General features: G+C 72.2%; 52 protein-coding genes and 1 pseudogene. 26 read left to right on the top strand and 27 right to left on the bottom strand.

Features of this window, described 5'->3' with window-relative positions; genetic code table 11:
• Window positions 1-146 precede the first annotated feature (146 nt).
• Entirely contained in the window at window positions 147-596 is a 450-nt protein-coding gene (locus AB0C36_RS20885; RefSeq protein ID WP_358356123.1) for a hypothetical protein, read from the top strand.
• A gap of 87 nt (window positions 597-683) precedes the next feature.
• On the opposite strand, the gene AB0C36_RS20890 is transcribed toward AB0C36_RS20885, so the two are convergent.
• The gene (locus AB0C36_RS20890) at window positions 684-1,754 is read right to left on the bottom strand and encodes a LacI family DNA-binding transcriptional regulator (RefSeq protein WP_358356125.1); all 1,071 of its coding nucleotides are present in this window, start codon (window positions 1,752-1,754) and stop codon (window positions 684-686) included.
• Window positions 1,755-2,000: 246 nt separating this feature from the next.
• Entirely contained in the window at window positions 2,001-2,948 is a 948-nt protein-coding gene (locus AB0C36_RS20895; protein WP_358356127.1) for an alpha/beta hydrolase fold domain-containing protein, read from the bottom strand.
• Between the two features lie 322 nt (window positions 2,949-3,270).
• Here AB0C36_RS20895 and AB0C36_RS20900 point away from each other — a divergent pair, with 322 nt between their 5' ends.
• On the top strand, window positions 3,271-4,017 hold the full coding sequence (locus AB0C36_RS20900; protein WP_358356129.1) for a FadR/GntR family transcriptional regulator: 747 nt from the start codon (window positions 3,271-3,273) through the stop codon (window positions 4,015-4,017).
• Window positions 4,018-4,313: 296 nt separating this feature from the next.
• Here the strand turns inward: AB0C36_RS20900 and AB0C36_RS20905 are convergent, their stop codons facing one another.
• The 5 genes from AB0C36_RS20905 to AB0C36_RS20925 form a co-directional block, all read right to left on the bottom strand.
• Window positions 4,314-5,921, bottom strand: a complete 1,608-nt coding sequence (locus tag AB0C36_RS20905; RefSeq protein WP_358356131.1) for an ABC transporter substrate-binding protein — start codon at window positions 5,919-5,921, stop codon at window positions 4,314-4,316.
• 997 nt (window positions 5,922-6,918) lie between these two features.
• Entirely contained in the window at window positions 6,919-9,213 is a 2,295-nt protein-coding gene (pabB, locus tag AB0C36_RS20910; RefSeq protein WP_358356133.1) for an aminodeoxychorismate synthase component I, read from the bottom strand.
• The gene (locus tag AB0C36_RS20915; RefSeq protein ID WP_358356135.1) at window positions 9,210-10,247 is read right to left on the bottom strand and encodes a methyltransferase; all 1,038 of its coding nucleotides are present in this window, start codon (window positions 10,245-10,247) and stop codon (window positions 9,210-9,212) included. The genes pabB and AB0C36_RS20915 overlap by 4 nt, the downstream gene beginning before the upstream one ends.
• A gap of 116 nt (window positions 10,248-10,363) precedes the next feature.
• Window positions 10,364-11,641 carry an FAD-dependent monooxygenase gene (locus AB0C36_RS20920; protein ID WP_358356137.1) on the bottom strand — a complete coding sequence of 426 codons (1,278 nt, stop codon included), beginning with the start codon at window positions 11,639-11,641 and terminating at the stop codon, window positions 10,364-10,366.
• On the bottom strand, window positions 11,638-12,534 hold the full coding sequence (locus AB0C36_RS20925; RefSeq protein WP_358356139.1) for a 4-hydroxybenzoate octaprenyltransferase: 897 nt from the start codon (window positions 12,532-12,534) through the stop codon (window positions 11,638-11,640). The genes AB0C36_RS20920 and AB0C36_RS20925 overlap by 4 nt, the downstream gene beginning before the upstream one ends.
• Window positions 12,535-13,434: 900 nt before the next feature.
• Between AB0C36_RS20925 and AB0C36_RS20930 the strand changes: the two genes are divergently transcribed.
• Window positions 13,435-14,559 carry a cytochrome P450 gene (locus tag AB0C36_RS20930; protein WP_358356207.1) on the top strand — a complete coding sequence of 375 codons (1,125 nt, stop codon included), beginning with the start codon at window positions 13,435-13,437 and terminating at the stop codon, window positions 14,557-14,559.
• Here the strand turns inward: AB0C36_RS20930 and AB0C36_RS20935 are convergent.
• A complete protein-coding gene (locus AB0C36_RS20935; protein ID WP_358356141.1) occupies window positions 14,543-15,202 on the bottom strand; it encodes a hypothetical protein in 660 nt (219 codons plus the stop codon). The two genes, AB0C36_RS20930 and AB0C36_RS20935, sit on opposite strands and share 17 nt — an antisense overlap.
• Before the next feature lie 352 nt (window positions 15,203-15,554).
• Between AB0C36_RS20935 and AB0C36_RS20940 the strand changes: the two genes are divergently transcribed.
• Both AB0C36_RS20940 and AB0C36_RS20945 read left to right on the top strand, forming a co-directional pair.
• On the top strand, window positions 15,555-16,793 hold the full coding sequence (locus tag AB0C36_RS20940; protein ID WP_358356142.1) for an acyl-CoA dehydrogenase family protein: 1,239 nt from the start codon (window positions 15,555-15,557) through the stop codon (window positions 16,791-16,793).
• Between the two features lie 270 nt (window positions 16,794-17,063).
• Window positions 17,064-17,651 (top strand): hypothetical protein, encoded by a 588-nt coding sequence (locus tag AB0C36_RS20945; protein WP_358356144.1) that lies wholly within the window; start codon window positions 17,064-17,066, stop codon window positions 17,649-17,651.
• Between the two features lie 238 nt (window positions 17,652-17,889).
• Here AB0C36_RS20945 and AB0C36_RS20950 read toward each other — a convergent pair whose 3' ends face one another.
• The 7 genes from AB0C36_RS20950 to AB0C36_RS20980 form a co-directional block, all read right to left on the bottom strand.
• Window positions 17,890-18,390, bottom strand: a complete 501-nt coding sequence (locus AB0C36_RS20950) for a hypothetical protein (RefSeq protein WP_358356145.1) — start codon at window positions 18,388-18,390, stop codon at window positions 17,890-17,892.
• A 436-nt stretch (window positions 18,391-18,826) separates the two neighbouring features.
• The gene (locus tag AB0C36_RS20955; RefSeq protein WP_358356147.1) at window positions 18,827-19,069 is read right to left on the bottom strand and encodes a DUF2795 domain-containing protein; all 243 of its coding nucleotides are present in this window, start codon (window positions 19,067-19,069) and stop codon (window positions 18,827-18,829) included.
• 41 nt (window positions 19,070-19,110) lie between these two features.
• Window positions 19,111-19,530, bottom strand: coding sequence for an STAS domain-containing protein (locus tag AB0C36_RS20960; RefSeq protein WP_358356149.1), 420 nt, complete (start codon window positions 19,528-19,530; stop codon window positions 19,111-19,113).
• 181 nt (window positions 19,531-19,711) lie between these two features.
• Entirely contained in the window at window positions 19,712-20,134 is a 423-nt protein-coding gene (locus tag AB0C36_RS20965) for an ATP-binding protein (RefSeq protein WP_358356151.1), read from the bottom strand.
• Between the two features lie 41 nt (window positions 20,135-20,175).
• Window positions 20,176-21,357 (bottom strand): zinc-dependent alcohol dehydrogenase, encoded by a 1,182-nt coding sequence (locus AB0C36_RS20970; RefSeq protein ID WP_358356153.1) that lies wholly within the window; start codon window positions 21,355-21,357, stop codon window positions 20,176-20,178.
• A 73-nt stretch (window positions 21,358-21,430) separates the two neighbouring features.
• Entirely contained in the window at window positions 21,431-22,474 is a 1,044-nt protein-coding gene (locus AB0C36_RS20975) for an SDR family NAD(P)-dependent oxidoreductase (protein ID WP_358356155.1), read from the bottom strand.
• 110 nt (window positions 22,475-22,584) lie between these two features.
• Entirely contained in the window at window positions 22,585-23,190 is a 606-nt protein-coding gene (locus AB0C36_RS20980; RefSeq protein ID WP_358356157.1) for a flavodoxin family protein, read from the bottom strand.
• Window positions 23,191-23,401: 211 nt separating this feature from the next.
• Between AB0C36_RS20980 and AB0C36_RS20985 the strand changes: the two genes are divergently transcribed.
• The 12 genes from AB0C36_RS20985 to AB0C36_RS21040 all read left to right on the top strand — a co-directional run bounded on the left by AB0C36_RS20985 (window position 23,402) and on the right by AB0C36_RS21040 (window position 34,447).
• Window positions 23,402-24,037 carry a UdgX family uracil-DNA binding protein gene (locus AB0C36_RS20985; RefSeq protein WP_358356158.1) on the top strand — a complete coding sequence of 212 codons (636 nt, stop codon included), beginning with the start codon at window positions 23,402-23,404 and terminating at the stop codon, window positions 24,035-24,037.
• A gap of 215 nt (window positions 24,038-24,252) precedes the next feature.
• On the top strand, window positions 24,253-24,828 hold the full coding sequence (locus AB0C36_RS20990) for a Dps family protein (protein WP_358356160.1): 576 nt from the start codon (window positions 24,253-24,255) through the stop codon (window positions 24,826-24,828).
• A 260-nt stretch (window positions 24,829-25,088) separates the two neighbouring features.
• Window positions 25,089-26,066: a sigma-70 family RNA polymerase sigma factor gene (locus AB0C36_RS20995; RefSeq protein WP_358356162.1), complete on the top strand. Its 978-nt coding sequence runs from the start codon at window positions 25,089-25,091 to the stop codon at window positions 26,064-26,066.
• Between the two features lie 97 nt (window positions 26,067-26,163).
• Window positions 26,164-26,700, top strand: a complete 537-nt coding sequence (locus tag AB0C36_RS21000) for a cysteine hydrolase family protein (RefSeq protein WP_358356209.1) — start codon at window positions 26,164-26,166, stop codon at window positions 26,698-26,700.
• A 168-nt stretch (window positions 26,701-26,868) separates the two neighbouring features.
• Window positions 26,869-28,692, top strand: coding sequence for a thiamine pyrophosphate-requiring protein (locus AB0C36_RS21005; protein ID WP_358356163.1), 1,824 nt, complete (start codon window positions 26,869-26,871; stop codon window positions 28,690-28,692).
• Between the two features lie 82 nt (window positions 28,693-28,774).
• Window positions 28,775-29,440 carry a hemerythrin domain-containing protein gene (locus tag AB0C36_RS21010; RefSeq protein WP_358356164.1) on the top strand — a complete coding sequence of 222 codons (666 nt, stop codon included), beginning with the start codon at window positions 28,775-28,777 and terminating at the stop codon, window positions 29,438-29,440.
• A 145-nt stretch (window positions 29,441-29,585) separates the two neighbouring features.
• A complete protein-coding gene (locus tag AB0C36_RS21015) occupies window positions 29,586-30,701 on the top strand; it encodes an acyl-CoA dehydrogenase family protein (RefSeq protein WP_358356165.1) in 1,116 nt (371 codons plus the stop codon).
• Between the two features lie 218 nt (window positions 30,702-30,919).
• A complete protein-coding gene (locus AB0C36_RS21020) occupies window positions 30,920-31,747 on the top strand; it encodes a PIG-L deacetylase family protein (protein WP_358356167.1) in 828 nt (275 codons plus the stop codon).
• 2 nt (window positions 31,748-31,749) lie between these two features.
• On the top strand, window positions 31,750-32,391 hold the full coding sequence (locus tag AB0C36_RS21025; protein ID WP_358356169.1) for an SAM-dependent methyltransferase: 642 nt from the start codon (window positions 31,750-31,752) through the stop codon (window positions 32,389-32,391).
• Window positions 32,388-33,194 (top strand): glycosyltransferase family 2 protein, encoded by an 807-nt coding sequence (locus AB0C36_RS21030; protein WP_358356171.1) that lies wholly within the window; start codon window positions 32,388-32,390, stop codon window positions 33,192-33,194. Before AB0C36_RS21025 ends, AB0C36_RS21030 begins: the two co-directional genes overlap by 4 nt.
• 666 nt (window positions 33,195-33,860) lie before the next feature.
• Window positions 33,861-34,100, top strand: coding sequence for a hypothetical protein (locus AB0C36_RS21035; RefSeq protein ID WP_358356172.1), 240 nt, complete (start codon window positions 33,861-33,863; stop codon window positions 34,098-34,100).
• Between the two features lie 5 nt (window positions 34,101-34,105).
• On the top strand, window positions 34,106-34,447 hold the full coding sequence (locus AB0C36_RS21040) for an ArsR/SmtB family transcription factor (RefSeq protein WP_358356174.1): 342 nt from the start codon (window positions 34,106-34,108) through the stop codon (window positions 34,445-34,447).
• Window positions 34,448-34,481: 34 nt separating this feature from the next.
• On the opposite strand, the gene AB0C36_RS21045 is transcribed toward AB0C36_RS21040, so the two are convergent.
• The 3 genes from AB0C36_RS21045 to AB0C36_RS21055 form a co-directional block, all read right to left on the bottom strand.
• Window positions 34,482-35,537 carry a phosphotransferase gene (locus AB0C36_RS21045; RefSeq protein ID WP_358356176.1) on the bottom strand — a complete coding sequence of 352 codons (1,056 nt, stop codon included), beginning with the start codon at window positions 35,535-35,537 and terminating at the stop codon, window positions 34,482-34,484.
• 88 nt (window positions 35,538-35,625) lie between these two features.
• A complete protein-coding gene (locus AB0C36_RS21050) occupies window positions 35,626-35,898 on the bottom strand; it encodes an MMPL family transporter (RefSeq protein WP_358356178.1) in 273 nt (90 codons plus the stop codon).
• A gap of 204 nt (window positions 35,899-36,102) precedes the next feature.
• Window positions 36,103-36,273 (bottom strand): hypothetical protein, encoded by a 171-nt coding sequence (locus tag AB0C36_RS21055; protein WP_358356179.1) that lies wholly within the window; start codon window positions 36,271-36,273, stop codon window positions 36,103-36,105.
• 237 nt (window positions 36,274-36,510) lie between these two features.
• On the opposite strand from AB0C36_RS21055, the gene AB0C36_RS21060 reads away from it, so the two are divergent.
• The 3 genes from AB0C36_RS21060 (at window position 36,511) to AB0C36_RS21070 (ending at window position 38,508) form a co-directional block, all read left to right on the top strand.
• Window positions 36,511-36,837, top strand: a complete 327-nt coding sequence (locus AB0C36_RS21060; RefSeq protein WP_358356180.1) for a hypothetical protein — start codon at window positions 36,511-36,513, stop codon at window positions 36,835-36,837.
• Between the two features lie 100 nt (window positions 36,838-36,937).
• Window positions 36,938-37,570, top strand: coding sequence for a hypothetical protein (locus AB0C36_RS21065; RefSeq protein WP_358356182.1), 633 nt, complete (start codon window positions 36,938-36,940; stop codon window positions 37,568-37,570).
• Between the two features lie 191 nt (window positions 37,571-37,761).
• Complete coding sequence (locus AB0C36_RS21070) at window positions 37,762-38,508, top strand: hypothetical protein (protein WP_358356183.1); 747 nt, start codon at window positions 37,762-37,764, stop codon at window positions 38,506-38,508.
• On the opposite strand, the gene AB0C36_RS21075 is transcribed toward AB0C36_RS21070, so the two are convergent.
• Complete coding sequence (locus AB0C36_RS21075) at window positions 38,499-39,290, bottom strand: FadR/GntR family transcriptional regulator (RefSeq protein ID WP_358356185.1); 792 nt, start codon at window positions 39,288-39,290, stop codon at window positions 38,499-38,501. The two genes, AB0C36_RS21070 and AB0C36_RS21075, sit on opposite strands and share 10 nt — an antisense overlap.
• 184 nt (window positions 39,291-39,474) lie before the next feature.
• Between AB0C36_RS21075 and AB0C36_RS21080 the strand changes: the two genes are divergently transcribed.
• A complete protein-coding gene (locus AB0C36_RS21080; RefSeq protein ID WP_358356186.1) occupies window positions 39,475-40,728 on the top strand; it encodes an amidohydrolase family protein in 1,254 nt (417 codons plus the stop codon).
• 116 nt (window positions 40,729-40,844) lie between these two features.
• On the opposite strand, the gene AB0C36_RS21085 is transcribed toward AB0C36_RS21080, so the two are convergent.
• Genes AB0C36_RS21085 through AB0C36_RS21110 form a run of 6 tightly spaced genes read right to left on the bottom strand, consistent with a single transcriptional unit; the run spans window position 40,845 to window position 47,097 of the window.
• Complete coding sequence (locus tag AB0C36_RS21085) at window positions 40,845-42,734, bottom strand: helix-turn-helix domain-containing protein (RefSeq protein ID WP_358356188.1); 1,890 nt, start codon at window positions 42,732-42,734, stop codon at window positions 40,845-40,847.
• Entirely contained in the window at window positions 42,718-44,046 is a 1,329-nt protein-coding gene (locus tag AB0C36_RS21090) for a cytochrome P450 family protein (protein ID WP_358356190.1), read from the bottom strand. The genes AB0C36_RS21085 and AB0C36_RS21090 overlap by 17 nt, the downstream gene beginning before the upstream one ends.
• On the bottom strand, window positions 44,043-44,633 hold the full coding sequence (locus AB0C36_RS21095; RefSeq protein ID WP_358356191.1) for a GTP-binding protein: 591 nt from the start codon (window positions 44,631-44,633) through the stop codon (window positions 44,043-44,045). Before AB0C36_RS21095 ends, AB0C36_RS21090 begins: the two co-directional genes overlap by 4 nt.
• On the bottom strand, window positions 44,614-45,099 hold the full coding sequence (locus AB0C36_RS21100; RefSeq protein WP_358356193.1) for a DUF742 domain-containing protein: 486 nt from the start codon (window positions 45,097-45,099) through the stop codon (window positions 44,614-44,616). Before AB0C36_RS21100 ends, AB0C36_RS21095 begins: the two co-directional genes overlap by 20 nt.
• Window positions 45,096-45,533 (bottom strand): roadblock/LC7 domain-containing protein, encoded by a 438-nt coding sequence (locus AB0C36_RS21105; RefSeq protein WP_358356194.1) that lies wholly within the window; start codon window positions 45,531-45,533, stop codon window positions 45,096-45,098. Before AB0C36_RS21105 ends, AB0C36_RS21100 begins: the two co-directional genes overlap by 4 nt.
• Window positions 45,534-45,540: 7 nt before the next feature.
• Window positions 45,541-47,097, bottom strand: a complete 1,557-nt coding sequence (locus AB0C36_RS21110) for an ATP-binding protein (protein WP_358356195.1) — start codon at window positions 47,095-47,097, stop codon at window positions 45,541-45,543.
• A gap of 752 nt (window positions 47,098-47,849) precedes the next feature.
• Here AB0C36_RS21110 and AB0C36_RS21115 point away from each other — a divergent pair.
• Window positions 47,850-48,170, top strand: a complete 321-nt coding sequence (locus AB0C36_RS21115) for a cupin domain-containing protein (protein WP_358356197.1) — start codon at window positions 47,850-47,852, stop codon at window positions 48,168-48,170.
• A gap of 3 nt (window positions 48,171-48,173) precedes the next feature.
• On the opposite strand, the gene AB0C36_RS21120 is transcribed toward AB0C36_RS21115, so the two are convergent.
• Window positions 48,174-48,575, bottom strand: coding sequence for an Imm7 family immunity protein (locus AB0C36_RS21120; RefSeq protein WP_358356198.1), 402 nt, complete (start codon window positions 48,573-48,575; stop codon window positions 48,174-48,176).
• Window positions 48,576-48,975: 400 nt separating this feature from the next.
• Between AB0C36_RS21120 and AB0C36_RS21125 the strand changes: the two genes are divergently transcribed.
• Window positions 48,976-50,229, top strand: a complete 1,254-nt coding sequence (locus AB0C36_RS21125; RefSeq protein WP_358356200.1) for an ROK family transcriptional regulator — start codon at window positions 48,976-48,978, stop codon at window positions 50,227-50,229.
• Window positions 50,230-50,572: 343 nt separating this feature from the next.
• Entirely contained in the window at window positions 50,573-50,779 is a 207-nt protein-coding gene (locus tag AB0C36_RS21130; RefSeq protein WP_358356202.1) for a hypothetical protein, read from the top strand.
• A gap of 18 nt (window positions 50,780-50,797) precedes the next feature.
• Here AB0C36_RS21130 and AB0C36_RS21135 read toward each other — a convergent pair whose 3' ends face one another.
• Window positions 50,798-51,316: a putative immunity protein gene (locus AB0C36_RS21135; protein ID WP_358356203.1), complete on the bottom strand. Its 519-nt coding sequence runs from the start codon at window positions 51,314-51,316 to the stop codon at window positions 50,798-50,800.
• Between the two features lie 194 nt (window positions 51,317-51,510).
• Between AB0C36_RS21135 and AB0C36_RS21140 the strand changes: the two genes are divergently transcribed.
• Window positions 51,511-52,299 (top strand): ferritin-like domain-containing protein, encoded by a 789-nt coding sequence (locus AB0C36_RS21140; RefSeq protein WP_358356205.1) that lies wholly within the window; start codon window positions 51,511-51,513, stop codon window positions 52,297-52,299.
• Window positions 52,296-52,804: pseudogene (locus AB0C36_RS21145) on the top strand (hypothetical protein); the annotation flags it as partial. The gene AB0C36_RS21140 and the pseudogene AB0C36_RS21145, both read left to right, overlap by 4 nt.

Consider the following 52,804-nt stretch of genomic DNA (forward strand, 5'->3'; position numbering starts at 1 on the left):
CACCCCCCTCCCGCAAACCCTCTTCCCCCCCCCCCCTCTCTCCCTCTCGGCCGGCCCCCCGGCGCACCCCCCCCGCCCAACCCCGCCCCCGGCCCGGCGCGCGCGCGCCCGCGGCCCGGGTCTTCACGCTGCTCGGCTGCGAGGTCGTGGATCGGGGCGGCCATTGGTTCACCGCCCGGGTGGAGCCGGGGAGCGCCGGCTACACCGACAACGTCCTGTACGCCTCCGAGGTGACGCCCGAGCAGTGGGCCTTCGAGACCGAGTTGGCCTCGCGGATCGACGCCGGCGGCGAACTTGCCGCGACGGCTGCCACCTGGACGGACTCCCTGCGGAATCGGCCGCAGTACTCGTACCACTTCGGCATCCGCCTGGGCACCCGCGCGGCCTTGGAACAGGCGGTACTCGACATCGAGGACGCGGGTGCGAACGACCCCGAACTGGCCGGGCGCATCGCCGTGTCGGGCGTCTACCGCCCCGAGGACCCGGACGCGGCCACCGACACGATGATGCAGGTCTTCGTCCGCACCGACGTCCTGGCCTGCGGACTGCTGACACTCGGGCAGCACATCGAACTCCAGTGGCACGTACCGCAGTAGGGCGGTGAACCCGACGACGGTCGCCGGCCGGCGCGCTCCGGCGGATCTCGTCGCGCGTCGGCGCCGCCCGTTCCCGCGTCCCTGGGCTCAGCCGGTCCTCGGCACGCGGGTGTTGCTGGACTCCCGGACGACGAGCTCGGGTTGCAGGACGATGCGCCGGTGGCGATGCCCGTCCGCGTCGTCCGAGGTCTCTTCGAGCAGGAGCTCGGCGGCGGTGCGTCCGATGAGGGCGGCCGGCTGGCGTACCGAGGTCAGGGGTACGGCGGCCGCGGCGGCGAACTCGATGTCGTCGTAGCCGACCATGGCGATGTCGTCGGGGACGCGTACCCCCGCGCCGTACAGCGCTTGGAGCACGCCGAGGGCCATGAGGTCGTTCGCGCAGAAGACCGCGGTCGGGCGGGAGGCCAGCCCCAGCAGGCGGGCCCCGGCGTCGCGGCCGGAGGCGACGTCGAGGTGGTCGGAGGTGATGTGGACGAGGGCGTCCGGCTGGAGGCCTGCGTCCGCGACCGCGGTCCGGGCGCCCCCGAGGCGGTCGCGGACCTGGGGGAGCCGGGTGGGGCCGCCGACGAACGCCAGGTGCCGGTGTCCGGCGTTCAGCAGGTGCGCGGTGGCCATGGTGCCGCCGCGGACGTCGTCGACGGAGACCGAGCAGCCTTCCTCGGCGGGCAGCGAGCGGTCCACCAGGACGAAGGGGATGCCCTTGGCGCGCAGCGCCTCGACGGTTCTGCCGCTGGAGTCCGCCGGTGTCACCAGCACGCCGCGGATGCGCTGCTCGGCGAAGAGGGAGAGGTACTCCGTCTCCTCGGTGGTGCTGCCGGCGCTGTTGCAGACCATTACGCCGAGGTCGGCGTCGCGCAGCGTACGCTCGGCGCCCTTGGCGACCTCGGCGAAGAAGGGGTTGGCCAGGTCCAGCACCAGCATGCCGACCAGGCGGCTGCGGCCGGCGCGGAGCTGGCGGGCGAACTCGCTGCGGACGTAGCCGAGCTGTTCTATGACCGTGCGCACACGCAGGCGGGTTTCCTCGGAGACCATCTCGGGGTTGTTGATCACGTTGGAGACGGTGCCGACGGACACGCCCGCGTGCCGCGCCACGTCCTTGATCCCCACCCTGCCCGTCGCGGGTGCGGGGGGCGTCGTCCTACGTGTCGGTGCCGGCATGCGGTCATCGTAGACGGCCGTGACCCGCGGTGACCGGGGGCCGTCGGCGGGGTGACCCGCGTCGCGCTCGGAGAAACCTTCCAGGCCGCGCCGATGCGCTGCCACCGGTGGGTTCTCGCCAGTAGCCCACGGGCGTTGACTGGAACGTGTCATGCGTACGCTTCGTCCGCACGCCGGACCCGGGTGCGCGAACGGCTTTGGGGACGCGATGACTTGCCGCGTCCCCGAAGCCGTTCGCGCAGGGGTTCAAAGGAGTTCTTCGAGCGTCGCCGGTCCACCCAGCAGCGCGGCGCCGTCGACGATGCGGCCCGCCGCGACGCGGTTGACGAACGCGGCGCTGCGTTCGGCCGCTTCGGTGGCCTCCGGGAGGAATCCGGCGGCTATCTGCCAGGCGTGGGTCATGTGCGGCCACACCTCCATCTCCACGTGCACGCCCGCGCGGGCGGCGCCTGCCGCGAGCGCCAGCGAGTCGTCGAGCAGACGTTCGGCACTCGACACCTGGATGAACAGCGGTGGCAGACCGGTCAGATCGGCGAGGACGGGCGAGACCAGCGGGTCTTCGGCCGGGTGGCCGCCCAGGTAGTGGGTGGTCATCGAGTCGTCGGCCCCGCCGAGGGCGAGGTCCGCCTCCGCACGGTCCACCCAACTGCCGGATTCGTAACGCTGCTTGCGCTGGTCGAACACCCCGGCGTACAGCATCCCGGCCAAGGCGCGCGTGTCGCCCCGTGCGGTGCGGCGCAGCAGGACGCCCATGGCCAGGTTGGCGCCCGCGGACTCGCCGGCGACCACGACGCCCGGGGCCAGCGTGGCGGCGTACTCGAAGGCGGCCTCGCAGTCGTCGAGGCCTGCCGGGTACGGGTCTTCGGGGGCGAGCCGGTACTCGGGCAAGACCACGCGCGCCCGCGTGCCGAGCGCGAGATGTGCGCCGATGGCCCGGCACATACCGGCCGTCCCGGAGAAGAAGGCACCGCCATGCAGGTAGAGGATCACGAGGTCGTCGCGAGCGTCGTCGGGGGTCATGAGGTACGAGCCGTCCCGCAGGTCGCGCGCGGCTTCGTCGCGGACACCCGGGAACGGCCGGTACATGGCGGCCTGTTCCGCCGCTGCGCGGCGGTCGGCGGCGCGGTCGGCAGGCGGGTTCGCACGGCCGCTCCGGATGATGCTCTCCATCAAGGCGAAGGCTTTGCTGGGCATGGCCGGGCTCCTCGGTTCGGTGCTGCGGGTCTGCTGAGCGTTGCGCCGCCGATGCGGACACCGGCTGCTTGAAACGTTACATATCCTGGTCCCGGTGACCGACGGCGGGCGGGGTCTTCGGTACGTTCGTGCGGTACCAGCGACAAACCGGCGGTCGTCGGCGGTCGTACGGCCCGGCATCCGTACCCGAAGGGCGTGGCCCGCCAGGCGCAGATTCCCGCCGCCTTCGGGCGCGACCGCTCCGGCCAGGGCGTTTGCCGCGCCGGTAGAGTATTCCTGTACAGGAAATATCCGCCGACTAGCCACCGCAGGGACGGACGCGTTGACCGAGACCGCCGAGCCGCGATCCTGGCGCGGCCCCAAGACCTCGCAGCGCCTCGCCCACGCGCTCGCGCAGCCGATCCTGTCCGGGGCGGTGCGGCCGGGCGACCGGCTGCCGAACGAGCAGGACATGATGGCGCTCTACGGCGCCGGCCGGCCGACGGTACGCGAGGCCCTGCGCCTCCTCGAAGCACGCGGCCTGATCATGCTCAAGACCGGCCCCGGGGGCGGCCCGATCGTACGCCGTCCCGCCAAGGCGAGTCTCAGCGAGGCACTGACCCTGCTGCTCCAGGTCGAGGGCGCCTCGTTCTCGGACGTGACCGATGCGCGCATGGCGCTGGAGCCGATGCTCGCGCGCCGCGCCGCCGAACGCATCACCGACCGCCAGATCGAGGAACTGGCCGACTCCGTCGCCAAGTTGCGCGCGAGTAGGGGCGACCGGGAGGTCTTCGCGACGGAGAACCAGCGCTTCCACACGCTGATCGCCGAGGCCGCGCAGAGCGTCGTCCTGGACGTGTTCGTCAGCACGCTCAAGACGATCGCCGACGGGGTGCGGGTGGGCGTCGAGTACTCGGCGCGCAAGCAGGCGGCCGTCGCCGACGCGCACGAGGCGATCGTCGACGCGGTACGTGCTCGCGACCCCGAGCGCGCCGAGGCCGCGATGCGCGACCACCTCGTGGAAGCCGAACGCTACTGGCGGCACCGCTACCCGGAGCTGATGACCCGCCCGGTGCGCTGGACGTACTGAGGCCCTCGCACTACGGCAGGGGGCGCGGTCGTCTCCTTCCCGCACACCCGTGTCGCGGGAATCCGGGCACCGCTGGATCCTGACCCGACCGGTGCCGCGTACCGCCGCTTGTGGTCGCGCCGCTGCCCGCGTTGCCCGGCGCGCACCTACCGCTGAGCGCGGGGACCACCTTGCCCACGGCCTGGAGCAGGGGGTGGTTCCACGGGGTGGCGGCACTGATGCACGCCAGAAGGCCGCCGCCCCCGAGTAGGGGGCGGCGGCCTTCCCGCATCGCGGCCGACAGTAGGTCTCGGCTCCTACTTCAGCCCGAGGCGGTCCATGAAGATATTTCCGGCGTTGTAATGCTCAATGCCGGTCACCCTGTCGTTGTAGATCGCACCGGTCAGCGACTCGGCGTAGGCCCACAGCGGCACATCGGCGACCAGCGCCTTCTGCAGTTCCGAGTAGGCCTGCTTGCGGACCGCCTGGTCGGTGCTCGCGCGCCCCGCGGCAAGCGCCGCGTCCGCCTGCGGGTTGGACCATCCGCTGAGGTTGAACGGGCTCTGCGAGTACCAGTAGCTGTACAGCATCGGCTCCGGGTCGACCGACCAGATCTGGGTCAGCGTGGCCTGGTAGTCGCGCTGGATCGCGTACTTGGCGATGTACGCGCCGATCTCCAGCGGTTCGATCCGCATGGAGACGTTGGAGAACTCCTTGAGCCGGCTCTGCATGTACTCCGCGACGGCCGCCGACGAGGGGTTCTGCGGGATGAGGTAGCCGAAGTCCACCTTCTTGCCCTCGGCGGCCAGTTCGTCGAACAGGCGTTGCGCCTCGGCCTTGTTCTGCGCCGCCTGGGTGACCGCCGGGTCGACGAACGGGCTGGTGGCGTTGAAGAAGCTCTTGGCCGGCACGTACCCGTTGTTCAACGTCTTCGGGATGTCGGCGGCGTCCAGGGCGAGCGTGACCGCCTTGCGCGCGCGTACGTCGTCGAACGGCGCCTTCTTGAGGTTGAACTGCACCATCTGGCCGCCGTCGGTCGCGAATTCGACGAGGTTCAGGTCCTTCTTCGCGTCCTCGAGGACCTTGCCGTCCGAACTGAGGAACAGGTCCGCCTGCCCGGACTTCACGGAGTTGAACTGCTGCCGGATGTCCGGGACGCTCTTGATCGTGAGCTGGTCGAGCTTGGGCAACCCCTTGTCCTTCTGCCAGTAGTTCGGGTTGCGCTCGAAGACCTGCTCGGCGCCGCGCACCCAGTTCTTGAGCACGAACGGGCCCGCTCCGACCGGGTCGGACTTGTAACTCTCCGGCCCCTTGGCGATCGCCGACGGCGCCATGATGTACGTGAGTTCGGTCGCCACGGCACGGTCCAGATTGGGGTTGGGTGTGCCGACCGCGGTGAGCTTGACGGTCAGCGGGTCGACGACCTCGGCCTTCAAGCCGCTTGCCACGGCGATGTGCACCGAGCGCGTCGCCATGTCCGCGTGCTTGTCGTAGTTCGCCTTGACCGCGGCCGCGTCGAACGGCGTCCCGTCGCTGAAGACCACCCCGGGGCGCAGCTTCATCGTCCACGTCGAGCCACCGTCGGCGGTCGTCAAGGACTCGCCCAAGTGCCCGGTGACCTGGTGCGACTTGGCATCGATGAAGAACAACGGGTCGTACAGCGCCGCCATCCGCGGCTCGTCCGCCAGCGCCACGTTCGACACCCCGAACGGGTCGAGACCGGCGGAATCCTGCACCGCCAGCATCGTGAGCTTGCCGCCCGCCTTCGCAGGCCCCTGCGAGCCGGCCTCCGACGGCCCCGCGTCGTCGTCCCCGCCTCCCCCACACCCGCTCACCAGCAGCCCGAGGGCCGCCAGGCCGAAGAGCACCCGGGCGGGGCGCCGCGCGGCCCGTCGGCTCCGGCTTCTCGATATCGCCTTGGACACGGTTCCTGCCTCCTCGTTGCACGTGCATCGCGGCCTGGCCGCGGCCGTTCCGGTCGTACTGAAGTGCGGATCCCGGCCGGCGCCGGGACCTTGAACCTGAGCAGGACGCAGACGATTGCACGCGTGCCCGATCCCCCGCCGACACGCACCGTCTTGCGAGATGAAGTGTGCACACACTAGACGTAGCGTCCAGAGAAGACACCCCCGAAGCGAATCTGTTACCTATTTTGTGTAGGTACTACACCAAGGACCCCACCGCAGCCGCCCGCACCCGCCGTCGGCTCGCTCGACTCCCCGGCCAGGACCCCACCGAGAGACCGCGCGACAAGGTGCAGCACAGGCAACAGCGGCCCGGGAGCAGCGTGGTGCCGCCAGGCGACGTACCCCCGGGCATCGGCTGGTCGGCGGGGTTGGGGGATGGCTGGGGCGTTGGGGGTTGGGCCTATGTCTACGGCGTACAGCTCGCCCAGGGTGTCGGCGTAGGCGGTGGTTCCGGCTGTCACGGGGGCCGACTGGCCGACGCGCAGGCCGCTGACCGTCCAGCGGATGCCGCCGGTTGTCGGGTCGCGGGCCACCAGCCGGTTCTGGTCGCGCCTGAGGAGGCTGCCGTCCGGCCCGCCGTAGATCCACTCGTCGTCCTCGGCCCGGAATACCCATCGGGGCGCGCGCTGCGGCACGCCCACCCTGCCCGTCCCGCATCCGCTCCCCAGCAGCGCCCCGCCCGCCAGGGCGGCGGCGAGACACAACACCCTTCGCGCGTGGGCGCGGACGCAGCCTGATGTGTGGTGTCGATCATGGTCCCCCCAGAACCCGCGCATCTGATCGGACGACCGGTGCGTCCGGCCACAGGGCCACGCAGCTTCGAGGGCACGGCGTCAACCGCACCCCCATGCGGCCCCGCGTCGGTCACTGTTCCGGCGCTGTCGTCCCGGGCACCAGGGACGCTCGCCCCGACTCGGCGGGGTGGCGTACGTTCCTGCGGGGTTGAGGCGGTGACTCAGCCTGAGGTACCGGCCGACAGGGTGTGGTGGTCTGCCAGGGGACGCAGGGTGGTGGCGGCTTTGAGGCGCATCTCGGCGTACTCGTCGGCGGGTTCGGAGGCGAGCACGATGGCGCCGCCGGCGCCGATGCTGAGCACGTCGCCCCGGAGGACGGCGGTGCGGATCACGATCGCGAGGTCGGCCGTCCCGGACGCGGAGAAGTAGCCCAGCGCCCCGGAGTAGACACCCCGTGGACCGGTTTCGAGCGAGTCGATGATCTCCATCGTGCGCAGCTTCGGCGCGCCCGTCATCGAACCGCCGGGGAAGCAGGCCCGCGCGCAGGCGACCGCGTCGACGTCCGGGCGCAGCGCGCCCCGGATGGTGGAGACCAGTTGGTGGACGGCCGCATAGCTCTCTGTCGCCAGGAAGCCGTCCACCTCGACCGAGCCGACCGTGCAGACGCGGCCCAGGTCGTTGCGCACCAGGTCGACGATCATCAGGTTCTCGGCGCGTGTCTTGGGGTCGGTCTGCAGCGCGCTGCGCAGCGCCTCGTCGGTCGCCGGGTCGGGGCCACGGGGGGCGGTCCCCTTGATCGGGCGGCTCTCCGCGACGCGGTGCCGGTCGACGCGTAGGAAGCGCTCCGGCGAGGCGCTCATGACCTGGGTGTCCGCGAACTTCAGCAGGGCCGCGTACGGTGCCGGGCTGAGCGCCCGCAGACGCCGGTAGTACGCAGCGGGGTCGGCGGGGGCGGGCGCGGTGAGGGTGTCGGTCAGGCAGATCTCGTAGCTCTCGCCCTCGGCGAGGCGTTGCCGGCACGTCGCGATGTCCGCAAGGTACTGGCGTTCGGATCTGCGGGGCGTGGCACCGGACATGCCGGATGCGGACGGGTCGGGGGGAGCGGTGGCGTAGGCGGTCGGATCGCCCGGGGCGTCCGGATCCGTGGGTTCAGTGGGGACGGCGGCATCGGGAAGGCCGGTCAGTGACCGGGCTGTTGCGTCCAGCCAGGCCTGCGCGGCGGCCTGGTCGGCTTCGTCGCCCGCATCGCACAGGGCGACCGCGTACGTGCGGCGCTCCTGGTGGTCGACGGCCACGAAGCGGTCGCAGAACATCCATTGGGCATCGGGTCCGGCGGCGATGTGCCGGTTCGCCGACGCGCCGCAGTCGGACTTGAGCTCATAGCCGAAGTAGCCGACGTAGCCGCCCTGGAAGTCGAACGGCAGGTCATCGGACGGTTCGACGGTGCGTTCGCGCAGGCGCTCGGGCAGTACGTCGAAGATGCCGCCGGGCCGCACGGTGGCGCTGAACCCGGGTCGGTGTACGGTGACTTGGTCGTGCCCGACGGTGTAGTCGAGGAGTTCGCCGCGCGGGCCGGAGATGTCGCCGAGGAACGAGAACCGCCCGGCCCGGCTGTCGGTGCGCGCGCTGTCCAGCCAGAACACCGGGTGCGGATCGCGGTCCCCGTACAGCCGGTCGAATACAGCCTGGGTGTCCACCTCCCGGGGCAGGCTGGTGCTGCGGATCCTGAGCGGCGGTACGACAGCTGGTGACGTCACAACCGTCGGCTCCGGCGCCGCGACCGGCCTCGGGATCTGACCCGTGGGCGTGGGGGAGGAGATGGGCGCGGGCGTAAGCCTCGGCGCGGTCGGGAGCGGGGCGGCGGACACGGGGCGAACGCGTGGAGGTACGGCTGCCGCACGAGTCGTCCTGGCTCGGCCTTGATTGGCAACGCCCGCCAGAACACGGAAGTTCGCCACGAGCTGCGCGCCGTGCTCGGATGCCACCGATTCGGGGTGGAACTGCACGCCCCACCACGGCAGAACGCGATGGCGCACGGCCATGACGACGCCGTCCTCCGCGCTCGCGAGCACGTCGAGTTCCGGCGGAAGCGGCTCGGCCAGGCACAGCGAGTGGTAGCGGACCGCGGTGAACCCTTGCGGGATTCCGGCGAAGAGGCCGTCGCCGCTGTGGGTGACCGTGCTGAGGTGTCCGTGCCGGGGGTGCGGCGCCGGTACGACCCGTGCCCCGGCCGCCGCGCCGAGCCCTTGGTGCCCCAGACACACCCCGAGCACCGGAATGCCGCCGTGCTCGAAGACGGTCGCCGAGTGCCCGAAGTCCGTTGCGCGGCCCGGTTGTCCGGGCCCGGGCGACACCACCGCGGCGTCGTACGCGTCGAGATCGAGCCCGCTCCAACGGCTGTCGTCGTTGGTGACCACGTCGGGTTCGCCCCCGAACACGGATGCGAGCAATTGGAAGACGTTGTAGGTGTAGGAATCGTGGTTGTCGACCAGCAGGACCCGGGCGGCGTCGGTCATTTGATGCCGACCACCATGGACTCGGGACCGGCCAGGTGCTCGCTCCGCGTCTCTCGGAAGCCCACTTCCTCCAGGAGCGCACGGCACTCGGCGGCGGTGCAGGCCGCGCCGCCCGGCGTCTCGATGAGGACGTTCAGGCTTAGCAGCAGTGCCGTGGCGTTCGTCCGCCGGTCGTCGTCGAGGAACGACTCGAAGGCAACCAGCGCCCCGCCGTCGGGCAGTGCCGCGTACGCCTTGGCGACCAGGTCGCGCTTGGCCGCCGCGTCCCAGTCGTGCAGCATGTGCCCCAGCACGAGCACGTCGGCGTGCGGGAGTTGATCGGTACGCAGGTCGCCGGCACGGAAGGAGACGTGTTCGGCGAGACCCGCTTCCGCGACATCCTCCGCGAACACCTGTGCGGATGCCGGTAGATCGAATCCGACGCCGGTCAAGTGCGGCTGGTCGAGGAGGAGTCGGCGCAACAGGCCGCCGTCACCCGCCCCGATGTCGGCGACGGTCCGGTACTGCTTCCAGAACGTCGTCCGCCCGGCCAACGCGTCGATCGACGGCATGGAGAGCTGGGTCATCGCCCGCTGGAAGAGGCGGGCGCGTTCCGGGTCCTGGTAGATCGCCGAATACGTGTCGCCGCTGTCGCGCCCCTCGTTCTGCGGTCTGCCGGTTCGGAGGGCGGTGGTCAGTCCTCCCCAGAATCCGTAGAGCCTGGTGTTGGCCATCGCGAGGCCGTCACCGATGTACGTGGGCTTGCCGCGGTCCAGGAAGTGGTCCGTGAGTGCGGTGTTCGCGTAGCGGCCGCCGTCGCGTTCCAGGAGCCCGAGCGCGACGAGGGCGTCGAAGAAGTCGCGTGCGGAACGCCGGTGGATGCCCAGCGTCTCGGCCAGGGCGTGTGCGTCGAGGCCGCCCTCGCGGGCGAGTTCGTCGAACACGCCCAGTTCGACCGCGCTGAGGAAGGTCTTGGAGGCGGTGAAGCCGAGTCCGAGTTGCACGAGGTAGTCGGGGGACATCGCCGGGGCGGCGTCCGACGGGCCGGTGGGCATGGCGAAGGAGTCCTTGCGTCGGTGGCGGTGGCGGTGGCGGTGGCGGTGGCGGTGGCGGAGCGAATCGGATCGGATCGCGTGGCGGAGCGGCTGACGCGGCGGACCGGAAGCGGGCCTCACGCGAGAGCGGCCGCCTGCGCCTGGGCCTCGGCGTCGTGGCCGTACGTCTCCGCGAGACGCGCGATCAGGTCCTCGGGGGCGAGACTGGCCGCCAGTTCGGCGCCTTGCGGGGAGTGCATGAGCGACGCGTAGTCCCTGGACTGCGCCTGGACGCGGGCGGTGCGCGGCCCCCGCAGGGAGTGGAAGCGCCGCAGTGCTTCCGGGACGCCGATGCGGCCCGCATGGCCGAGCAGCGTGGCGAGCGCGACCGCGTCCTCGATGGCCTGGCAGGCACCCTGGGCCTGGTGCGGCAGCATCGGATGGGCCGCGTCGCCGATCAGGGTCGTACGGCCCGTGCTCCATGTGGCGAGCGGGTCCAGGTCGTACAGCGGCCACCGGTGGAACCCGGGGCAGGCGAGGACGGTTGCGGCCACCTCCGGGTCCCAGCCCGCGAAGGCGTCCGCCAGGTCCACGGACGGGACACGCCCTGGTCCGCCGGACGCGCCCGACCGACCAGGCCTGCCGGCCTCGCCGACGCCGTCAACCCGGTCATCCGCGTCAACCCCGCCGCCGCTGTCGACCGCGTGGTCCCCGGCGACGGCCGACGGCGTAGTGGTCCCGGGCAGTACCGCGACGACGTTGAGGAGCCGTCCCGCGTCCATCGGGTAGCACAGGAAATGCCGGTCGCGTCCGATCCACAGCCTGACGGCCGTCTCCGAGCCCCGGTCCGCCGGCCCGCGGACCGCCACGCCCCGGTACGCGTCCATTCCCGAATGCCTCGGCGTACACCCGGGGTTCGTGTGTTCGCGCAGCACCGAGCGCAGGCCGTCGGCGCCGACGAGCACATCCGCGTCGACCGACGATCCGTCGGCGAACGACGCGCGGACCCGGTCCTCGAACTCCTCGACGCCCGTGCACCGGCTGCCGGTCCGCAGCACCCCGGCGGGCAGCAGGGCGGCCAGCATGCGGCGCAGGTCCGCCCGCCGCAACGTGTGGTGGTCCGCACCGAACCGCTCGGCGTACCCGGGGCGCACAGGGACCCGCAGCAGTACGTCGCCGTCCCGCCAGCGCAGGAACTCCATCGACGCGGGTCGGCACGCGGTGTCGCGCAGCGCGGGGCCCACTCCGAGGCGGTCGAGAAGGCGTACCGCGTTGGGGCTCAGTTGCAGACCGGCCTCGCCTTCCGAGGGCTCGGCCGCCTGTTCGTGGACGCTGACGGCCAGGCCGGCCCGGTGGGCGGCGACGGCGAGGGTCAGGCCCGCGATGCCGCCGCCGACGACCGCGATCCGCGTCACAGCGCGCGCCCGGCGAGCACGGCGGCCAGCACCAGTGCGGCGAACGGGGCGTTCGAGAGGAACGCCCGATGGCACACCGCCGGGTCGGCGGTGTCCAGGCCGCGGAGCTGACGAGCCAGGTGAAGTCCGGCGACCGCGAGCAGCGGCCAGAACAACACCCCGAGGCCGGCCAGCGCGCCCGCCACGGCGATGCCGACGACCGTGGCCGCATAGAGGGCGGCCACCAAGGGCACGGTGCGGTCGCCGAGACGGACCGCGGCAGAGCGTACTCCGGCGATCTTGTCGGCCTCGCGGTCCTGATGGGCGTACACGATGTCGCAGCCGATCGACCAACACACCAGGCCCAGGTACAGCGCGATTCCGGGGGCGCCAAATTCACCGGTCGCCGCGACGCACGCGACCGGTACGTAAATCGTGAGCGTGAAACCCAGCCATACGTGCGGCCAGTTGGTGATCCGTTTCATGAACGGATAGGCGATCATCGGCACCCAACTGGCGGCCGTCAACCAGAAGACGGCCGTCCCCGCCACGAGCGGGAGCGCCAAGGCCACGACCATTTGTGCGGCGAACAGCAGCCACGCCCCGCGCACGGTGATCCGCCCGGCGGCCAGGGGCCGGTCGGCGGTACGCGGCACCTGTGCGTCGAAGCGGCGGTCGACGATGTCGTTGACGGTGCACCCGGCCGCACGCATGAGCGCCCCATGGCCGAGCACGAGCACCAACAACCACGCTTGAGCCGGGAGTTCGGCGGTCAGCGCAAGGGCGATCCAGCCCGGGAGCACGACGAGCCACGTGCCGATCGGCCGGTCCAGCCGCATGAGTTCGAGGTACGGGCGGATCCGCGCCGGGGCGCGGCCGACCCAGCGTGCCGCGGCCCGGGGCCGGGTCGGCACGGGGACCGCGGCGGTTCGCTCGCCCGCAGTTCGCTCTGTTGCCGGAGTCGTCGACGTAGGTGGAGTCACGGCGCGCCCTCGCGGTCCCCGTCGTCGCGGTTTCCGTTGTCAAGCGCCCCGACGAATTCCGGGACGCCGGACCGGAATTCTCCGGATCCGAGCGGTCGGATATCGGAACGTACGAATAATTGGTGGGCCAAGAGAGTGCCCGCGCCCATCGCTTCCATCGCGCAAAAACCCCGGCCGTCCGTGCTCCAATGTTTCCGGTGAAACGTAGCGTATCGTTCCTTGCAAAGCGAAAGTCCCACCGGAATTCCGGGCCCTGGACATGAGGCAACGGGGCCTTTGTCAGGCGCCGTTCGCGCGACACGCACGGCTAGCGGAATACCCCGAATGGCCCACAGGCTCGTGGAGTGCGGGGAACCGTCCGAGCCGTGACGCGCTGCAGGTGTGCGCCCGGCGCTACCCGTGTGCGCCGCTTGGGTGCGAGTTCGCCGGGCATGGACACCCACGGGTACCCGCGCAGCTCGCCTCGATCTCGTGGTGGTGGCAGTTGGACGGCGGCTTGCCTGGCGCGGGACGGGACACATGAGGCGCATCCGGTCCGGCGCGCGCGTCCCTCCTGAAGCGTCGGGCCGCCCCGAAACTCCCGCACCTCCCGAAATCCTCGGCATCCCTGCCGCCCCTGGGCGCCTTCCGGTGTTCGGGCACCTCCCCCGCCTGGCCCGCCGCCCGCTGCAATTCCTCTGCGGCCTCGGGGATTTCGGGCCTCTCGTCCGTCTCGACCTCATGGGCTGGCATGCCGTAGTGGCCACGAGCCCGGAAGCCGCGCACGATGTCCTGGTCTCGTAGGGCCGACACTTCGACAAGGGACGGCTGTTCGACCGGCTCCCCCCGGTCCTGGGCAACGGCCTGATCACCTCGAACGGCGCGTTCCACGCCCGGCAGCGCCGACTGGTCCAGCCGGCCTTCCACCACCGTCGTCTGGTCGGGTACACCGAGACCTTGGCCCGCGCCGCGGAAGCCCACGTCGCCTCCTGGCGCGACGGGGACCACGTCGAACTCCACCGCGCGCTTATGGACCTCACTTTCGCCACCGCCGCCGAGGTCATGTTCTCCGCACGATCCACCCGACCCGCTGAAGACACGCCCGTCGCCCGCATGATGGCCGATATCAACGCGGGCATCCTCCCGCAGGCGTTGCTGCCCGCACCTCTGACGCGGGTGCCTTTGCCGGCCAACCGTCGCTACCGTCGCGCTATCGGCGAACTGCACAACGTCATCGACGAAACCGTCAGCCGCTACCGCGTCCACGGCCCCGAGCACGACGATCTCCTGTACGCCCTCACCGCCGCCCGCGACGAAGACGGCCAGGCCATGCCGGACGCCCAGATCCGCGACGAGGTCGTCAACCTGATGCCGGCCGGAGCCGAGACAACGGCCACCGTTCTGGCCTGGGCCTTCCACCACATCGCCCGGGATCCGGACGTCGAACGCCGCCTCGCCGACGAGGTCGCCGAAGTGCGGGGCGACCGCCCGCCGCGACACGCGGACCTCGACCGACTGACGTACACGCAAAGGGTGTTGCGGGAGACCGCCCGCCTGCACCCGCTGGCGCTGATCATGCGCCGCAGCAACGCCCCCGCGGTCGTCGCCGGCATCCCGGTCCCACCCGGGGTCGAGTTCGTCGTCAGCCATTACGCCATCCACCGCGACGCCCGCCTCTACGACGATCCGCTGGCCTTCCGCCCGGAGCGGTGGCTCGCCCCACAGTCCGCCGCGCTGCCCAAGGGCGCGTACGCCCCCTTCGGCTCAGGGGCCCGAAAGTGCATCGGTGACCACTTCGCCTGGCTCTCCATGACCGTCGTCGTCGCCACCGTGCTGCGCCGCCACCGTCTGGTTCCGGAGCCGGGCCACGCACCCCGTGAGGTGCCGGCCGCCCATCCCCATCTGGACCGTCTTCCCATGACGGTCCGCCCGCGGCGCGCACGGCCCGGCGGGCGGGGCGTCAGAGGGCTGCCATGACCAGGGGGCGCAGTCGTTCGGTCAAGGTCTCCTCGGAGACGGCCTGATAGAAGGACGGAGCGCCCTGCCCGACCTGGTACGTGAAGGCCGCCGGGCAGCCCACCGCGGCGCCTTTGGGATCGACGGAGTCGCTGTCGATCTCGACCGCGGCAACCTGCCGGCCGGTCTTCAACTCGTAGACGGTGAAGGTGTACGTCGCCGCGTACAGGTCCACGTTGGGGATGGTGTCCGTGCACTCTCTGAGCAGGGTGTCACCGCGCTTGCGCACACCGGTCTCACACACCAGCAGTTGCGCCCGCGGCACTTCCCAGTCCCAGCGTGTCCTCGCCTTGTCGTACGCCACCCACTCCCGCGGCAGCGAAGAAGTGGCCTCGCCGACGGTCAGGTGGGGTGGTGGTCCGGCGTACGGCGCCGCCGCCGGGTCGGGGAAGGTGAATTCGAGCGCGTCCCCGCAGTCCAGGTAGGGGAGCGTGCCGGTCGACGGGGTCCCCGTGCCTGCCGACCCGGACAGCGGGGGAGGTGTCGAGGCTTCCGGCCCCGCCGCCGAAGCCGCGGACGACGAGGTCCCGTTCGATGCCGTACAACCCGTCACCCCGAGCAGCAGCCACGCGGTGACCACAACGACGGCTGTTCGCACCGACATACGCACCCTGTTCCTGATCTCTGACCTGTCATTTGCCACCTTTGCGCAGTTCGAGCCCGGCGTGGGCGCGTACCAATGGGTAAGTTCTTTGCGCGCTTTGTGGGTCCGGACCGTGCTCCGGGGTGCATGTGGCAGCAACAAGCTTGGAAATCAAGCGTGTTGGGGGGCGGTCCGGTGGTTCGAGTGCTGATAGAACCGGTAGAGGCCGCACAGCGACCAGGCAATGCGCGCACCGATTCCGCAGGGAGCCGCCCGTGTTGTGGACCGACCGCCGTGGCGGCGATTCCGGCGTGGCGGAGCACGCTCGGCACCGACCCCGTTGACCCCAGCCACCGTGCAGGAGGAACAACCCATGGCCGTCGGATTCTCGCTCTCCCCTGAGCAGGTCGAACTCAAGATCCAGGCAAGGGAATTCGCGCGAGAGAATCTCGCCCCGCTGGTCGATCGGGTACGCGGCACCGCGGACCCGCACGAGGCCGCGCTGCTGGTCCGGCCCGCGCACGAGGCGGCCGTCCGGGCGGGGCTGGTCAAGGCGATGATCCCCGAGGGCTTCGGCGGGTCGCTGCGCAACGGCGTCGACGTCGCCATCGTGGTCGAGGAACTCGCCACGGTCATGCCGGACTTCGTGGCGGGCATGGGCGGCGTCCTGCTGGCGCTCACGCCGGTGTACTTCGGCGGCGACCCGGAGCAGACGCAGCGGTTCCTGGCGCCGTTCCTGGCCGACGAGGGCGCGCCGCAGGCGGTGATGGCGCTCAGCGAGCCGTCCGGCACCGCCAACTTCGCCGCCCCTCCGCCGGCCGAGGGGATCCGGACGACCGCGGACCTCGACGGCGACTCCTGGGTCATCAGCGGGGAGAAGCAGTGGTCGGCGAACCTGGCTGGTTGGGACGGCAGCGGCCCGGAACTGATGGTGGTGGCCTGTCGTACACCCGGTGGTGTGTCGCTGATCGGCGTCGAACACGAGCACTTCACCGCCGACAATCTCAAACTCCTGGAAACCATGGACCTTCCCGGGCTGCGTGGCCACCTCACGCAGCGGGTACGCCTCGACGGCGTCCGCGTCCCCCGCGGCAACCTCATCGGCGCGGAAGGCATGGGCCCCGACCTGGCCCACCTGGCGTTCGCCACGACCTCGGCCGCGGTCGGCGTCATGGCCACCGCGTCCATGCGGGCGGCCTTCGACATCGCGTTCCGCTTCGCCAAGGAGCAGACCCGCGGCGGCGGCGTGCCGATCATCGACCACCGCCCGGTGGCGGACCTGCTGAGCGATGCCAAGGGCAGGATCGAGGCGACCCGGCTGCTGTCCTGGCGGGCCCTCGACGCGGTCGCCTCCGGCGACCCGGCGGGCCTCGAACTTGCCTTGCACGCCAAGGTCTTCGGATCCGAGACCGCGGTCGAGGTGATCCACGGGCTGATCCAGGTCGTCGGGGTCCAGGCGTACAACCGCGAGTTCCCCCTCATCCATCACCTCCTGAACGCGACCGCCTATCCCATCTTCGAAGGCGGCAACGTCGGCGTCCGCCGCCGCCAACTCCAAGGTGTGCTCGCCGCGGACGGCTGGAATCCGCTCACGGCGTCGGGGCTCGCCTGACAGTTGCGTCGTCGGGTTGTACGGGTTGTCGCGCCGACGCGCCCACACTCCGACACACCGCTTCCGGCCGTCGCGCGCCGCCGGGCTCGGGGATCGCTTGATGCCACTAGGGCGTGATGTCGAACGGGCCCCGAACGGGCCCGGAGCAGGCGCGGAACACCCCCGGAGCGCCCCCGTCACGGGACGCGGCACGGTCCGGGATCGGCTCGGCAGACTGGAGGCATTGGTAGTCTCGCCGAGCCTGGACGACGTGTGCATGCGGGGAGTGTTGTGAGCGATCAGCCGAAGTGGGCCTGGTGGGTCGTGGGGATCGTGATCCCCGTGGCGGGGATCGTGGTCTCGATCCAGTTGGCCACAAACTCCGGTTCCGACGACGACAAGGCGCAGTCGACGAACACCGCGCTACCGGCGCCCGCCGCCTCGGGTGGCGGAAACCCGCCCCCGGCGTCCAACTCCGCGGTCCCGCCCGCGGGGAGTGGGCCCGCGAAAGTGCTCGCCGGGCCGACGCGCATCACGCTGAGCGAGGACGCCGACTACATCGACCTGGACAGCCCCTCGCCGACCGCCCAGCCCTCGGGCAAGGGCGTGGACGCGTTCGTCGGATTCAACCTCCCGGACCTGACGCTCGGTCCGCCCCGCTCCGGCGACGTCATGGCGGTCGCCCCGTCCGAAGGCCCGGACCCGACCCGGGACGACTGTAACCAGGCCATCGCCAAGCGCGGCACCTCCTCGAGCGGCGAACTGGCCCAGGGCATGCGGCTGTGCATCCAAACCGACGAGGGTCACACCGCCTACCTGCGCATCACCAACGCTCCCACGCGCAAGTCGGTCACATTTGAGGCCACCGTCTGGGAGTGACCTGGGAGTGACCGCGGCCCGGCGAGGCCCGCCCACACGCGGAGTTGGTACGCGTGGGCAGCGCGGTTCGTCAGGTAGCCGAGTTCGTCGTTGACCAGCCGCAGCCGCAGCCGCAGCCGCAGCCGCAGCTGCGGGTCGTTGTCGGCGGCGGCCGCGGCGAGCACCAAGGATTCCGCCCCGCGGCGGCTTTCGGCCGCGTGGAGCTGGACATCCGGCCCGGCGCCGCGCCGTCGGGGAATCAGTTTGCCGCGTACACCGCCAGTTGCGCTGCCAAGTACGCGGTGAGGGCGCCCTCGTCGACCAGTTCGGCGAGTTCGGCGGTCAGGGGCATGTCCTCGGCCGGTTCGGTCTCGGCGTCGTACCACTCCGCGGAGTGCGGGCGGATCACGACGGCGAGCCACCCGGCGAGATCGCGTGGTTCGGGCACCTTCGCGTCCATCAGCGGGTGCCCGTCCTCCGGCGCGAACTGGCCGACCTCGTGCGGGAACACGTACCGCCATCCGGCGAGTTCGTCCCAGCACAGCCGCAGCCAGGCGGGCGGGTGGTCGCATCCCGGGGCTGGTTCGGGGCCGTCGTGGACCTCGATCACAATGCCCAGCACCGGTACCTCGGCGTCGGTGCCGCCGTCGGGGGGCACCGCGCAGCTGGGGGAGTGGTGGGCGACCACCGATACGTGCTCGACCAGCGGGGCGAGTGCCTCGCCGACCGCGGCCGCGTAGCCGGCGTGTGCGAGCGCCATCCGGCTCGCCTGATTCGTCGCGTGACGCTTTGTCTCCATTGTCTCCACACCCAGGTTCAACGAGCCGACGCGCCGCAGGTCCCCTCGGCGTCGGTCACGCCTTGGTTGCGGCTCGCACCCGCCAGTTGGCCGCGCAGCGTCCACGGCCGCGGGTGCGGCGGCCCGGATGCCGGGGAAGCGTCCGGGCCGCCGAGCGGGGAGGCCGCGCGCCCGGTCGGGGGAGTGGGGCACGCGGGTGGAAGACCGTGCGGCTTTTGTATCGCCGTACGCCTCCCCGGATGACTTCACGGTAGGCAGAGGCATCCGTCCGGAAGGTGCGCCACGCGCAGTCAAAAACGATCAACATCAAGCGTGTTGCGACGCGCGCGGTCCACCTGCGGGCGGCAACACCGAGGACGCTCTGCGGCGACGGTGTGGAACGTGATGCGGCGGCCGTTCAGGGGCCGCACTCGTTCTGGGCGAAGCGGCCGATGAGGGTCATGCAGACCTGGTCGGGACCCACGAGGGGGTGGTCCGGCAAGGCCGCCAGAGCGCGTACGACGGCTTCGGAGGCACGTCGGGCGCGGGCATGTGCGGCAAGTTGGCTCGGCCTGGCCGGGTACGTGGCGCCGTGCAGGGCGTGGCGCAGGGCGCCCAGTTGGGTGCGGTCCAAGGCCGGTCTGGGCGGCGGGGCGGTCACCGTGATGCTCCGGGGGGCGGGAAGGGGCGTACGTGGCAGGGTCAGCCGGTTCGCCGCGGGCGGGCGGCGGTGCCGACCGGGGGAAGAGTGTCGGCGGGGGCGCCGTCGGTACGGAAGAGGACCGCGGTGCCGGTGATCTGCAGCAGGCGTTTCAGCTGGCGGCTGGGCGTCAGCGTCAGCGCGACCCCGGCGTGCTGGGCGTGGTCGCGTACCCGGAGCAGGGCGTGCAGCCCGGCGGAGTCGCAGAACGACACCCCGGCGGCGTCCAGGTGCAGCCCGGACGGCCGCCGGTTCAACGCTCTGTCCAGTGCGCTGCGCAGGTGGGCCGCGTTGTCCTGGTCGATCTCCCCTGCGAGGTGCACGACGGCACGCTCGGGGTCGTGCTCGATGCGCATCTCCAGCGGCGGGAGGCCGGTGACGTCGATGCCGGCGCGGGGCGGCGGGGAATGTGGACGCGACATGGCAGGAGTCTCCTGGCGAGTCGAGTGGAACCCTTCCGACCACCATGCTCCCCACCGGGATGCACGTCAAGGAATACATGAATTGATTTTCATGTGTTCATCGCTTGCGGGCATCTGTCCGGCGGCCCGCACCCGCCGGCCCACCTGCGTCGAGGGCCGGTGAGCCGGACCGCCGCGCTGGTCAGGGCCGCCGGGTGACGACGGCGGTGATCACCTTGCCGTCCGGGACGGTCCGCAGGTCGAGCGTACGGCTGAGGCGGCGCACCACGAGGAGGCCGAATCCGCCGGGCGGCCGTTCGTCCGGTACCGCGGAAAGCCACGTGCGTCCGCCGTCCCGCATCGACACTTTGACGGCGTCCGTCGCGACCGAGACCGTGAGGCGGTACGGGCCCGGGGCGTGGCGGTGGGCATTGGACACCAATTCGGCAACCACCATGACCACGTCGCGCACGGTCTCCTCGGCGACCGCGGGATCGGGGTCCGTGAGGACTTGCGCGGTCAGGTCGCGCGCCCGCCGCACCGCCCCGGCGGTCTCGTCGAGATCGAGCGTCAGCACAGGCGGCCCGGGCTCCATCGGCGGTTCGTCCTCAATGTCGTCGGGCATCCGAAGAGCCGCGTCTCCTGTCGCGGCGGGGTACGGGCCGATCATGGCCGCAACAGCACCTTGACGGCGCCGTCGCTCTTGCCGCGGAACATCTCGTACGCGTCCGCGGCCTGGCCCAGCGGCAGGTGGTGGGTGGCGAACTGCTCGGTGCCGAGCGGGTCGTCGTCGCCGAGCAGCGGAAGGATGTCGTCGGTCCAGCGGCGTACGTTGGCCTGTCCCATCCGTAGTTGGATCTGCTTGTCGAACAGCGTGAGCATGGGCATCGGGTCGGTCATGCCGCCGTACACGCCGACGATCGAGATCGTGCCGCCGCGCCGGACCATGTCGATTGCGGTGTGAAGCGCGCTGAGCCGGTCGACGCCGGCCTTGCGCATGACCTTCTCGGCCACCTTGTCCGGGAGCAGGCCGGTCAGTTGCTGGGCGGCCTTGGCGATCGGCGCGCCGTGCGCCTCCATGCCGACCGCGTCGATGACCGCGTCGGGCCCGCGGCCCTCCGTCAGGTCGCGCACCGCGTCGGCGACGTTGTCGTGGTCGCGCAGGTCCAGCACCTCGACCCCGCGTTCCTCGGCGCGGCGCAGGCGTTCGGGGACGAGGTCGACACCGAACACGCGTACGTCGCCGCGGTGGAGCGCGATGCGGGCGGCCATCTCGCCGATCGGTCCGAGGCCAAGCACGGCCAGCGTTCCGCCGGTCGGCACGTCGGCGTACGCGACGGCCTGCCACGCGGTGGGCAGCACGTCGGACAGGAACACGAAGCGGTCGTCCGGCGGGCCGTCGGGGACCTTGATCGGCAGGTGGTCGGCGAACGGCACCCGGACGAACTCGGCCTGCCCGCCGGGGACCTGCCCGTACAGGCGGGTGTATCCGAACAGCGAGCCGCCGGTGCCCTGGTCGCGGTTCTGCGTGGTCTCGCACTGCGAGTGCAGGCCGTGCCCGCACATGAAGCACGTGCCGCAGGAGACGTTGAACGGGACGACGACGCGGTCGCCGACCTTGAGGGTCCGCACGTCGGGGCCCGCCTCCTCGACGACGCCCATCGCCTCGTGGCCGAGGATGTCGCCCGGCGTGAGGAACGCGCCGAGCACTTCGTACAGGTGGAGGTCGGAACCGCAGATGCCGGTCGACGTGACGCGGACGATCACGTCGGAAGGCTCCTTGATCGTCGGGTCGGGGACGGTGTCCACGCGGACGTCCCGACGTGCTTGCCACGTCACGGCTTTCATCGCGTCTCCTCAGGGTGCGGGGGGGTCATGGGGTTCGTGGGCCCAAGTCCGGTCACGGCCTCGGGCGTTGTCATCAGGTCCCCTGGGGGCCCGGCTCGTTGAAGCGCCGTGCCGCGCGCTCTCCCAGTACCGCCGCCTTGCGGGACCATGCGGGGGTTCCGCGCTCGCGGGCGACGGTGCCGGGCACATCCGCAGATACGCCGCTACCCCCGTCGGCCGATGAGCCGGCCGGTGAGCCGGTCTGCGGGTCGGCCGGTGCGTCGGGCAGCGCCCGCGTGGCGAGCGCGAGGGCGCGTACGGTCGTCGCGGGGAAGATCCCGTGCGCCAACACCGCGGCCTTGGCGGCAGGGGTGAGCACGAGCTCCGCCCGGCGCCGGGCGGCGGCGCGCACGATCGCGCGGGCGGCGCGCTCGGCGTCCATCGACAGCAGCGGGAGCGACGCGGCGGCCGCGAACCACGCGTACTCCTTCTCAGGTTGGCCGCCGAAACGGGCGGCCCGGTGCGAGCCGGTGCGCATCAGGCCGGGGACCACGGTGGTCACCGAGACCCCCGATCCGGCGAGTTCCGCACGCAGCCCCTCGGAGAAGCCGACCGCCGCGAACTTCGCACAGTCGTACGGCAGAAGGTGCGGAGCCGCGATGCGACCACCGATGGACGTCACGTTGACCACCCGCCCGTCACCTCGTGCCCGCATGTCGGGCACCAGGGCGAGGGTGAGCCGCATCGGCCCCAGGAACATGACGTCCATGGCCGCCTCGAACTGCTCGGGTGCGACGGACTCCACCGGGGCCACCGAGATGATCCCGGCGTTGTTGACCAGGACGTCGATGCTGCCGAAATCCTTGCGGATCGCGTCGACGAGCCCGTCCACCTGGCGGGTATCCGCCAGATCGCAGACGAACGGCGTGACCCGGCTGCCCGTCGCGTCCCGGATGTCCTCCACGGCCCGGGCGAGTTCCGCCCCGTCCCGTGCGCAGATCGCCACCCGCGCCCCGTGCGCCGCCAACTCGCGCGCGATCAGGAGCCCGAGTCCGCGGGAGCCGCCGGTCACCAGGGCGGTGCGGTCGCGGAACCACGCCCGCCTGCGACGGGTGAACGTCAGCATGGTCCCGCCCATGGCAACCTCCGATCGACGATTTTTCGCCGTGTCCGTGTTGCGCGGCTGTCCCCGCTGTCGCGAGACAAACCCGTCATTCGGCTCCGAGCCGGGCGAGCGGCCGAGGACGCCTACTCCGGCGGGGCACCCAGCGGCGTGGCCTCAAGCGCGCGGGCGACACCGACGAGATTGGCCGCCATCGCGCGTCCGGTCTTGTGCGACCAATCGTGGCCGCGCCGCTCCTCGAGGTAGTCCGGCCCCGGCCCCGGGCCCAGGTGCCAATAGGTCCAGGCCTGGCCGGGGACGGTGTAGCCGATGTCGCCCAGGGCGCCGGTGATCTCGCTGACGACGTGATGGGCGCCGTCCTCGTTGCCGGTCACCACCACTCCGCCGACGCGGTTGTACGCGAGCGGGACGCCGTCGTCGTCGGTCTCCGCGATCATGGCGTCCAACCGCTCCAGCACCCGCTGCGCCACCGATGACGGACGCCCCAGCCACGTCGGCGAGGCGATCACGAGAATGCGCGACGCCAGGACCTTTTCGCGGACTTCGGGCCACGCGTCACCCGGGCCCATGTGGCTTTCGACGCCGGGCTTGATGTCGAGGTCGACCGCGCGGACGTCGTCCACTTCGACACCCCGTTCGCGAAGCGCGTCGGCGACGACGGACGCGAGGGCGTGCGTGTTCGAGTCCTGCGGGGTCGGCTTGAGGGTGCAGTTGATGATCAAAGCGCGCATGGTCCGGCGACTACCCGCCCGGACCTCCGACATGCGGGCGCGACTCCGGCCAGGTCGGAGGAATTGCCACGACGCGAACGCCCGCGCATCCTCCGGGTCGGCGGCGCATACCTCGTTCCGCGCTCGGGCCGACGCGCCAGGGTGCGCGGTCCTGCCCGCCGGGCTGCGGTGACGGCCGTGTGGTCCGCCGAGGTCGGGGTAGCCGCGAGCCATGGCCGGACGGTTCGAAGGGGCTGCGGGCTACGTGCCCAACGACGGACGCCGCACCGTGCGCACGCTGGGCAGAGCCGTCGAGAAGTGCCGCGGATGCGACCTGTACAAAGAAGCCACGACCGCCGTGTTCGGCGACGGACCGCCCGACGCCGCGGTGATGCTCGTGGGCGAGCAGCCCGGTGACCAGGAGGACCGCACGGGCGAGCCGTTCGTGGGTCCCGCCGGGCGGTTGCTGGACAAGGCACTGGCCGAGGCGGGCATCGACCGGGCCGACGTGTACGTGACCAACGCGGTGAAGCACTTTCGCTTCCGGCGGGAAAGCCCCGGGGGCAAGCGCCTGCACCAGGCTCCGACACTCTCCCAAATGGTGGCGTGCCACCCGTGGCTGGAAGCGGAGATCGACGTGGTGGACCCGCGCGTGATCGTCGCTCTCGGGGCAACCGCGGGGCGTAGCCTCATGGGTCGGGACTTCCGCCTGACGCAGCACCGGGGCGAGGAACTGGCGCTCCCGGGCGGGGGCCGGGTCGTGGTGGCCACGACGCACCCGTCGGCGGTGCTTCGGGCCCCGGACCGCGACGCGGTGTTCGCCGGGCTCGTCGACGATCTGAGGGTCGTGTGCGCTCTGGCGGGCTGAGCGTCCTTGACGTGTGGCGGGGCGTACGAGCGACTCGGCTGCCGTGCTCCGCGTGCGTTTGATCAGCCGCGTTTGGGCCGGGGGTAGGCCGGGCAGTCGCGCGGGGCGGGCGGGGCGCCGACCGCGGTGCCCGCCGCGTCGACCGTCGACTCCGGCGCCGATATCGGCGCCGACGTCGGCACAGAACACGACCCCGGAGCCATACGGAGGCCGACATGGGCAACTCGTCCGACAACACCCCGGCGTACACCGTCCCCGGTCTGAAGACCGCCGAGGCGGCGCACGTGGCCAAGGCGCTCCAGCAGCGCCTGCATGCGCTCAACGACCTGCACCTGACGCTGAAGCACGTGCACTGGAACGTGGTCGGTCCGCACTTCATCGCCGTCCACGAAATGCTCGACCCGCAGGTCGCGGCCGTGCGCGCCATGGTCGACGAGATCGCCGAGCGCATCGCGACGCTGGGCTGCTCGCCGGTCGGCACGCCGGGCCGCCTGGTGGCCGAACGTTCGTGGAACGACTACGAGCTCGGCCGTGCCGACACCATGGCGCACCTCGGCGCCCTGGACATCGTCTACGACGGCGTGTGCGCGGATCACCGTGCCGCCGTCAACGGGGTCACCGAGGCCGATCCGGCGTCGCAGGACATGCTCATCGGCCAACTCCGGCAGCTCGAACAGTTCCAGTGGTTCGTCCGCGCCCATCTCGAACAGTCCGGGGGCAGCCTCTCGACCGCCGGGGCGGACTCCCTCGCCGACGCCGCCAAGCAGGCTCAGAACTCCGCACGCTCCTGAGTCCGGTTTCGGCTCGGAGACGGGGCCTCAGGCCCGGGATCTGGTCGGCGCCCGGATTTGATGCGTTTTGATGGCAATCAGCGGGTACGAGGGCAACGTACGCGCCCACGTCGGGCAGCGTCGCCGGGCGGTAGGTGAGCTCCGCCCGGATACGGCACACGATGCCGGTCCGCAGCGCCTGAAGCAGTCCGGCGCACGGCGGGCCCTCCGCCGGATGCCGGCGGCGAACGTCCGCAACCCCGTTGAAGGAGCGGATAGCCATGTCGAACATTCGCACGAATGCGGGTGCTACTGCGCCCGTCCGCGACGCCGAGGCACGCATAGCCGAGGCACCCATATGGGAGACCGAGCCGCCGTCGCGGGAGAACCGGACGTACGAGCACACGGGGTCGGATGGCGCCGGGCCCGGGTCGGCCGCGCGCGTGGTGGACGAGGCGCTCGGCTGGACCACCGAGGAGATCCGGGCTCTGGACGCCTCGCAGGCGCGGACCGCGACGGACGCGCTGCTGTGCAGGCTGCGAGCCCTGGACCAGGGGTCGGTCGCCTACAGCCGGGTGCGGGCGCGATTGGTCGAGGTCAATCTGTCGCTGGTGCGGTTCGCGGTACGCGGGATGAGCAACCGCGGGGCGTCCCGCGAGGACGTGATGCAGACCGGGATGGTCGGGCTGATCAAGGCGCTCGACGCGTTCGACCCGGAGCGCGGCATCGCGTTCGCGTCCTATGCGCTCCCGACCATCCGCGGCGAGGTCAAGCGGCTGTTCCGCGACACCTGCTGGCCGGTCCACGTGCCGCGCGGACAGCAGGAGCTGTTCCTCGCGGTCACCAGGGCGGCCGACACCCTCCACCAGCGGCTGGGGCGCGAGGCGTCCAACGGCGAGGTCGCCGCCCATCTCGGCATCGACGAGGGCGAGGTCGCGTACGGACGCGACGCCGACCACGCCTACACCGTCGACTCCCTGGACACCCCCGTCACCGACGCCCGGCACGGGCGGGCGGCAGCCCTGGTGGAACGGCTCGGCGCCGAGGAACCCGAGCTGGACCTCGTCGAGTTCCGTGCATCCGTCCGCCCCCTGATCGCCCGGCTCGACCACCGTGACCAGGAGATCCTGAAACTGCGGTTCTGGGACTGCCTGTCGCAGAGCGAGATCGGACAGCGCCTGGGCCTGTCCCAGATGCACATCTCCCGCCTGCTCAACCGCATCCTCGGCGAGCTGCGCGGCAACCTGTCCGCCGCGTGACGCCGTCGGCTCTGGGCCGTGACCCCGTCGGCTCTCGGAGCCGTGACGCCTTCGGCCCCCTGAGCGGGCCCCACCGAAATCGGAGGCAGGCTTGCCGGTGAACACCGCCGTGCTGGTCATCGACATGATCAACACCTACGACCACGAGGACGCCGAACTCCTCCTCCCGTCGGTGCGGCAGGCCGTGCCCGGCGTGCGTACCGTGCTGGACAGCGCACGGAAGGGCGGCGTGGACGTCATCTACGTCAACGACAACTTCGGCCGCTGGCGCTCGGACCACACCGAGGTGCTGCAGGCGGCGCTGGAGGGGCCGTACGGCGACCTGGTGCGGCCCGTACAGCCGGACGAGGGCGCGATGTTCGTGATGAAGACCCGGCATTCCGTCTTCTTCCAGACACCGCTGCAGTACCTGCTGGAGCAGCACAAGGTGCGGCACGTGGTCCTGTGCGGCCAGGTCACCGAGCAGTGCGTGCTCTACTCGGCGATCGACGCACATGTGCGCCACCTCGAGGTCACCGTCGTCCAGGACGCGGTGGCCCACATCCACGCCGATCTGGCCCAGGCGGCCTTGCGGATGATGGAACGCAACCTGGGCGCGCGCCTGTCCACGGCACGGGACGTCGACCTCTCGTGACGTCCAGGACGGCCGAGGTCGTCACGGCGGCCGGTCGAAGCGCCGCATGTCCCGGCTCAGTGGGCGGCACGATGCCTGTTTCCTTCCCTGATCGGCGGATAGCTGCTTGCAAAGCGGCGTTTCGAGCACTGGCAAGCGATGCCGGTGCGCCGCGTATGGAGGAGTCGCATGTCGGAGAAGGTCGCCGATCACGTTTTGGCCAGGCTGCGGGAGTGGGGCGTCGAGCATGTCTTCGCGTACCCGGGAGACGGGATCAACGGCCTGCTCGCCGCGTGGGGGCGGGCCGGGGACCGGCCGCGCTTTGTGCAGTCCCGGCACGAGGAGATGTCGGCGTTCGAGGCGGTGGGCTACGCGAAGTTCTCGGGCCGGGTGGGGGTGTGCGCGGCGACCTCCGGCCCTGGCGCGATCCACCTGCTGAACGGACTGTACGACGCCAAGCTGGACCACGTGCCGGTGGTCGCGATCGTGGGCCAGACGGCACGGAGCGCGATGGGCGGGTCGTACCAGCAGGAGGTCGACCTCGCGAGCCTGTTCAAGGACGTCGCCTCGGAGTTCTGCGAGACGGTGACCGTGCCCGAGCAACTGCCGAACGTGCTCGACCGGGCGATCCGGATCGCGTACGCGCGGCGCACCGTCACCGCGGTGATCATCCCGGCCGACGTGCAGGATCTCGACTACGTGGAACCGGGCCACGCGTTCAAGATGGTCCCGTCCAGCCTCGGCATGTCGTTCTCCCCACCGATCCCCTCGGACGAGGACCTGCGCCGCACGGCCGAACTGCTCAACGCGGGCGAGAAGGTCGCGATCCTGGTCGGCCAGGGGGCTCGCGCCGCGCGGGCCGAGGTCGAGGCGCTGGCGGACCTGATGGGTGCGGGGGTGGCGAAGGCACTGCTGGGCAAGGACGTGATCAGCGACGAACTGCCTTACGTGACAGGGTCGATCGGTCTGCTGGGTACGCGGCCGTCGTACGAGCTGATGACCGGGTGCGACACGCTCCTGACGATCGGATCCAACTTCCCGTACTCGCAGTTCCTCCCCGAGTACGGCCAGGCCCGTGCCGTGCAGATCGACATCGACCCTTCGATGATCGGTCTGCGCTACCCGTACGAGATCAACCTCGTCGGCGACGCGCGCGAGACCCTCTCGCGCCTGCTGCCGCTGGTGCGGCGCAGGCAACACGGCAAGTGGCGCGCGGAGATCGAGGAGAACGTCGCCCGCTGGTGGCAGGTCATGCAGCGGCGTGCGGCCGTGGACGCGGACCCCGTCAACCCCGAGTACGTCGTGCACGCCCTCGACGCGCTGCTGCCCGACGACGTGATCCTGACCGCCGACTCCGGCTCGGCGGCGAACTGGTACGCGCGCCACCTCCGCCTGCGCCCCGGCATGCGCGGCTCGCTGTCGGGGACGCTGGCGACGATGGGCCCGGGCGTCCCGTACGCGATCGGCGCCAAGTTCGCCCACCCCGACCGCCCGGCGATCGCCCTCGTCGGTGACGGCGCGATGCAGATGAACGGGCTGGCGGAGCTGATCACCGCGGCGAAGTACCACACCGAATGGCAGGACCGCCGGCTGGTGGTGGCCGTGCTCAACAACCAGGACCTGAACCAGGTCACCTGGGAGATGCGGGCGATGCAGGGGGCGCCGCAGTTCGAGCCGTCGCAGCACCTGCCGGACGTGCGCTACGCCGACTTCGCGCGCTCCCTCGGGCTGGGCGGCGTACGGGTGGAGAAGCCCGAGGACGTGGAGCCGGCCTGGCGCGAGGCGCTCGCCGCCGACCGGCCGTTCGTGATCGACTTCCGCACCGACCCCGCGGTGCCGCCGATTCCGCCGCACGCGACGCTCGACCAGATCGAGGCGGCGGCGTCCAGCATCCTGCGCGGCGACAGCGACCGCGGCGGGATGATCCGGCAGGGGTTCAAGGCGAAGCTCCAGGACATGCTGCCGGGCGGCCGAGACCGCGACGACCGGCCCGGAGCGCGCGAAGGGCAGTGACGTCGGCAGACCGGTGCGCGGGGACGCAGATGTGTCGGCGTGCCACGGACGGTGGGAACCCGGATGAGCGGAGGCGAACGGCTTGCGGGACAGCGACGGCGACCATGGCGGCGGCCACGACAGTGAACGCGGCGGTGAAGTCGGCGGAGACAGCGGCGGTGAAAACGCGGACCAGAGCGGTGGACACGGCGGCGGCATCGTCGCCGAACTGACGGCGGATCACCGGATGGTGGAAGACCTGGTCGCGGTCTGGGAGCACGCCACGGACGGGGCCGACGGGGCAGACCCGGAGGCGCAGCAGGCGGCCGAGCGGCTCGTCGCCGCCGTTGCCGCGCATGTCGCGGCCGAGGAGGAGTACCTGCTTCCCGCCGTACGCGAACACCTGGCCGACGGCCACCAGTTCGCCGACGCCACCGCGGCCGGCAACCGTCGGACCGAGGAACTCCTGAAGGACCTCGAGGACGGCAGGGACCCGGCGGCGCGAAAGGCGGCCGCATCCGAGTTGGCGGCCGGCCTGCGTGCCCATGTGCGCGAACAGGAACGCGTCGTGTTCCCGGCGCTTGCCGCCGCGTGTCCCGCCGGCCTGCTCGACGACCTCGGCGCCAAGGTCCGCGCGGCGCAGAAGATCGGCCCCACACGCCCCCATCCGGGTGCGCCGCGCAACGCCGTCGCCCGCAAGCTCCTGGACCCGGTCACGGGCCTCGTCGACCGGCTCCGAGACGTCGCGCGGGGACGCGGCCGGGCATGACCCTCCCCAGGTCGGCGGCCCGGGCCGAGGAGGTACGGCTCGGGCGGGCCCGTCACGCGTCCCATGTTTGCGGCCTTGCGACGAGTTGGTGAGCGGCGATGGCCGGGCGGGCATGGGTTGGTCGGGTCGGGGGTATCCGCGGCGGATGAACCTCCCCAAGATCACGGATACCGCGGATCGGGTACGTCGCGGCGCCACCCGGGGCGGCGTACCGTCGCGCGTCGCGTCGGCCCAGGCGGGCGGGGACCATGAGGGACCGGACCACCGCGACGAGGTCGCCCGCCGGTTCACGGAATTCGTACGCTCCGTCGCCGACGGCGGCCCGGGATCGACCGGATCGCCGTCACCGCCGACGCGCCCGTTGCCCCTGCCGGGCTCGGGTGAGACGTGGGAACGCTGGAAGGTCCTGGCCGAGACGGCCGAGCACGATCTTGCGCTCGGCCGCCTGGCGGAGGGACACGCGGACGCGCTGGCGATCATCGCGGAGGTCGGCGGGGAGGCCCCGTCCGTCCCGGACGGGGCGCGTTGGGGGGTGTGGGCAGCAGAGCCTCCGGGCAGCAGGCTTGCCGCGTCCTCGGTCGGCGGGCGCTGGGCGGTGCACGGCCTGCGCCGCTACTGCTCGGGTGCGTTTATGTGCACGCATGCGGTGGTGACCGCCGACGCGCCCGACGGACCCCGACTGTTCACCGTCGACCTCGCGCAGTCGGGATGCCGACCCGTACCCGGTTCGTGGCCCGCCGTCGGCATGGCGGCGAGCGAGACACTCGACGTGCGGTTCGACGAGGCCGCCGCCGAGCCGCTCGGGCCGGTCGGGGCCTATCTCGGACGGCCCGGATTCCACCACGGCGGTGCGGGTGTCGCGGCCGTGTGGTGGGGCGGGGCGAACGCGGTCGCCCGGCCGCTGTACGAGGCCGGCCGGGCCGGCCGACTGGACGCCCACGGGCCGGCCCACCTCGGTGCCGTCGACATCGCGCTGACCACCGCCCGGACCGTGCTGCACCAGGCGGCGGACGAGATCGACGCCGATCCGCACGATCACGACGGGGCGGCCGAGACCCGGGCGCTGCGGGTGCGCGCCGTGGTCGAGAAGGCCTGCGCCGAGGTGCTGGAACATGTCGGCCGCGCGCTCGGCGCGGGACCCCTGTGCCACGACGCGCGCCACGCCCGGGCGGTGGCGGATCTGACGGTGTACGTACGCCAGCACCACGCCGAACGCGATCTGGCCCGGCTCGGGTCGCTGGCCGCCGAGGGGGACTTGTGACCGCCAATCGGCCCCATGGGCCTGAACAGCATGAACAGCCTGAGCGGTCTGGACTGCGGCCCGAACGGCGTGGGCGTCCCGAGCGGCCCGGTCGAGCTGCACCCGACCACCCGGACGCCGGGACCCGGGATCACCCGTCGGCCGCGGACGAGATCCAGGGCCCGGGGACGCCGGAGGAGGCGTGGCGGACCTGGGAGCGGTTCGACCGGCTCCCGCGCGTGGCGGCGGACCGCGCCGAGGGCATTGTCGTGGTGGCCGCCCACCCCGACGACGAGGTCCTGGGCGTCGGAGGGACCATTGCGGGCGCGCTCGCCAACGGGCGCCGGGTCCGAGTGGTGCTGCTCACCGACGGAGGCGCGTCCCACCCCGACGGACCCGTGTCTCCCGACCGGCTCGCGGTCCTGCGCGCGCGGGAAACCGAAGAAGCCCTTGCCGACCTCGCCAACGACCGCCCGGCCACGTGGGATCCGGTCGGTCCGGACCAAGCCGCCTCCGGTGCCGCAATGGCAGGTCCGGCGGCCCCGGGCCCGGAAACCTCGAAGATGTCCGCCGACCGGCCGGCCACCGAGGGCCCTTCCATCGAGTCCTTCGAGCGCCTGGGAGCGGCCTCCGCGGTGGTCGACGTCGTCCGGCTGGGGCTCCCCGACACCGCCGTCGCCGCCCACGAGGCGGCCGCGTGCACGGCGCTGGTCCCGCTCCTGGCCGGTTTCGAGCTGTGCCTCGCGCCCTGGTCGCACGACCTTCACGCCGATCACGAGGCCGCAGGTCGCTTGGCCGCGCGGGCCTGCCACCAGGCGGGTACCCGACACGCCCAGTACCCGGTGTGGATGTGGCACTGGGGCAGGCCGGGAGACTCCCGGGTCCCGTGGTCGCGGGCGGTCCGCGTCGACCTCGCGCCCCACACGCTCGTGCGCAAGGAGCAGGCCATCGGCCGCTTCGCCACACAAATCGCCGCGCTCGCCCCGGGCGAGGACGACCGCGTGATCCTGCCACCCGAGGAACTAGCGCACTTCACAAGGCCGTTCGAAGTACTGTTCCGGTGCTGACGATGGCGCGGCGTAGCGGCGACGCGCCGGATCCCGGGCACTTCGAGGCGATGTACGGCGCCGCGCCCGACCCGTGGCACCTGGCCGAACGGGCTTACGACCTGCGCAAGTACGCGATCACGACGGCATCGCTGCCCCGCGAACGCTACGCCTCCGCCTTTGAACCGGCTTGCTCGGTCGGCGTGTTGACGCGCATGCTCGCCGAGCGCTGCGACCGGCTCCTCGCCTGCGACCTGTCGCAGGTAGCCGTCGACCAGGCCCGGGCCCGCTGCGCGGACCTGCCGTGGGTGACCGTGGACCGCCGGGTGCTGCCCGCCGAGTGGCCGACGGCGAGCGGGAGCGCGTACGACCTGATCGTCTTGTCCGAGTTCCTGTACTACCTCGATGATGCCGACTTCGACGGCGTGCTCGACCACACCACACGATCCCTGGCCGAGGGCGGCACCCTCGCCGCCGTCCACTGGCGCCCGCACGCCCGCGAACACGTACGCCCGGCGCCGGACGTCCACGAGGCGCTGCGTCGCCGTCCCGGCCTCGTCCACCTTGTCGAGCACCGCGAACCGGACTTCCTCCTCGACGTGTTCGTCGCCGGCAGCGGCTCGCCCGCGTCCATGTCCCCGGCCGCCGCCGAGGGGCTGCGATGAGCCCTGTCCGACGCGCCGGCACCGGACGGGACGCGGGGGATGTGACGCGGGTGGTCGTCGTCGTGCCGGCGCGCGACGAGCAGGACGAACTCCCAGGCTGCCTCGACGCCTTGTCCGTCGCGGCCGCCCGTGTCGAGCCGATCGGGGTGCGCGTGGACGTGGTCGTGGCCGCGGACAGTTGCGTCGACCGCACCGCCGCCGTCGCCAGGGACTTCGGTGCCAGGGTCGTCGAGACCGACGTCGGCACCGCGGGCGCCGCCCGCGCGGCGGGGTTCGCCGCGGCACTCGGGCAGTCCTGGATCACCCGAGCCCCGGAAGCGTCCAGCCACCGCGACCGCCTGTGGCTCGCGACCACCGACGCCGACAGCCGCGTACCGCGCGGATGGCTCGCCTGTCAGATCGCGTGGGCAGCCCGGGGATGGGACGCCGTCGCGGGGACCGTACGCGTGTCCGACTGGAGCGGACACCCGCCAGGCGCCGCCGAGGCGTTCGCGGCCCGATATCACCACTGGCACGGACGCCCGCCGCACGTGCACGGCGCCAACCTCGGATTCCGCAGCGCCGCCTACCAGGCGGTCGGCGGATTCACCACCTCGGCGGTCGGTGAGGACCACGACCTCGTCCGCGCGCTGGAGAACGCCGGCTACCGCGTCTTGCGGACCGCCGCGCACTCGGTCGTGACCTCCGCGCGGCTCGACCCACGCGCTCCGGGCGGCTTCGGCCACGCCCTGCGCGCCTATTCCGAGGCCCAGGCGCATGCCGATGCCGACGCCCACGCCGACGCGCTGCGTGAGTTCCGCTGAGCCGACCGTACCGACAACGCGCACCCGCACGCGCGTGAACTGTCGCCCTCGTGCCACGCCACCGTGCGCCCCGTCAGGCGTGGATGGATGCGAACAGGCCATTCGGCAAAGGGGATTCCACTTCGCGGACCTGCTCGTCGTGCGCGTGTCGGCTGTAGGCCGGGATGCTGCCGACAGGCGGCGGGTGCGCCGCAGCCGTCGCGGACGGAAGGATCACAGGTACGCGGCGGGCCTGGCGGTGGCTTGCCGCACAAGCCGCGCACCGGTCAGGGTGTGCCCGGGATGACGGCGGGCGCACCGTGTCGGGGGCTCTGTCCTGACGGGGGAGCAGCCGGTGGCGGAACAGCAGTGCGCGGGCCGCGGTGACCCAACCCCGGCCCGCGCATTGCCTCGCCTCCGCGACCGCATCCGGCCGGTACCCGAATGCACCCGGGCGGCCGACCCGTGATCGCCGCTACTGCACGCGGGGGACTCGGCCGGTTGACGGTTTGAAGGAGTCTTCAATTGCGCACATGAATTTCCGGGTATAGGACCAGACAGGCCGCCCGACGGGTTGCGGAGGTCGGTCGGCTCTGGTCGTGTGCGGTCGGTCGCGTTCGTCGGGGAGGCGGTCGACGCCAGGCCGGATGCGCGTTGTGCGCGTCCGGGGATCCGGGAGGTCGCCGCGTGGACGTATCCGCAGAGTCGGTGCGTGCGCGGGTGCGCCGTGCCCGGGAGGCACTTGCGGACGCTGCCGAGGGCCAGGACCCCCGTGCCGTTTCCGCCGCGCTGGACGAGTTGGAGGGCGCCCTGCAGTCCGCCCGGGACAACGGCGTGGCCATTCCGGCGGCCGGCGAGGACCAGGAGCCCGGGCGCCCGGGGCCGCCGCGGTCCGGCGGCGGGTCGGACGGGCGCGGAAGGGGTTGAGCGCGGTGCCGGTTCCGCTCTACCAGGCGAAGGCGGAGTTCTTCCGGATGCTCGGCCATCCGGTACGCATCCGGGTGCTGGAACTGCTCCAGGAGGGGCCGCTGCCGGTCCGCGACCTGCTGGCCGCCATAGAGGTGGAACCGTCCAACCTCTCCCAGCAGTTGGCCGTGCTGCGCCGCTCCGGGATCGTCACCTCCGAGCGGGACGGCTCCACGGTCGTCTATCAACTCGCGGGCGGCGACGTCGCGGACCTGATGCGGGCGGCGCGCCGCATCCTCACCGAAATGCTGGCCGGGCAGCGGGAACTGCTGGACGAATTGCGCGAGGCGGAGGCCGCCGCCTCGTGAGGGCACGCTCCGCAGCCGCCCCGGCCGGGTCGGATCATTCGGGTGCGAAGACCTCGTGGTCGGCGGCGGCGGTTCCGAGGCGGTGCAGGAGCACGCTCGTGATCGCCGGGTCGACCTTGAGGGTGATGCCCCAGAGGAAGAAGCCGTGGACGATGCCCTGCCGTATGCCGAGCCACGCCTCGTCCCACTTGGGTGCGTCCACTCCGGCGGCGGCCAGGGCGTCGAGGTAGTGGCGCAGGAGGTCCTTCTCGGTACGCCGGCGGTCCTCGACGGTCAGCACCGACGCGATGTGGTAGCCGACGTCGAGGTACCAGGGGCCGCGCTGCACGAGCTGCCAGTCGACGAAGGCGGGGTGCCCGTCGCTGTCGAGGTAGAGGTTCCCGACGTGGGTGTCGCCGTGGACCACGGTCCAGGGCGAGGCGTCCTCGGCCCGTGCGGCCATGTTCCGGTACGCCGCGAACAGCGCATCGGCGTCGCGTACTTCCGCCGGCACCCCGGCACCGATCTCCGACTCGAAGTTGCTGCGGATCTCCGGCAACCCGCGCCGGGTGGCGTACGAAGCGAGCCGCGGCGCCAGCCAGTTGGCGGTGGCCGCCTGCTCGTCCCCCCAGCCGGAGGCGTGCAGCAGCGCGAGTTGGGACAGGCTCTCCGCCGCCAGGTCAGGGGTGTAGTCGGCGGCGGCGTCGAGGAACACGGCGCCCCGGTGGACGACGTCCTCGGTGATGACCACGTTGTGCTCCGACTCGCGGTCGACGTCGGCGTACACGCTGCTCAGGGTGCGCACGCCGCTGCGGGCCGCGAAGTGGCGGTAGAAGGAGACCTCGAAGAATCCGGCGTGGCGGGCCGGCCAACCGGCCTCGGAGAAATACCCCTTGGCCCACAAAATCGGGGACAGGCCCTCCGGGACGCCCCCTTGGCACTCGATACTGAACGACGCGTTCGTCGCCACGCGACTGATCACGGGGCCCGGCGTCACGTCGGTGACCACGATGCCCGGAAAGCGCGCGGACAGCGCGCTGCCGAGCCAGGACGGCGACATGAGGTCCGACAGCGTCCGCGGAACGGGAGGAGCGGGCCGAGTCATGGACATGGCACACCGATCGCTAGTATTTGATCATGTCGCTGGGATTCTATCCATCGACATGTGCGCGCGGTAGAGCCCGGAGCCGCCCACGCGGTCACTGCGCACGAAGTCCTCGACAAGCCCTGGGCTCCAGGGACATCCACGTCCTTCCGCGGACAGCCGCGCGGGTCGTACGAGCGGGTCCGCGCCGGCAAGCGGAACAGTGGGCGAACGCGCCCACGACGGCGATGATCCCGATCACCAGCGGCAGCAGGGCGGCGACCACGCTGCCGAACACGACCAGCAGCAGGACGAGGGTGAGCGGGATGACGATGGCCTCGGCCAACACCAGTTCCTTGCCGGTCTGTTCGCCCATCTCGCTGAACACCGCGGCCTGGCCGCCGGCCCCGACGGCCAGGCCCCCGCGCGTGGGCCGGTGTAGGCGTCGATGACGCTCTTGGCGTGCTTCTCGCGCTCCGTGTCGTCGCCCTTGACGTGGCGAGGACCACGTCTTCGCGGCCGTCCTCGGAACGGAGGTTGGGGCTGCCGGTGTCCCAGTAGGAGACCACGTTCTCCAGGTTCGGATCCTGCTTCAGGGCGGCGGCTCCGCCGCGACCGCATCGGCGGCATCCGCGCGCTTGCCGTCCAGGAAAGCGGTCAGGCACTCGTGCACGGCGGAGCGAGTCGACTCCCGCCATCGGGCGTGCGCACCCGTGGACGGCGGTGCCCCGCCACCGTGCCCGAAGGCTCCCACGACGGTCATCTCATAGCCTTCCTGCTGACCTCGGCGCGGCACCGCACGGGCCGGCGCTCCCCGGGCCCCGTCGAGGGCCGCCCTCTGCAGGATCACCGGTTGGAACCGCCCGCACTCAAGCGCACGCCCGGCGCCCGGCGGCACGCCACCGCGCACCCCGGGCGCGCCTGTCGACCGGCGCAGTTCGGCCGTACGAACCGTCCACCCCCGGTCGCGGGGCAAAATGCGCGTTCCAGGCTCGACGGGATGAGTGATCATGAGCCGGTCTTCAAACGCAGCAAGTGGGGATCCAACCGCTACGTCCACAACCACCCGGGCCCCGTGGGCATGGCCCTCATCGTCAGCATGCTCATCGGCGTCAGCGTCGTCATGGTCACGCCGGCCACCAGGACCGGGCCGTTCACGGTTCCCGACGACAGCTACTCGCCGCCCCGGCCGACCACCGACAACATCCGGTACGGGGCCCCTGTCCGACCACGCCCTGCCTCTCGACCCTGCGCTCCGCCTCACCCGGCGAATGAGACGAGCCTGTCCCCGAACACGGTCACCACGCACCGCCCGTCGCCGCACTGACGAGGGCTGAAGACTGCCGGGTTCCGGCAGTGCGTTGCGGCCGGGTGGGAGGGGACGATGCGGTCGAGTCGTTGAACGGTGGGGCGAAGGAGGGTGCCATATGTGGGCCGGACCTGGGGTCGCGTGTGTGCTGCGCATTGCCGACGGGCATGTCACCTACCCGGACGGGACGGCGGCCGGGCGGGTGGTGGCGCAGGCGCAGGGCGGAGTGGCGGCGCTGCGGCGGGCATTCGCGCGGAACCCGGAGAGCGCGCGGCTGGACGTCGTGGTCTACGCCGCGGCGGGGCACCCCCTGCTCTGCGTCGTCAAGCACCGGTCGGCCCGCGCGCGTGTGGAGGTGAACGGCCCGAACGGCGATCCCGTGGGGTGGATCGAGAAGAGCAAGGGCCTTGTTCGCAAGACGTACCAGGCCAAGGACGCCTGGGGACGGGTGGTCGGCGAGGTCCGCGACCAGAAGCCGACGCGCCTTGAACCGCACTACTGGGCGTTGCTGCACGCGCCGGACGGAACAGTGGTCGGACGCCTCACCCAACGCACCGAGGTACGTCCGGGCGCGGTGATGGCCGGACTCGCCCGCAATCACCGCACGTGGTGGGAGGCGGACTTGGGGCCGAACGTCGCCGAGCCGTTCCGGACGCTGGTGGTGGGCTTCGCGGGCGTCGTCGGGATGGTCACCGGTCTGGACGCCCGACCGCCCGGACTGGGCGACGTGGCCGGGCAGTTCACCCCCTGATGGCCGAGCACGCGGAGCATCCGGAGCGCCTGGAGCCCTCGGGGCATCCGGAGCGCGCGGAGCCCTCGGAGCACTCCGAGGGCTCCGCGCGTAGGCAAGCGCGGCGTCGGCGCTACTGCCGGAATTCCGGTAGGGACGGCCGCCGGTGTGACCGGTGCCGTTCCGCCCTGCGACGGAAGGTGTGGCTGTCGGTGCTCGTTCTGGCTGCGGCGGCAGTGGTGTTGGCGGTGTTGAGCGTGGGAACAAGTCTCGCGCTGGCCGACCATGTCGAGGAGGACCGCGCGTACCGCGACGCGCGGCCTTGCGCACCGGCCGACGGTGAGGGCCGCGACCGCGCGTGCCTGCGGAGCGTACCGGCCGTGGTGCGTGCGGTGATCGACGTCGGCGGACGGAACTCGCGTCACGAACTACAGCTGACCAGTGCGGAGTTCTCGTACCGTAGGGTGCCGGTCAATGCCTCCGGCCCCCTGCTCGGACAGGTCGCCAGGGGTGACACGGTGTCGGTGACCCTGTGGCGCGACCGCGTCGTGGAGGTGCGCGCGGCGGGCCGTACCGAGGCCACGAGGGACACGCCCTACGAGGACGCGGTCGGCGCCGTGGTGGTGATCGGTCTGACCGTTCCCCTGGTTCCCGTGTCGGCACGGCTCGCGCTGTGGCTGGTGCGCCACCGCCGCGCGGTCGTGGCGGACGAGGTCAACGCCCTGGTGTACGCCTGGGCGCCGGTGGACGCCGGGCTGTCGGCCGCCGCCCTGGCATCGCTCGTCGGGGCGTTGGCCGCGCCGGGGCTCGGGTTCGGCGCGGGCCTGGCGACGCGCTCGGTCGTCGTCGTGGTGTTCGCGGCGCTCGCGTTCGCGGGTGGTTGGGCGGCGGCACGGTCCCTGGCTCCGGCGATGCGGCGGCGCGAGGCCGCCCGCACCGCCGGCACCGGTCAATCATGAGCCGTCAGTGATCCCACGGCGTGCCCCGGCCGCGCCTCCAGCGGGTGCGACTGGGCGAACTCCACGTGCCTGCGGGCGAGTCCGTGCGTACCGTCGACGTCGCCCGCGGCGATCAGGTCGACGAGTTCGCGGTGCACGTCGAGGCCCGCGCGGATGCGCTCGGTGAAGTCCGAGCCCTCGGGGACCTCGTCCACCCAGTGATGCTCGTGCGCCGACCAGAGCGTCTCGGCCGTCCCGAGCAGCAGTTGCATGGTCGTGTTGCCGCACAGCTCCACCAGGCCCTCGTGGAAGTCGCGGCAGGCGCGTACGAACGCGGGTAGGTCGTCCGTCAGTTCCACGCTGCGGGCGTGCAGTTCCCTCAGACGCGGCACCACTTCGACCGCGCGGTCCTCGCGCGCCGCGCACATGCCGGCGCACGCCGGTTCGAGGTTGCGAACGGCCGCCGCGAGGTCCTCGAGCGGGACGCGGCGGCTGCGCAGCACGAGCCCGAAGGTGCGGGCGGCGTCGACCTCGCTCGGCAGTTGGACCGCCAGGCCGCCGGTGTTGCCCCGGCGGACCGACACCAGGCCCTCGGTCTCCAGGATGCGGATCGCCTGCCGCAACGTGGTCTGGCCGACCTGGTACTCGACCAGCAGCTCGCTCTGCTTGGGCAGCAGGTCACCGTCGCGCATGCCGCCGTCCAGGATGCGGTCGCGCAGCACGTTGGCCAGTTCCTCGGCCACGCTCAGGCCCCGCACCCGGCCCCCGGTCGACCTGGCGCTCCCTGGTGTCGCGGTGCTCACGGGCGGCTCTCCTTCTCGTGGTCCTCGGCTTGGCGTTTCCTCGGCTGCTTCGCGGTCCTGGGCCGGCTCCGCGGCCCTCGGCTTCGGCGTCCTCGGCCGCGCGCCCATCGTACGGAGCGGACCCCTGTATTGCCTTAATTAGCTAACATAGCTAACTTAGCCGAATCAGTGAATGGAGGATTCCGTGACCACCGAAGACAGCCGCTACACGGTCATCTCGTCCGACGGCCATGCGGGCGCCGACCTGCTCGACTACCGGCCGTACCTGGATCGCGAGCACCACGAGGAGTTCGACCGCTGGGCGGCCCAGCTCGTCAACCCGTTCGAGTCCGAGCACCTGCTCAGCAAGGCGCAGGACTGCAACTGGGACAACACCGTGCGGGACGCGGACCTGGCGACGCAGGGCATCGTCGGCGAGGTGCTCTTCCCGAACACCGTGCCGCCGTTCTTCCCCCAGACCCAGTTCTTCGTCCCGCCCCCGCCCTCCGACCGGCGCGAGTACGAGCAGCGCTGGGTCGGCCTCCAGGCGCACAACCGCTGGCTCGCCGACTTCTGCGCCCAGGCACCCGGCCGCCGGGCCGGCGTCGCGCAGATCATGCTCAACGACATCGCGGACGCCGTCGCCGAGGTGCGCCGGGTCAAGGAGGTCGGCCTCTTCGGCGGCATCCTGGTGCCCGGCATACCGCCCGGCTCCGCGCTGCCCCCGCTGTTCGACCCGGTGTACGACCCGATCTGGGCGGCCTGCGAGGAACTCGACGTCCCCGTCAATCTGCACAGCGGCGGCGGCGTCCCGGAATACCCGCACGACCCGCGCGGACTCGCCGTGCTGCTCTCCGAGATCACCTGGTTCTCCAACCGCGTGCTCACCCACCTCGTCTTCGGCGGGGTCTTCGAGCGCTTCCCGGGGCTGAAGGTGGCGTTCACCGAGCAGGGCTCGGCCTGGGTGCCGCGCGAACTCGCCAAGCTGGACCAGTTCGTGCGCGTGATGCCGCTCGACGGCACCGCCCAGCATTTCTTCGGCGGCGAGATGATCCGCGGGCTCAGCCTGCTGCCGAGCGAGTACTTCGCACGGAACTGCTTCCTCGGGTCCAGCCCACTGCGCCCCGCCGAGTGCGCGATCCGGCACCAGATCGGGGTCGACCGGATCATGTGGGGTGCCGACTACCCGCACGCCGAGGGGACGTTCCCGTACACCCTGGAAGGCTTGCGGCTGACCTTCGCCGACGTGCCCGAGGACGAGGTACGCGCGATGCTGGCCGGCAACGCCGCCCGCTTCTACGGCTTCGACCTGGACGCTCTCGCGGTCCCGGCCGCCGCGTGCGGGCCGCGCGTCGCCGACGTCGCACGGCCGTTCGGCCGGGACGAGGTACCCGCGGACGCGCTGGGCTCGGTCTTCATCGACCACTTCGGCGCGGAACACCCGGCGCTGGCCGGGTAGTTCGAACCGTACGCGCCCTCCGCGCCACAACCCCGTCCGGCGCCCCGCGCGACCGCCTCCCCGCCGGTGACCCGCCGCCCGTACCCCGCCCTGGCCCCCCGCCCGTGAACCGCTCGCTACGACCCGCCGCGCGGCCGGTGGGTCAGGGCGGGATAGGGGGCGCCGGGCGCGGTGGTGGCGTACAGCGCGATGGTGAGCGGCCGCAGTCCGCTGAGGCGCTGGTCGTCGTCCTCCTCGTCGCGGTCCTGCGGCAGGCCGGTGATGAGGTCCCGGCGCAGCAGCGGCTCCGCGGCGCGGATGTGGGAGCGGACGGTCTTGGTCGCGATCCCCAGGTGCGCGGCGGCCGCGTCGGCGTTGAACTCGGCGAGGACCCAGGTGCGCAGGGTGCGGACCAGGTCGCGGCGGTCGTCGGCGAGCGGCCGCAGCATCTGGTCCGCCCAGATGCGCACCTGCTGGTGCGTCAGCACGTCGTGCAGGGACACGTCGGCCTCGGGGGAGTGCGGCGCGGGGGGAGCGGGCGGCTGGGGGAGAGAGCTGACGATCTGGATGGCCAGCGACAGAATGATGCGGTCCAGCGTGCGGTCGGGGTCGAGGCCGACCGCGGCGCACACCTGGTTGACGCGCCGGGCCACGGTGTTGCGGTGCACACCGATGACGCGCGCCGCCGCGGATGTGCGGAACTCCACTGCCAGCGCGGTGGATTCCAGGATCTGGCTGCCCGATCTGGAGGTGGCCAGGATGGGCCGGAGGAAGGCCTCGGCCCAGGTGTGCGCCGGGACGGCGGGGAGCACGTCCACGAGGGTCGGCGTACGGGTCGCGCTGATGACCGTGCGCTCGGGGTGGTGGGCGGCACGTGCGAGCGCGTCCGCGGCTTCGCCGTATGCCTGGCCGATCCCGGCGAGCGGGTGCACCGGGCTGCCGCCCACGGTCACCCCCGAGGAGCCGAACGTCTGGCGCAGCGATCTGAGTTCGCCCTCCGAGTCGTGCTCGGGGTGCTGCGGCGCGACGATGATGATGTGCTGGTGGAACGCGGGGCAGCGGACCGCCAGGGCGTTCCGGTCGAGTCGGCGTTCCACGTCGGCCATGACCGCCTCCCGGTCCGCGCGGGCACAGTCGACGATGAAGACCCGCGTGGTCTCCACGTCGAGGAGACCGGGCGCGATGCCGGCCAGGACGCGTTGCGCGTGGGTGGCGTTGCCGGTCATCAGGAGCTGGAACGCCGACAGCCGGATGCCGCGGACCGCGGTGGTGACGCTCGCGGTGTCGGCCTCCCGGTGGTGCGGTGCCAGTGCGAAGGCGAGCGTGGTGGCCGCGTGCCCGGTGAGGTTGCGGTCGGCGCGTCCCAGGGGTTCGTCGGTGGCGACGATCAGCACGTGGTCGGCGCCCACCGGGACGGTGCCGGCGAACAGGCCGGTGGGTGTCGTCTGGAGCGGACGGTCCGGGCGCTGCATGACCGACGCGAGGGTGAGCGGGGCGGTCGGCGGCGTGGCCGTGACGATGCCTTCCGGACCGCGCAGGACGACCTCCGCGCGCAACGCCTGCGCCAGCGCACGGGTGACACCGCCGACGGGGTCCGCGGTGTCGAGCTGCGCGATGAGGTCGCCGAGGGTCGCGGCGTGTCGCCTGGCCCGGTCGGCCGCGAGGTCGGCGACGCGCCGCGCGAGCCCGGACCGCCATGCGGACAGCGGGCGGGTGGAGGTCAGCAGAGGGAAGCGGTGGCGCGTCGCCGCGTCCCGGATCCAGGTGACGGCGTCGCCGCCGGGGAAGTCGGCCAGGACGAGCGCTGCGGCACGGCCGACCGCGAGGGCGCCCAGGAGTCGGTCGACGGCCTGGAGTTCCCCGGCGTCGGAGACGATCAGGGCTTGCGAGATGTCCGGACCCATCCACTGGCTGCCGGACAGGATCAGCGCCCGGTGCACCTCGCGGTCGGCGGCGATCGCCGGATCCGGCCCCTGCGGCGCCAGTCCGTACTCCGGTATGGCGGTCACGTCACGCAGAGACAGCATGTCCCGTCGTCACCCCTTTCTCGTCCGTTCGTGTGTCGGCGCCGCCCGCGTACGCGCTGCCCGCGTTTGCGCCGGTCGCGTGGGTAACGGCAGAAGTGTCCACGACACCGTCGGCGCCGCCGCCATCGGCCCCGGTCACGCCGTCGCGGCGGTCCGGGGCGAACACCACGCCCAGGTGCACGGGACACTGCTGGAACGGGCCGGGCCTGCCGGTGATGACCCGCGTCGGTGTCGACAGGTCCCACAGCGCGTCGACGACCGTCTCGATCGCCGCCTCCGCGACGGTCGCGGCCAACGCCTGCGCCGGGCAGTGGTGCGGGCCGGCCGACCACGCCAGGTGGCTGCGGTCCCGCGGCCGGCCGCGACCGGGGCGCGCGGGGTCGGTGCCGACGGCGGCGTGCCCCACCAGAACAGGCACCCCCGGCGCCACGACGACGCCGTGCAGGATCGCCGGACGACGGGCGTAGTGCACCGACGCGTTCGCCACCGGGCACCGCGCGGCGAGGGCGGCGTCCATCGCGCCGCGGATGGTCACCGCGCCGCCGACGAACTCCCCGGCGTACGCGGGTTCGGTCAGCAGCGCATGCAGCGCGGTGCCGATCCAGGCGGCCGTGGGCGCGATGCCGAGCAGAACCATGGAGGACAAAAGGAGTTCGACCTCGCCGGGGCCGAGCCGCGCCGGGTGCGCGAGCAGCCTCGACGTCAGATCGGCCCCGGGCGAGCCCTGCTTCTCCCGCACGATCTCGCGCAGCCGCCGCATGAGCTTCCCGGCCGCCTCCACCGAGTCCGGCCCGGCGTCGACCACCGACCTCGCGTACGCGCGGATCCGGTCGTGGTCGTCCGGGCAGCCGAGGACGTCGGCGACGGCGTGGCCGGCCACCTGGTCGGCGTACTCGGCCATCAGGTCCGCGTGCCCACGAGGCGCGAACCCGCCGACGAGCGCCCGCCCGTGCCGCTGCACGCCGCGTCGGACGGCGTGCAGGTCGACGCCGGCCAGGCAGTCGTCCAGCACGCCGCGCAGCCGCTCGTGCTCGGGGCCGTCGACGTGCTGCAGGCCGCCCGGGCGCAGCAGGGCCAGGTGGGTCGTGGCGACGACGTCCGGCAGCGGAGTCCAGTGCTCCGGGCTCCGGGCAAAGTCCGCGCCGGTGAGCAGCTCGCGCGCCGCGGCGTGGTCGGTGACCACCAAGGCGCGTACGCCGGGCGCGATCTCGGCCCACGCGACGGGGCCCGCCGCGCGCAGCGACGCGTACGCGTCCTCGGGGCTTTCGCTGAACGCCGCGCCGTGCAGCCGCGGCAGCGCGGAGCGGTTCATGGGGTGTGGCTCCCTGCGGGGCGGAGGATGTCGGTGACCAGTGCGACCAGCGCGTGCTTGGCCGATTGCATGGTGCGCGCGTCGACGAAGACGAGCGGGCGGTCGTCGGGAAGGGTCAGGGCGTCGCGCAGCACCGCCTCGGAGTATCCGGGGGATTCCGAGAAGGTGTTGACGGCGACCACGTAGGGGACTCCGGCTTCCTCCAACAGGTCGATGGACGCGTACGACCGGTCGATGTGCCGGGTGTCGACCAGCACCAGGCCGCCCAGCGCGCCGGTCAGCAGCGACCGGATCATGGCCGCGAACCGCGGCTGCCCGGGGGCGCCGAACAGGTAGACCACGATGCCGCCGGCAAGGGTGCGCCGGCCGAAGTCCATGGCGACGGTCGTCGTGGACTTGGTGTCCACCGCCACGTCGTCGACCAGTTCGCCGGCGCGCGTCAGCCGCTCCTCGGTGCGCAGCGGGCGCATCTCGGACACCGTGCCCACGAACGTGGTCTTGCCCACCCCGAACGCGCCCAGGACGACGATCTTCACCGAGCGCGCGCCGTCCGGCAGGTAGCCGCGCTCAGAGGCGCTGGAGGCCATGCAGAACCCTTTCCAGGAAATCCCGTTCGTGCGGTTGCGCACGCGGGACGAACGGATCGGCGGCACGCACGTGGCCGCCGGCGACCAAGCCGGCCGCCACCGCGCGCACCACGCCGCCGGGCAGCTCCAGGCGGGCGCTCACCTCCGCAACCGACAGCACGCCGGGCTCCAGCAGCGCCAGCACGCGCCGTGCCTGGACCGGCAGTCCGGCCGCCGGCGCGGCAGGAGCCAGGGACAGGAGCGTCGCCATGTCGACGCGTGGCCGACCCCGCTTCGGGGTGTCCTCGTATCCGGTGCCGCCGTCCCAGCCCTCCCCGCCGTGGTACGCGGTGCCGACCTCCGCGGGGCCGTCCGTCGCGTCGAACGTCCCGTCGTGGTCCGGCGTGTCCGTGTCGGGGGAGATGACCGTGTGGGAACGGACGACGCCGCGGCGCGTGTGGCCGCCTCCGCCCGCGCCGGAGGTCATACCCGGGTCGGGAACTGGCGGTCCCGGGCCGCCAGGAACGGCCCCAGGGCCTTGATCAGCTTCAAGGCCTTGGACAGTGTCAATTGCACGTTCGGGCTGATCGAGTCACCCTCCACGGCGACCCCCAGGCCGCTGTTCCGGCCGGCCGCGAACAGCAGCACCGTGTACCGCGTGAAGTCCATGATCTGATAGCGCATCAGCAGGTTTTCCGGGGTCGTACGGCAGCAGTCGGCGAACGCGTCCTGCAGCGACGCGATGCCCGCGAAGGCCGCGCAGGACCGCTCCATCTCGTCCCGGCCGAGGCCGTCGGTGCCCGCGAGCGGGAGCCCGTCCGAGGAGAACAGCACGGCGGAGACGACGCCGTCGCCGAGCAACGCGTTGAGCTGCGGGCGCAGGTCGGCCGTGTCGGCGGTGACGTGCGGGAACTCGGACATCCTCGGCTCACCTTCCACTGTCGCTGTCGTCGTCGTAGCCGGCCGCCAGGACGCCCTGCAGCCGGGCGAACCCGTCGGCGAACACCCCGGGGTCGGGCACCTCTTGCTGCCGCGGACGCGTCTCGCGGCGCAGCGCCTCGCGCGGACGCCGCTTGGGCAGGCCCAGCGCGGTGCGCTCCGTCGACTCGTCCGACGCCGCGGAGTCGGACGACGGCCCGTGCACAGGTGGCTCCTGTACAGACGACCCCTGCACCGACGGCCCCGGCGTGGATCGCCCGGGCACAGAAGGCTCCTGCGCAGACGGAACGTGTATGGCCGGCACCTGCGTGGCCGGCACCTGTGCGCGCGGCACCTCGGCGGCCGCCACCTGTGCGGCTGCCGCCTCGGGGTGTGGCGTCCCGGGGCCGGTCGCCTGGGGGAGCAGCCCCTCCGCCACCAGGTGCCGCACCGGGATCAGCAGGTCCGCCCGCACACCTCCGGAGGAGGACGGCGAGAGCCCGACCCGCAGGCCGTACGTCCGGCTCAGCCGTCCGATGACCGCGAAGCCGAGCCTGCCCGGGTCGGCCAGGGCGGTCACATCCGTCTCCCCCGAGGACAGCGCGCGCTCGGCCTCCTGGAGTTGGAGCGGGCTCATGCCCAGCCCGTGGTCGTCCACGGTCAGGCGCATGCCGTTCGGCACGAGCAGCACATGCGTCTGGACGCGGCCCCCGGAGTAGGTGGTGGCGTTGTCCAGCAGTTCGGTCAGCGCCACGATGACCGGTTCCACGACCAGGCCTTCGACCACCGCCTCGCCGGTCTGCGCGACGTACGTGTAGTCGACCGAACTGCTGTGCAGGATGCGCCCGCGCGCGCTCTCCACGATCTCCGCGACGGTGCAGTTCGCGCGCTGGACGCCCGGCCACGACTCGGTCAGGATCCGCAGGCGCTGCACGGTGTGCGCGGCAAGGGTGACGCTGCGGTCCACGCCGGCCAGCGTCCGGGCGTACGCCGACCCGCGTCCCGACAGGCCCAGTTCGTCGTGGTCGTCGAAGGCGTTGTCGATGTCGCGCTGGGCACGTGTCAGGCTCGCCTGGATCTCCTCCGCGGCGACACGCACGCCCGCGCGCGCCGAGTCGGAGACCCGGCCCCGCACGGCGAACGCCGCGTCCCGCATGGCCGCCTCGACCTGTTCGAGCCGGCCCGCCACCTCGGAACCGGTGAGCAGGTCGGGACGCCGCAGCCCGGTGGGCACCGCGGCCCGGGGTTCCCGGAGCCCCTGCGCGACGGCGGGCAGGCGTACGTCGACCAGGTGCTGCAACTCGGCCATCACCAGCTGGAGTTGCGACCAGTGCGTGGCGGCCTCGGTGCGGGCCTCCTCGACCTGCCGCCGCGCGTCGGCGACGGCTCGGTCGGCCGTGTCGGCGGCGGTCCGCTCGCCGAGAGCCGCGGTCTGCGCGGCGCGCTCCTGGGCCCGCCGGAGGCGCTGCGCCGCTCTGCGTTGTCCGGGCCGGTGCCCGAGCCAGGTCGCGGTGGCGGCCAGCGCCGCGCTGGAGGCGCCGACCCACACGTGCACGTCATCGATCATGAGCTCTCAGCCAATCGCCGGACCATCCGGATGAACTCGGCCGCCGCAACCGGCCTTTCCGTACGCCTTTCGGCACGCCTTCTCGTACGTCGTCCGTACGTCCTTCCGCATGCTCAGCCGCGCGGGTCCGCCGTGCCGGAGCGGGCCCGGGGGTCCCGGAACGGCGTGCCACTGAATCCAACGGGCATCGGTCTTCCTCGTCTGTGACGCCGCGCGGCCACGTGGCCGGATCCTGTCCCTCGGCCGGAGCTGCGGCGCCCAGCACGCTAGGGCATGCCCGGGCCGGCAACCACGGCCGTGGTGCACCATTTTCGGAGCGGAACAGGGCCGCGGTGCACACTTGCGGGCCCGAAACGGTGCGGCCATGCACACGTCCGGCCGCACGACAGGGCTGTCAGGCACCATGCGCCGCGACCGCGACCGGCCCGATCGCGGTGTGCCCCTGTCATGAAAAGGGTGAAACGGCCATCCGCATCGTTGTCTATCCCGGGTGCGCGGCGTGAAGTCACGCTGTCTGGTTGGCGGTCCGGCGGCCTCGATCGCAGAATGAGGCCGCCGGCCAACCGGTGCGTTCGAGCCCGCGGGCGGAAACGCGGAGATGGTGCACGGGGTCCCTCCGCGGAGGTGAAATTTGTGCACCAGGGCCGTGGCAGCGCGGCGCCGTCCCCGCCTACCGTTCTCGGCGCGGGCCGCGGAATCGCGGGAAATCCCGTACCCCTGAACGAAATTGGCGTGGAAGTCGAGGAATACCGATGCCTGCTGGATTCAGTGTCACGACGATTCAGGACACACCCGCAAATGCCGTCGTGGACGGAATCACCATGCGTTTGCTGAAGGAGGGAACAGCCGAAGATCCTTCGGTGGTGATGGAGCTGACATTTGCACCGGGTGCCGCGTTCGGCGAGGACCGGCACGCGCGTCCGGAGATCCTGGTGGTCACCGAAGGCGTGCTGTCGGACGGCCACGCCGACCACCCGAAGGGGAGCGTGGTCGTCGGCTCCCCGGGATCGGTGCACTTCCCTCGTTCCGCCGACGGCTGCAAGGTGCTGGTCGTCCACCCCGCCGGGGTGTAACCCCTAGCCTTGGTAGGGGTCTTCGAGCAGCGGGATGCACGGTGACAGGAGCGGCTCGGGGTGCTCGGTCAGCCGTCCGCGGACCATCCTGATCACGCGTACCTCGTTCTCGTGACCGGAGTCCTCGTCGTCGCGCACGTGGAGCAACCCGTACGACCCGGGCGCCCGTACGCCGACCTCGGCGAAGAACGCCAAAATCCCGGCGTCGCGGTGGTTCGGAAAGCCGCCGAAATGGACGAAGGCCTCTCCGTTCATCCATCGCAGGTCCAACAGATAGGGGCTGTCGATCTCGCGGATGCGCTCCCGGATTCCGTCGGCGATCCGGCGAATTCGGTCCACGTCGTGGTCCGCGTCTTCCGCGCCGGCGGTGTCCTGGACGTTGATCCACCCGTGGTACTCGAACATGGGCCGGACCCTACAGGCCCTCTCGGAGGCCGGCGGCCGCATTCCCGGCCTCCGAGAGATCGAGGGCTTTGGTCACGCTGAGCGGGATCAACCCGTTGACACGGGGGTGTCCATGACGCGTTCGTGGCCGACGCGGCGGGTTGCGCCGGTCAGGCACACCGTTGTCCGGAGCCGTATGCCGGCGTACGAGGCTCCGGTCATCAGGGCGTGCAGGTGGAAGGTCACGTGCGCGGATTCGCCGGGGGCGGGCGTGACCCGGTGAATCCGGCCGGCCGACCGGTCGGACGGACGACCTGGGCCACGGGCGGCCGACCTGGGCCACGGGCGGCTGATCGCCCGTGAAGGCGCCGCCTGGCGACCGGGGCGCGGCGCGACCGGCGGACAGTGAGAGGATCCGCGCATGAGCACGCCGGACGGCCCCACCGACCTGGTGGGGATGCGCGAACGCAACCTCGCCCTGGTGCTGGCGGAGATCGACCGCAGCCAGCCGGTGACCCGGGCCAGGCTCGCGGAACTCACCGGCCTGACCAAGACCACCGTCTCCGCCCAGGTGGCGGCGCTCACCGGGCTCGGCATCGTCAGCGCCGACGACCCGGTGCCCGGCGGCCGCGGGCGGCCCGGCGCCCCGGTGTCCGTGGCGTCCGGCCCGATCGCCGGGCTGGGTCTGGAGATCAACGTCGGCTACCTCTCCGCATGCGTCGTCGACCTGACCCGCCAGGTGCGCATCCGCCGGACCGTGGCCCGCGCCGAGGCCGGCGACCGTCCCCAGGACGCCGTCGCGGCGCTCGCGAACCTGGCCCGCCTCGTCACGCGCCAGGCGCGGCGCGCCGGGCTGGTACTCGCCGGAACGACGGTCGCCGTTCCGGGAGTCATCGACGGGAAACTCGTCAATGCCCCCAATCTGCGCTGGGACGCGCTGCCCGCGGCCGACTTCCTCTCCGACGCGATCCCGAGCCGGCCCCTCCCGATCACCGTCGACAACGAAGCCAACCTCGCCGCGCTCGCCGAGCTGTGGTTCGGCGCCGGTCCCGGGCTCGGCGACTACGTCCACGTCTCGAGCGAAACCGGCATCGGTGCCGGAATCGTCGTCTCCGGAGCGCTCTTCCGCGGCGCGCACGGCGCTGCCGGAGAACTCGGCCACGTCATCGTCGCCCCGGACGGGCCGCCGTGCCGCTGCGGCGGCCGCGGCTGCCTGGAGCAGGTCGCGGGACTGGACGCGCTGCTGTCGGTGGCCGGCATCCGGGTGCCCGCCGGCGCCAACTCCGACGCCGCGACACTCGGCACCGCGGTCCCCGACCGGCCGCCCGGTGCCGGCGCGGCCGAGCTGGTGCGCCGCCTCGAAGCCGGCGACCGGCGCGCCCTCGACGCGGCCCGGCAGGCGGGACGCGGACTCGGTGTTGCGCTCGTCGCGGTGGCGAACCTGTTCGACCCGGCTTCCATCGTCCTCGGCGGTCTGCACGCGCAGATCGCCCCTTGGACGACTCCCCATATTGCCGCCGCCCTGGAGGCCGGCGGAGGTCGGCTGCGGGGCCGGAGCCCCGTCCTCCGAACGTCAGAGGTCGCGGACGGCGCCGTCCTGGGCGCCGCCGGAGAGGTCGTCGCGCGCATCCTCGCCGACCCGCTGGCCGTGGCGCGGCAGGAACGAGCCAGGTAGGCCCGCCGCCCGCTGCGGGCAGCCCCGGCACTGGGCCGGGACCTCTAGGCAGCGCCTACGCAGGCCCGTAGCGGGCCCGGCGGAACTGTGAGGGTAAGGCCCCGTGCTCACCCCGCGGCCCGGTCACGATGCGGAAGGACCTGCGGTTCGGGCTGTGCCCGAGTCCGGCAGTGACACCCCCGGGCGTCGTGGCTACCGTCGTCCCAGCGTGGACCGCACGTGGCGTACTTCTTCGTGCAGCTCACGCAAGACTCGCCGATCCGCAGTGCCAAGGCCGGTGCAGGCCGACGTCCGCGTCCGCCTTTGCGGCGGCTGCGAAGTCGGCCGTACGGTCGACGCCTGCATGCTGCGCAAGCAGGACAGCTGGCTGATGCCGCAGAAGCAGCACATCGCATACGCCGGCACCGGCGCGGGGGAGGTCATCGCCGTCGGGATCCGGATGGGCCTGTTCTGCGTGATCGTCGAAGTCCCGTTCGTCGCCTCGTCCTTGGTTCTCCTCGTGCTCGCCGTCAGAACACCGGCACCCCGCCCCTGCCGCGACCCGAAGTGACTTGGCGCGCCTGCGGGATCACCGGAAGTCGAAGACCGACCAGCAGATGTCGTTGCGCAGGCGCTGGTCGTCCAGCACGAGTTCGCGGATCTCGTCGGGCAGCTGATCGCGCTGCCACCGGCACTCCAGGCGCCCGGCGCTCTCCGCTTCGTCCGCCGGAGCGGCCGCGCGCGCGGCCTTGATCGCGTAGGCCGCGGCACCGAGTTCGTGTGCCGCGACGTGCGCCACGACCGCGGCCTGGCCGGCGGCGAACGCCGCGTGCCGGGCGGCCCCGGTCAACACGCGCGCCGCGGCCATGGCGTGGCCGCCCGCCGCTCGGGACTCGGACATCTTGACCTCACCGCGGGTCCACGCCCGGACCTGCGCGATCGCCGCGCGGGGCCGGGGGTCCGACGGCTGGACCGCCTCGAAGAGCGGCAGCACGTGCTCCGCGCAGGCGGCCGCCCATCGGGCCAGGAGCCGGTGGTCGGCGTCGGTGAGCGTGCCCCCGCGCCGAATCGTGGTGAAGCGGGGGTCGCGCTCCTTGGGCAGGATCACCGTCCGACCCTAACCGGACACCGCGAAGGACCCGAAAGCCGAAGCAATGCGGCCCCACCGGACGGGCCCGTGTCGGTGCACTTCGAACGGGTGAATTCGGGGTGGGTCGCCGCATCGAGACCCATCCGGGCGGAGGGGCGCGCCGAACCTGCCGCACGTGCCCGCGACCGGCGGGCCGGACGGAAGGAGCCGTGGTGGCAGAGCCCATCGACACCCGGCTGTTGCAGGGCCTCACCGAGCAGTCCGAGGACCTGCACAGCGACGCGACGCGGTTGACCCGCGCCGCACTCGACGAATACGCCGACACGGCGGCGGAGCGGTACGGGCGCCGCCGCTGGTGGCGTCCCGGGTTCCTGGGCGGCGTGGCCGCCGGCGCGGTCCTGCTGGGCGCCGGCCGGGCCACCGCGGCGAGCGCCGCGGACGACGTGATGGCGCTGCAGACCGCCGCGTCGCTGGAGAACCTTGCGGTGAACGTCTATACGACCGCCGCCGGACTGCCGTTCATCCAGAACGGCAACGCGGTCGTCAAGGCGTTCGTCGAGAAGACGAATGCGCAACACGCCGCCCACGCCCGGGCGTTCAACGCCGCCGCGGTCAATGCCGGCGGCAAGCCGCAGACCGGGCCCGATCCGAGGTACGCGGCCGTCGTGCAGCAGGCGCTGCCGACGATCAAGGGCCCGGCAGATGTGGTCAAGCTCGCGATCACGCTGGAGGACGTCGCGGCGCAGACGTACACCAAGAACGTGTCGCAGGTCTCCGAACCGGCGCTGCGCCGCCTGTTCGGGTCGGTGGCGCCGGTCGAGGCACAGCACAAGGCGGTCCTGCTGGCGGTGCAGGCGCTGCTGGCGGGCAATGCCGCCGACCTGGTCGTGTTGCCGCCGGACGCCGCCAAGCTTCCGGCCGCCGCCGGGTCGGTCGGGTTCCCCGACGCCTTCTACCCCACCAAGGACGCCTCCCCGATCGATGAAGGGGCCGTGAAGTGAAGCGCGACCGACAGCAGTTCGACGGCACCGAGGCGGAACTCGCGGCACTGACCCGCGAGGTCGACGAGGCCCACCGGGCGACGCTCCCGGCGATGTACGCGGCGGCCGCCGAACTCGGCGCCAAGGCCGGGGAGAAGCGGCACGCCGCGAGGCGCGGCGCGGACGAGGGCCTGCCGGACGCGGGCCTGGACCGCCGCCGGTTCCTGCGCGGGCTGGGCGTGGTGGGCCTGTCCGCGTTCGCCCTGGCGGCGTGCTCGGACGACGACGGGAAGGGCTCGTCCGCCGACCCGAAGGCCTCGGCATCGGGGCAGGCCGCTCCGGCTCCGTCCGGCACGTACACCGGCGACCTCCAGGTCGTGGCGCTCGCGGCGGCCTTGGAGAACCAGGCGGTGGGCGCGTACCAGGCCGCGATCTCGGCCGCCGGGGCGGGCAAGCTGGGCACCGTACCCCCGGCCGTGGCGAACTTCGCGACCACCGCGATGGCCCAGCACGCCGACCACGCCAA

The organism is Streptodolium elevatio, assembly GCF_040649515.1.
Classification (GTDB): Bacteria; Actinomycetota; Actinomycetes; order Streptomycetales; family Streptomycetaceae; genus Yinghuangia; species Yinghuangia elevatio.

Bases quoted from the DNA above. Each gene is read 5' to 3' on its own strand.
- AB0C36_RS20890 (WP_358356125.1), bottom strand. From the start codon at position 1,754: ATGCCGGCACCGACACGTAGGACGACGCCCCCCGCACCCGCGACGGGC.
- AB0C36_RS20895 (WP_358356127.1), bottom strand. From the start codon at position 2,948: ATGCCCAGCAAAGCCTTCGCCTTGATGGAGAGCATCATCCGGAGCGGC.
- pabB (WP_358356133.1), bottom strand. From the start codon at position 9,213: ATGACCGACGCCGCCCGGGTCCTGCTGGTCGACAACCACGATTCCTAC.
- AB0C36_RS20915 (WP_358356135.1), bottom strand. From the start codon at position 10,247: ATGCCCACCGGCCCGTCGGACGCCGCCCCGGCGATGTCCCCCGACTAC.
- AB0C36_RS20935 (WP_358356141.1), bottom strand. From the start codon at position 15,202: ATGTCGGTGCGAACAGCCGTCGTTGTGGTCACCGCGTGGCTGCTGCTC.
- AB0C36_RS20940 (WP_358356142.1), top strand. From the start codon at position 15,555: ATGGCCGTCGGATTCTCGCTCTCCCCTGAGCAGGTCGAACTCAAGATC.
- AB0C36_RS20950 (WP_358356145.1), bottom strand. From the start codon at position 18,390: ATGGCGCTCGCACACGCCGGCTACGCGGCCGCGGTCGGCGAGGCACTC.
- AB0C36_RS20960 (WP_358356149.1), bottom strand. From the start codon at position 19,530: ATGTCGCGTCCACATTCCCCGCCGCCCCGCGCCGGCATCGACGTCACC.
- AB0C36_RS20965 (WP_358356151.1), bottom strand. From the start codon at position 20,134: ATGCCCGACGACATTGAGGACGAACCGCCGATGGAGCCCGGGCCGCCT.
- AB0C36_RS20970 (WP_358356153.1), bottom strand. From the start codon at position 21,357: ATGAAAGCCGTGACGTGGCAAGCACGTCGGGACGTCCGCGTGGACACC.
- AB0C36_RS20975 (WP_358356155.1), bottom strand. From the start codon at position 22,474: ATGGGCGGGACCATGCTGACGTTCACCCGTCGCAGGCGGGCGTGGTTC.
- AB0C36_RS20980 (WP_358356157.1), bottom strand. From the start codon at position 23,190: ATGCGCGCTTTGATCATCAACTGCACCCTCAAGCCGACCCCGCAGGAC.
- AB0C36_RS20985 (WP_358356158.1), top strand. From the start codon at position 23,402: ATGGCCGGACGGTTCGAAGGGGCTGCGGGCTACGTGCCCAACGACGGA.
- AB0C36_RS20990 (WP_358356160.1), top strand. From the start codon at position 24,253: ATGGGCAACTCGTCCGACAACACCCCGGCGTACACCGTCCCCGGTCTG.
- AB0C36_RS20995 (WP_358356162.1), top strand. From the start codon at position 25,089: ATGTCGAACATTCGCACGAATGCGGGTGCTACTGCGCCCGTCCGCGAC.
- AB0C36_RS21005 (WP_358356163.1), top strand. From the start codon at position 26,869: ATGTCGGAGAAGGTCGCCGATCACGTTTTGGCCAGGCTGCGGGAGTGG.
- AB0C36_RS21015 (WP_358356165.1), top strand. From the start codon at position 29,586: ATGAACCTCCCCAAGATCACGGATACCGCGGATCGGGTACGTCGCGGC.
- AB0C36_RS21025 (WP_358356169.1), top strand. From the start codon at position 31,750: ATGGCGCGGCGTAGCGGCGACGCGCCGGATCCCGGGCACTTCGAGGCG.
- AB0C36_RS21030 (WP_358356171.1), top strand. From the start codon at position 32,388: ATGAGCCCTGTCCGACGCGCCGGCACCGGACGGGACGCGGGGGATGTG.
- AB0C36_RS21045 (WP_358356176.1), bottom strand. From the start codon at position 35,537: ATGTCCATGACTCGGCCCGCTCCTCCCGTTCCGCGGACGCTGTCGGAC.
- AB0C36_RS21055 (WP_358356179.1), bottom strand. From the start codon at position 36,273: ATGACCGTCGTGGGAGCCTTCGGGCACGGTGGCGGGGCACCGCCGTCC.
- AB0C36_RS21060 (WP_358356180.1), top strand. From the start codon at position 36,511: ATGAGTGATCATGAGCCGGTCTTCAAACGCAGCAAGTGGGGATCCAAC.
- AB0C36_RS21065 (WP_358356182.1), top strand. From the start codon at position 36,938: ATGTGGGCCGGACCTGGGGTCGCGTGTGTGCTGCGCATTGCCGACGGG.
- AB0C36_RS21085 (WP_358356188.1), bottom strand. From the start codon at position 42,734: ATGCTGTCTCTGCGTGACGTGACCGCCATACCGGAGTACGGACTGGCG.
- AB0C36_RS21090 (WP_358356190.1), bottom strand. From the start codon at position 44,046: ATGAACCGCTCCGCGCTGCCGCGGCTGCACGGCGCGGCGTTCAGCGAA.
- AB0C36_RS21095 (WP_358356191.1), bottom strand. From the start codon at position 44,633: ATGGCCTCCAGCGCCTCTGAGCGCGGCTACCTGCCGGACGGCGCGCGC.
- AB0C36_RS21100 (WP_358356193.1), bottom strand. From the start codon at position 45,099: ATGACCTCCGGCGCGGGCGGAGGCGGCCACACGCGCCGCGGCGTCGTC.
- AB0C36_RS21105 (WP_358356194.1), bottom strand. From the start codon at position 45,533: ATGTCCGAGTTCCCGCACGTCACCGCCGACACGGCCGACCTGCGCCCG.
- AB0C36_RS21110 (WP_358356195.1), bottom strand. From the start codon at position 47,097: ATGATCGATGACGTGCACGTGTGGGTCGGCGCCTCCAGCGCGGCGCTG.
- AB0C36_RS21115 (WP_358356197.1), top strand. From the start codon at position 47,850: ATGCCTGCTGGATTCAGTGTCACGACGATTCAGGACACACCCGCAAAT.
- AB0C36_RS21120 (WP_358356198.1), bottom strand. From the start codon at position 48,575: ATGTTCGAGTACCACGGGTGGATCAACGTCCAGGACACCGCCGGCGCG.
- AB0C36_RS21125 (WP_358356200.1), top strand. From the start codon at position 48,976: ATGAGCACGCCGGACGGCCCCACCGACCTGGTGGGGATGCGCGAACGC.
- AB0C36_RS21130 (WP_358356202.1), top strand. From the start codon at position 50,573: ATGCTGCGCAAGCAGGACAGCTGGCTGATGCCGCAGAAGCAGCACATC.